The sequence below is a fragment of the Pelomonas lactea genome, from assembly GCF_043555885.1.
In the GTDB taxonomy this organism is placed as follows: domain Bacteria; phylum Pseudomonadota; class Gammaproteobacteria; order Burkholderiales; family Burkholderiaceae_C; genus Pelomonas; species Pelomonas lactea.
On the sequence record NZ_JBIGHX010000006.1, the window covers coordinates 57,357 to 114,131 of the forward strand.

46 protein-coding genes (2 of these 46 running past the window's edge) are annotated in these 56,775 nt (G+C 70.2%); 20 read left to right on the plus strand and 26 right to left on the minus strand.

Annotation, left to right across the window (positions count from 1 at the left end):
* On the minus strand, positions 1-148 hold the 5' end (the start) of the coding sequence (locus tag ACG04Q_RS17010; RefSeq protein ID WP_394512214.1) for a YciI family protein. The gene continues 257 nt to the left of window position 1, outside the view; the window shows 148 of its 405 coding nt (coding positions 1-148); the start codon lies at positions 146-148; the stop codon falls past the left edge of the window.
* A 299-nt stretch (positions 149-447) separates the two neighbouring features.
* Positions 448-795, minus strand: coding sequence for a YciI family protein (locus ACG04Q_RS17015; RefSeq protein WP_394512215.1), 348 nt, complete (start codon positions 793-795; stop codon positions 448-450).
* A 156-nt stretch (positions 796-951) separates the two neighbouring features.
* Between ACG04Q_RS17015 and ACG04Q_RS17020 the strand changes: the two genes are divergently transcribed.
* Positions 952-2,655: a sensor histidine kinase gene (locus ACG04Q_RS17020; protein WP_394512216.1), complete on the plus strand. Its 1,704-nt coding sequence runs from the start codon at positions 952-954 to the stop codon at positions 2,653-2,655.
* 150 nt (positions 2,656-2,805) lie between these two features.
* Here the strand turns inward: ACG04Q_RS17020 and ACG04Q_RS17025 are convergent, their stop codons facing one another.
* The 4 genes from ACG04Q_RS17025 to ACG04Q_RS17040 all read right to left on the minus strand — a co-directional run bounded on the left by ACG04Q_RS17025 (position 2,806) and on the right by ACG04Q_RS17040 (position 6,482).
* Positions 2,806-4,278, minus strand: a complete 1,473-nt coding sequence (locus tag ACG04Q_RS17025) for a hypothetical protein (protein WP_394512217.1) — start codon at positions 4,276-4,278, stop codon at positions 2,806-2,808.
* A 6-nt stretch (positions 4,279-4,284) separates the two neighbouring features.
* Positions 4,285-5,535, minus strand: a complete 1,251-nt coding sequence (locus ACG04Q_RS17030; RefSeq protein WP_394512587.1) for an SPFH domain-containing protein — start codon at positions 5,533-5,535, stop codon at positions 4,285-4,287.
* 142 nt (positions 5,536-5,677) lie between these two features.
* Entirely contained in the window at positions 5,678-6,073 is a 396-nt protein-coding gene (locus ACG04Q_RS17035; RefSeq protein ID WP_394512218.1) for a GFA family protein, read from the minus strand.
* Between the two features lie 10 nt (positions 6,074-6,083).
* Positions 6,084-6,482 carry a cupin domain-containing protein gene (locus ACG04Q_RS17040; protein ID WP_394512219.1) on the minus strand — a complete coding sequence of 133 codons (399 nt, stop codon included), beginning with the start codon at positions 6,480-6,482 and terminating at the stop codon, positions 6,084-6,086.
* Between the two features lie 208 nt (positions 6,483-6,690).
* Here ACG04Q_RS17040 and sodC point away from each other — a divergent pair, with 208 nt between their 5' ends.
* The 7 genes from sodC to ACG04Q_RS17075 all read left to right on the plus strand — a co-directional run bounded on the left by sodC (position 6,691) and on the right by ACG04Q_RS17075 (position 13,085).
* Positions 6,691-7,212, plus strand: a complete 522-nt coding sequence (gene sodC, locus ACG04Q_RS17045; RefSeq protein ID WP_394512220.1) for a superoxide dismutase [Cu-Zn] SodC — start codon at positions 6,691-6,693, stop codon at positions 7,210-7,212.
* A gap of 55 nt (positions 7,213-7,267) precedes the next feature.
* Positions 7,268-7,678: a DUF1801 domain-containing protein gene (locus tag ACG04Q_RS17050; RefSeq protein ID WP_394512221.1), complete on the plus strand. Its 411-nt coding sequence runs from the start codon at positions 7,268-7,270 to the stop codon at positions 7,676-7,678.
* Positions 7,671-8,402 carry a hypothetical protein gene (locus tag ACG04Q_RS17055; RefSeq protein ID WP_394512222.1) on the plus strand — a complete coding sequence of 244 codons (732 nt, stop codon included), beginning with the start codon at positions 7,671-7,673 and terminating at the stop codon, positions 8,400-8,402. Before ACG04Q_RS17050 ends, ACG04Q_RS17055 begins: the two co-directional genes overlap by 8 nt.
* Positions 8,403-8,493: 91 nt before the next feature.
* Positions 8,494-9,195 carry a response regulator transcription factor gene (locus tag ACG04Q_RS17060; protein ID WP_394512223.1) on the plus strand — a complete coding sequence of 234 codons (702 nt, stop codon included), beginning with the start codon at positions 8,494-8,496 and terminating at the stop codon, positions 9,193-9,195.
* Positions 9,192-11,270: a sensor histidine kinase gene (locus ACG04Q_RS17065; RefSeq protein WP_394512224.1), complete on the plus strand. Its 2,079-nt coding sequence runs from the start codon at positions 9,192-9,194 to the stop codon at positions 11,268-11,270. The genes ACG04Q_RS17060 and ACG04Q_RS17065 overlap by 4 nt, the downstream gene beginning before the upstream one ends.
* Positions 11,271-11,337: 67 nt before the next feature.
* Positions 11,338-11,730 (plus strand): hypothetical protein, encoded by a 393-nt coding sequence (locus ACG04Q_RS17070; protein WP_394512225.1) that lies wholly within the window; start codon positions 11,338-11,340, stop codon positions 11,728-11,730.
* A gap of 290 nt (positions 11,731-12,020) precedes the next feature.
* Entirely contained in the window at positions 12,021-13,085 is a 1,065-nt protein-coding gene (locus ACG04Q_RS17075) for a hypothetical protein (protein ID WP_394512227.1), read from the plus strand.
* A gap of 290 nt (positions 13,086-13,375) precedes the next feature.
* Here the strand turns inward: ACG04Q_RS17075 and ACG04Q_RS17080 are convergent, their stop codons facing one another.
* Together ACG04Q_RS17080 and ACG04Q_RS17085 are read right to left on the minus strand one after the other, a co-directional pair.
* The gene (locus ACG04Q_RS17080) at positions 13,376-13,945 is read right to left on the minus strand and encodes an IS110 family RNA-guided transposase (protein ID WP_394512229.1); all 570 of its coding nucleotides are present in this window, start codon (positions 13,943-13,945) and stop codon (positions 13,376-13,378) included.
* Positions 13,933-14,457, minus strand: coding sequence for an IS110 family transposase (locus ACG04Q_RS17085; protein ID WP_394512231.1), 525 nt, complete (start codon positions 14,455-14,457; stop codon positions 13,933-13,935). Before ACG04Q_RS17085 ends, ACG04Q_RS17080 begins: the two co-directional genes overlap by 13 nt.
* 154 nt (positions 14,458-14,611) lie before the next feature.
* Between ACG04Q_RS17085 and ACG04Q_RS17090 the strand changes: the two genes are divergently transcribed.
* On the plus strand, positions 14,612-15,067 hold the full coding sequence (locus ACG04Q_RS17090) for a hypothetical protein (protein WP_394512233.1): 456 nt from the start codon (positions 14,612-14,614) through the stop codon (positions 15,065-15,067).
* A 201-nt stretch (positions 15,068-15,268) separates the two neighbouring features.
* Here the strand turns inward: ACG04Q_RS17090 and ACG04Q_RS17095 are convergent, their stop codons facing one another.
* Entirely contained in the window at positions 15,269-15,592 is a 324-nt protein-coding gene (locus tag ACG04Q_RS17095) for a hypothetical protein (RefSeq protein ID WP_394512235.1), read from the minus strand.
* A 63-nt stretch (positions 15,593-15,655) separates the two neighbouring features.
* Here ACG04Q_RS17095 and ACG04Q_RS17100 point away from each other — a divergent pair, with 63 nt between their 5' ends.
* From ACG04Q_RS17100 to ACG04Q_RS17110, 3 genes are read left to right on the plus strand one after another with little or no spacing between them, the layout of a single operon-like run.
* Positions 15,656-16,036, plus strand: a complete 381-nt coding sequence (locus ACG04Q_RS17100) for a cupin (RefSeq protein ID WP_394512237.1) — start codon at positions 15,656-15,658, stop codon at positions 16,034-16,036.
* Positions 16,033-16,398: a YkgJ family cysteine cluster protein gene (locus ACG04Q_RS17105; protein WP_394512239.1), complete on the plus strand. Its 366-nt coding sequence runs from the start codon at positions 16,033-16,035 to the stop codon at positions 16,396-16,398. Before ACG04Q_RS17100 ends, ACG04Q_RS17105 begins: the two co-directional genes overlap by 4 nt.
* On the plus strand, positions 16,395-17,537 hold the full coding sequence (locus ACG04Q_RS17110) for an MBL fold metallo-hydrolase (protein WP_394512241.1): 1,143 nt from the start codon (positions 16,395-16,397) through the stop codon (positions 17,535-17,537). Before ACG04Q_RS17105 ends, ACG04Q_RS17110 begins: the two co-directional genes overlap by 4 nt.
* A gap of 6 nt (positions 17,538-17,543) precedes the next feature.
* On the opposite strand, the gene arsC is transcribed toward ACG04Q_RS17110, so the two are convergent.
* Positions 17,544-17,966 (minus strand): arsenate reductase (glutaredoxin), encoded by a 423-nt coding sequence (gene arsC / locus ACG04Q_RS17115; RefSeq protein ID WP_394512243.1) that lies wholly within the window; start codon positions 17,964-17,966, stop codon positions 17,544-17,546.
* A gap of 159 nt (positions 17,967-18,125) precedes the next feature.
* Entirely contained in the window at positions 18,126-19,901 is a 1,776-nt protein-coding gene (locus ACG04Q_RS17120; RefSeq protein WP_394512245.1) for a DUF885 domain-containing protein, read from the minus strand.
* Between the two features lie 112 nt (positions 19,902-20,013).
* Between ACG04Q_RS17120 and ACG04Q_RS17125 the strand changes: the two genes are divergently transcribed.
* From ACG04Q_RS17125 to ACG04Q_RS17140, 4 genes are all read left to right on the plus strand, one after another.
* A complete protein-coding gene (locus ACG04Q_RS17125) occupies positions 20,014-22,785 on the plus strand; it encodes a polysaccharide deacetylase family protein (RefSeq protein ID WP_394512247.1) in 2,772 nt (923 codons plus the stop codon).
* A 58-nt stretch (positions 22,786-22,843) separates the two neighbouring features.
* Entirely contained in the window at positions 22,844-23,404 is a 561-nt protein-coding gene (locus ACG04Q_RS17130) for a hypothetical protein (RefSeq protein WP_394512249.1), read from the plus strand.
* Between the two features lie 159 nt (positions 23,405-23,563).
* Positions 23,564-23,812, plus strand: a complete 249-nt coding sequence (locus ACG04Q_RS17135) for a hypothetical protein (protein ID WP_394512251.1) — start codon at positions 23,564-23,566, stop codon at positions 23,810-23,812.
* Between the two features lie 52 nt (positions 23,813-23,864).
* Positions 23,865-26,105, plus strand: coding sequence for a helicase-related protein (locus ACG04Q_RS17140; RefSeq protein ID WP_394512253.1), 2,241 nt, complete (start codon positions 23,865-23,867; stop codon positions 26,103-26,105).
* A gap of 18 nt (positions 26,106-26,123) precedes the next feature.
* Here the strand turns inward: ACG04Q_RS17140 and ACG04Q_RS17145 are convergent, their stop codons facing one another.
* Both ACG04Q_RS17145 and ACG04Q_RS17150 read right to left on the minus strand, forming a co-directional pair.
* Complete coding sequence (locus ACG04Q_RS17145; RefSeq protein ID WP_394512255.1) at positions 26,124-27,158, minus strand: NAD-dependent epimerase/dehydratase family protein; 1,035 nt, start codon at positions 27,156-27,158, stop codon at positions 26,124-26,126.
* A 49-nt stretch (positions 27,159-27,207) separates the two neighbouring features.
* Entirely contained in the window at positions 27,208-28,296 is a 1,089-nt protein-coding gene (locus tag ACG04Q_RS17150) for a serine hydrolase domain-containing protein (protein ID WP_394512257.1), read from the minus strand.
* A gap of 150 nt (positions 28,297-28,446) precedes the next feature.
* On the opposite strand from ACG04Q_RS17150, the gene ACG04Q_RS17155 reads away from it, so the two are divergent.
* Both ACG04Q_RS17155 and ACG04Q_RS17160 read left to right on the plus strand, forming a co-directional pair.
* Complete coding sequence (locus ACG04Q_RS17155; protein ID WP_394512259.1) at positions 28,447-29,874, plus strand: peptide MFS transporter; 1,428 nt, start codon at positions 28,447-28,449, stop codon at positions 29,872-29,874.
* 9 nt (positions 29,875-29,883) lie between these two features.
* Positions 29,884-30,552 carry a glutathione S-transferase family protein gene (locus ACG04Q_RS17160; RefSeq protein ID WP_394512261.1) on the plus strand — a complete coding sequence of 223 codons (669 nt, stop codon included), beginning with the start codon at positions 29,884-29,886 and terminating at the stop codon, positions 30,550-30,552.
* 3 nt (positions 30,553-30,555) lie between these two features.
* Here the strand turns inward: ACG04Q_RS17160 and ACG04Q_RS17165 are convergent, their stop codons facing one another.
* The 11 genes from ACG04Q_RS17165 to ACG04Q_RS17215 form a co-directional block, all read right to left on the minus strand.
* Positions 30,556-30,957, minus strand: a complete 402-nt coding sequence (locus tag ACG04Q_RS17165; protein ID WP_394512263.1) for a DUF6869 domain-containing protein — start codon at positions 30,955-30,957, stop codon at positions 30,556-30,558.
* A 17-nt stretch (positions 30,958-30,974) separates the two neighbouring features.
* Positions 30,975-31,988, minus strand: a complete 1,014-nt coding sequence (locus ACG04Q_RS17170) for a hypothetical protein (protein WP_394512265.1) — start codon at positions 31,986-31,988, stop codon at positions 30,975-30,977.
* A complete protein-coding gene (locus ACG04Q_RS17175; protein ID WP_394512267.1) occupies positions 31,985-32,509 on the minus strand; it encodes a (2Fe-2S)-binding protein in 525 nt (174 codons plus the stop codon). The genes ACG04Q_RS17170 and ACG04Q_RS17175 overlap by 4 nt, the downstream gene beginning before the upstream one ends.
* Positions 32,510-33,119: 610 nt before the next feature.
* The gene (locus ACG04Q_RS17180; RefSeq protein WP_394512269.1) at positions 33,120-35,957 is read right to left on the minus strand and encodes a xanthine dehydrogenase family protein molybdopterin-binding subunit; all 2,838 of its coding nucleotides are present in this window, start codon (positions 35,955-35,957) and stop codon (positions 33,120-33,122) included.
* Positions 35,958-35,998: 41 nt separating this feature from the next.
* The gene (locus tag ACG04Q_RS17185) at positions 35,999-39,946 is read right to left on the minus strand and encodes a hypothetical protein (protein ID WP_394512271.1); all 3,948 of its coding nucleotides are present in this window, start codon (positions 39,944-39,946) and stop codon (positions 35,999-36,001) included.
* A gap of 92 nt (positions 39,947-40,038) precedes the next feature.
* The gene (locus ACG04Q_RS17190; RefSeq protein ID WP_394512273.1) at positions 40,039-40,491 is read right to left on the minus strand and encodes a hypothetical protein; all 453 of its coding nucleotides are present in this window, start codon (positions 40,489-40,491) and stop codon (positions 40,039-40,041) included.
* Positions 40,492-40,578: 87 nt separating this feature from the next.
* Positions 40,579-42,546, minus strand: coding sequence for a peptidase U32 family protein (locus tag ACG04Q_RS17195; protein ID WP_394512274.1), 1,968 nt, complete (start codon positions 42,544-42,546; stop codon positions 40,579-40,581).
* A 38-nt stretch (positions 42,547-42,584) separates the two neighbouring features.
* Positions 42,585-45,656, minus strand: a complete 3,072-nt coding sequence (locus tag ACG04Q_RS17200; RefSeq protein ID WP_394512276.1) for a ligand-binding sensor domain-containing diguanylate cyclase — start codon at positions 45,654-45,656, stop codon at positions 42,585-42,587.
* A 753-nt stretch (positions 45,657-46,409) separates the two neighbouring features.
* Positions 46,410-47,093 (minus strand): ABC transporter ATP-binding protein, encoded by a 684-nt coding sequence (locus tag ACG04Q_RS17205; RefSeq protein WP_394512278.1) that lies wholly within the window; start codon positions 47,091-47,093, stop codon positions 46,410-46,412.
* 3 nt (positions 47,094-47,096) lie between these two features.
* Positions 47,097-48,359, minus strand: a complete 1,263-nt coding sequence (locus tag ACG04Q_RS17210) for an efflux RND transporter periplasmic adaptor subunit (protein ID WP_394512280.1) — start codon at positions 48,357-48,359, stop codon at positions 47,097-47,099.
* Positions 48,360-48,366: 7 nt separating this feature from the next.
* Positions 48,367-50,838, minus strand: a complete 2,472-nt coding sequence (locus ACG04Q_RS17215; protein ID WP_394512282.1) for an ABC transporter permease — start codon at positions 50,836-50,838, stop codon at positions 48,367-48,369.
* 155 nt (positions 50,839-50,993) lie between these two features.
* Here ACG04Q_RS17215 and ACG04Q_RS17220 point away from each other — a divergent pair, with 155 nt between their 5' ends.
* Both ACG04Q_RS17220 and ACG04Q_RS17225 read left to right on the plus strand, forming a co-directional pair.
* Complete coding sequence (locus ACG04Q_RS17220; RefSeq protein ID WP_394512284.1) at positions 50,994-52,412, plus strand: sigma-54-dependent transcriptional regulator; 1,419 nt, start codon at positions 50,994-50,996, stop codon at positions 52,410-52,412.
* A complete protein-coding gene (locus tag ACG04Q_RS17225; protein WP_394512286.1) occupies positions 52,402-53,562 on the plus strand; it encodes a sensor histidine kinase in 1,161 nt (386 codons plus the stop codon). The genes ACG04Q_RS17220 and ACG04Q_RS17225 overlap by 11 nt, the downstream gene beginning before the upstream one ends.
* 270 nt (positions 53,563-53,832) lie before the next feature.
* Here ACG04Q_RS17225 and ACG04Q_RS17230 read toward each other — a convergent pair whose 3' ends face one another.
* Positions 53,833-55,383: a DNA polymerase gene (locus tag ACG04Q_RS17230; RefSeq protein ID WP_394512288.1), complete on the minus strand. Its 1,551-nt coding sequence runs from the start codon at positions 55,381-55,383 to the stop codon at positions 53,833-53,835.
* Positions 55,376-56,775, minus strand: the 3' portion of a protein-coding gene (locus ACG04Q_RS17235) for an RNA-directed DNA polymerase (protein ID WP_394512290.1). It continues 262 nt past the right edge of the window; the window shows 1,400 of its 1,662 coding nt (coding positions 263-1,662); its start codon lies off the right edge, out of view — the gene reads right to left on this strand; it ends in the stop codon at positions 55,376-55,378. Before ACG04Q_RS17235 ends, ACG04Q_RS17230 begins: the two co-directional genes overlap by 8 nt.

Consider the following 56,775-nt stretch of genomic DNA (forward strand, 5'->3'; position numbering starts at 1 on the left):
GCAGGCCGGCGCCGTCCAGCAGCACACCGGCGCGGGCCATCTCCCCGTGAAAGGCGCCCATGGCCTCGAACAGCGGCGCGTACTCGGGCCCGGGCGGGTCACCGCGCTCGCTGACGACGGTGGCGCGGACTTGGATCATGAATCGCATGGGAGGCTCTCCTGGGGTTGGCAGGCCAGCTGTTCTCGCTGCCTTCATGACCACGACGATCCACGCGACGCCGTTTCGACAACCTCGGGGTAACTACCGAGCCCGCGCAACGCAGGGCTCCCGGGCCGAGCGCCGCGCCGCCCCAAGCCGGCCCGCCAGGCGATGTGCGGGCGGCTCAATGCCGCACGCATCGCCGCCGCCTCGGCGGCTGAGCCCGGACACATCGCACCCAGTGGGGGCGATGTGCCTGGCGAAGGGCTGCGTCACAAGACGCAGCGCGGCGGAACCAGACGAGGGGCTCACAGGTAACAGGGCCCCACCCCCCGTACCTCCACCGTCGCCCACTCCGCCGCCGGGCAGCGCTCGGCCCAGGCCAGCGCCACGGCTTCATCGTCGGTGTCGAGCAGGAAGTAGCCGCCCACCATCTCCTTGGCCTCGGCGAATGGGCCGTCCCAGACCTGCGCGGCGCCATCACGTTTGGCCAGCCGCTTGGCGGCCGAGCTCAGCGAGTTGACGCCCAGCAGCAGGCCCTCGGCCTGCAAGGCAGCGGCGAAGTCCAGCATGCGCTGGTAGGCGGCCTCGCCGCCGGCGCGGCCGCGTTCGGCACGTTGGCCCAGGGGTTCGACGATGAGCAGCATCTGCGGCATGGCGGCATCCGTAGCAGGTGGGAATGGCCGGCGATTCTGGCGCGGCCGCCCTCCACCTGCTGGCAGCAGGAACGGTGTAAATTGCCATCAGCCTGCTAACGCCGTGTCAGAGGGGCCGCCAAGCTCCCGGCGGCAGGCCAACCAGCGGAGGCCGCGATGGACGACATGACCCATGTCGCGATACTGCTCGCGACGGCCAGACCCGGGCTGCCCATCATCGGCGCGGCCTCGGGGCACGCCAAGGTGCTGGGCTACGACCCGCAGGCGCTGGCCGGCATGCCGCTGTCGCTGCTGTGCCCGCTGCGCCAGCCCGACGGCCGCCCCTCGGCCGAGACGCTGGACGGCCTGCTGACCCAGGTGCAACAAGCCGGCGCCATGAGCCTGCCCTGGACCTTCCAGACCCGCGCCGGCGACGCCCGCCCTCACGAGCTGCACCTCACCGTCAACGAGCGCGACGGCGAACCGCAGCTGGCCGTGTGCATGGTGGACGTCAGCCGCATGCAGTTCGCCGAGGTGCTGAACCACGCCAAGAACGAGCTGCTGGAGATGGTGGCCACCGGCCAGCCGCTCAAGCCCGTGCTGGACCGGCTGACGGCGCTCATCGAGTCGCAGTTCACCGGCCTGTACTGCACCGTGCTGCTGCTGGACCTGGACGGCGTGCACGTGCACGCGGCCGCCGGCCCGCGCATGCCGGCCGAGTACATGCAGGCACTGGAGGGCGCCCAGATCGGCCCCACCGCCGGCTCCTGCGGCACGGCCATGTTCGACGACCGGCTGGTGGTGGTGGACAACATCGCCACCCACCCGCTGTGGGCGCAGTACCGCGACCTGGCCCTGCCCTACGGCTTCCGGGCCTGCTGGTCGGCGCCCATTCACGGGCCGGACCGCCGCGTCATCGGCAGCTTCGCGATGTACTACCGCGAGGTCCGCCGCCCCACGCCGGAGGAGCTGGAAGCGCTGCACACGGCCAGCCACCTGGCCGGCATCGCCATCGACCAGGAGCGCCGCGCCGAGGAACGCCGGCGCGCCGCGCAGTGGCTGGAAGAGCAGGTACAGGCCCGCACGCGCGAGCTGCTGGCCGCACAGGACGAGCTCGTCAACAGCCGCAAACTCGCCGCCCTCGGCCAGCTGCTGGCCGGCATTGCGCACGAGATGAACACGCCGCTGGGCAACGCGCTGCTCAGCGCCAGCGCGCTGCGCGCCGGCAGCGCGGGCTTTGCCGAACGCCTGGCGGGCGGCCAGCCGCTCAAGCGCCAGGAGCTGGCCGACTGGATCACGCAGACGCGGGACGGCGCCACGCTGGTGGAACAGAACGTCGAGCGCGCGCTGCGGCTGGTCAACCGCTTCAGGCAGCTGACCGACGGCACGGGCGGCGCGCAACGCGAGCGCTTCGACCTGCGCGACGCCGTGCTGCGCGCCTGGGCGCGCGTGCAGGCCAGGCTCAGCGTGGAGCGGGTACGGCTGGCGTGCGAACTGCCCGAGGGCCTCGTGCTCGACGGCTATCCCGAGGTGCTGCAGCAGGTGCTGGAACAGCTGATGGAGAACGCGTGCATCCACGGCTTCCGCGACGACCGCGAGGGCTGCATCCGCGTCACCGCCAGCCGCACCGACGACGCACGCCTGACGCTGGAGCTGCGCGACAACGGCGCGGGCATGGCGGCGGCCGACGTGGCACGCGCCTTCGAACCCTTCTTCACCACCACCTTCGGTCAGGGCGGCAGCGGGCTGGGCCTGTTCGTCGCGCACAGCCTGGTCAGCGGCCTGCTGGGCGGCAACCTGCAGCTGCAGAGCTGGCCGGGCGAGGGCACGCTGGCGAAGCTGGAGCTGCCGCTGCACGAGACGATGCGGATGGCGGCTTGAACGTGGGCCTCTCGCCTGGCCTTGCGCCGCTGAACGCGGGCAAGTCCAGTCGGTCTCCCGAGGAGACGGCGATGCAAGCGGCATGGAGCCGCTTGCACATCGCCTGCGGGCCGGCTTGGGGCGGCCCGGCGCCGGGCCGCGTGAATGCCGTCAGCGGCGGATCGGCGAGGCGCCGCGCCAGGCGGGGTCGCTCCAGCGCTGGAAGGCGCCCAGCAGCGCCGGCTCGGGGGACTGCTTCTCGGTCACCAGGCCAGCGAGCGTGACGACCTCGAAGCTGCGGCGGTACTTGCCCTCGGCGCGGAACTCGCGCGCCACCAGCAGCTGCTGGCCACCCGGCACCCAGCCGGCAAATTCGGCAACACCCAGGCCCGGCTGGGCCGGCGCGGGCGGCATGACCTCGACACGCCAGCCGTCCTTGTCCTTCAGGAACAGCCACAGCTCGCGCCAGCCGTCCAGCGGCTGCACCGCCAGCGCCAGCGCACGGCCCTCGCGGTTCAGTGACACCGATGCGAGCGCCACCTGCCCGAACGTGCAGCGGCGCGCGGCGGGCTTGCCGCCGTCCTTCAGCGCCACGCAGCGCTGGCCATCGGCGCCGGGCTCCAGCGCCAGCTGCACGGCGCCGAAGTCACGCGGCGCGGCCGCGGTACCCAGCCAGCGCGCCGCGTTCACGCGCATCGCGGCGTCGGCGTAGGCGGCCTGGTCGTCCTCGGTCAGCTCGGCGGGCACGATGCCGGCGAACTCGGCCAGCGCCTGCGGCTGCACGGCGTCGCCACGACGAGCCTGCGCAAAGGCCAGGCTCGCGGCCACGGACGCCCGGCGCATCTGCAGCCGGTTCTTCCAGTGCACCGGCAGCGTCGCGGCGTCCACCTGCGCGAGCACCTGCTGGCGCCACTGGTCGCGCGCCTCAGCCTCGCGCACCGTGGCGCGCGGGTTCAGGCAGTCGGGCCGGGTCAGCGCCAGCGCAGCACGCGCGCGCTGCTCGGGCGTGGCAGCGGTGGCCAGCACGCGGCGGAAGGCGTCGCCCTCAAAGCAGACCTGCACGCGGCCGTCCTCGGCGTCGAACTGCTCGAACTTCAGCCCGTAGCGCGCCGCCACGTCCATCTGCGCGGCGAGCTGGCCTTCGCCGAGCTTGGCGTTGGGCAGCGACGCACGGTCGGCGATGCGCTCGGCAAACGTGCCCAGCGCGTCTAGCGCCTCGGCGCCGCCGGGGCCGGCCAGCTCCGCCGGCGTGGCCGCCTGCACGTAGGCGGCCGCCAGCCCCAGGCCCAGGCCTTCGGTGCCCCATTGCTGGCGCGCCAGGCGCAGCTGGGCCAGCAGCTCGGCGGTGGCGCCCCCACCCGCATCCGCGCGCGGCAGCAGCAACACCTGGCTCTTGCGCAGCCAGCCGCCGCGCTCGCGGCGGTAGTCCCACACCTGCCAGTGGTCACCGCGCTCGCCGCGCAGCTCCAGCGCCTCGCCACGGCCCATCTGGGCCTGCAGCGAGGCCGTGTCGCGCGGCGCCCCGCGCAGCGGCGAGTCCTGCGACACGAGGCCGGCGCGCGGGAAGTCCGCCGCCTCGGCATGGGTGGTCAGCACGGCGGCGGCCAGCGCGGCGGCCACGACGATCAGCACAACGCGACGCATGGCGGCTTACTCCTGCTCCGGCTGGGCCTTGGGCGGCGCAGGCTGCACGCCGGCCAGCAGCGCGCTGCCGATGAAGCCGCCCGAGCCGGGCGGCGCGATGATGACCTGCACCTTGTCCGACAGCTTGTCGGCCATGGCCTTCTGCACCAGCAGCGGGTGGCGCGTCAGCAGCTCGCCCTCGGTGGCCATCTGGCCGGCGTTGGCCTTGCCCACCTGGGCCACGCGGTAGGCCTCGGCGTCGGCCAGCTTCTGGCGCGCTTCGGATTCAGCGGCGATCTCGATGCGGCGCGCCTGGGCCTGGCCCTCGGCCTGCTTCACGCGCGCGGCGTTGTCGGCCTGCGCCTCCAGCGCGCGCTGCTCGATCAGCTTCTGCTTGAAGGGCAGCACATGCTTCATGGCCTCTTCCTGCGCCTTGGCCGCGATGATCTGCTCGCGCCCGGCGGCCTCGGCGGCCGTCTCGCGGCGCACCTTGTCGGCGGCCGCCTCGAACTCGGTCTCCTTGACCTTCTTCTCGCTGATCTCCAGCGTGTAGCGCATGCGCTCGCTGGCCAGGCTGTCGGCCAGCAAGCGGTCCATGCCGCGGCGGTAGTCGGCCGGCAGGTCCACCGAGCCGATCTGCACACCCTTCAGCTGGATGCCCTCGGCCGCCAGCTTCGCGCGCAGCTCGGCCTCCAGCGCGGCGGCGATCTCGGCACGCTGGCTGGAGAAGATCTCGCGCACCGTGTGGCGGGCGATCTGCTTGTAGACGACCGCCTGCACGGCCGGCGCGATGACGTCGGCCTCGACGTCGTCGGGCAGCTTGCGAGACAGCTCGGCCAGGCGGGTGCTGTCCACCGTCCAGCGCAGGTTCATGTCCAGGCCCAGCGACAGGCCCTCCACCGACTGCAGCGGCGCCGGGCCGTTCGCCTTGGCGATGCCTGTGGGGCGGTAGCTCTGGTCGCGCAGCGGGAAGAAGCGCACCTCGTGCAGGCCGGGGATGCGCAGAAAGCTGCCGTCGCGGAACTCGCTGGTGCCGCCGCTGAACTGGTTGGTGCGCAACGCTGCCTGGCCGTGCGGCACGGCCTGCACCGGCGGGTGCATGACGACGGCATAGCCGGCGGCCGTCACGGCCGTGACGAGCAGCAGCGGCGGCAGCGCGCGGCGCAGCGAGCGCGCGGCGATGGGGGCAACGGCAGCAGCGGCCTCGGCGCTGCGCCCGGCCCCACGGCCGAAGGCGTTGCGCAGCGAGGCGGTGAGGGACTTGAGGCGGTGCAGCATGGTGACGGGCTCCTGGGCCGTGTTGGGCATCGGCGGTGTGCGATGCATGGCAGCCATGGTTCCCGGTCCCGCGGGAAGGGACGAGCGCGGCGCGGGGTGAAGCTCTTCCGCGCGGGCGGAAGGAATCTTCCGTCTCGGCCTCTCAGGGGATGTGCTCGGCGTCGGGCGGCGGCAGCACCCAGCCGTGCCGGCGTTCCTCATAGACCGACACGGTAGGCGGCGGGAACGCCGGGTCGGCGAACGCGCCCACCGGGATGGCCAGGAACTGCGGCATCGCGATGGGCTCGTAGAACACCGTCGCGCCGCAAGTGGGGCAGAAGTGGAACCTCGCGCCTGGGCCTTCGTCGCCGGCCCGCAGGAACACCGTCGACGCGCCCGACACCTGCACGTCCTCACGGCGAAAGCGCGCCTGTTGCGCAAACGGCCCGCCCGTGCGGCGCTGGCAGGCCAGGCAGTGGCAGAGGGACACGCGCAGCGGCTCGCCCGTCACGTGGGCGGTGAGCTGGCCGCAGCTGCAGGAAGCGAAGCGGGCGGTCATTGGCGTGCCATCACGCCGCCCCGTCCGGGACGTCAGCATCGCTGACGTAGTGCCCGGACGGATCCGGGCCCCGCGTGCCGACGATGACGTAGGAGCAGGGCGCCTGCGACCGGTTGGACACCGTGTGCCCGTTGGGCACGCCGGCGGGCCAGCTGGCGCTGTCGCCGGGGCGCAGCACATGGGGCCCGTCATCCTCGGTGACGGTGACCTCGCCGCTGACGACGAACAGGAACTCGTCCACATGCTCGTGCCAATGCCGCACGGAAGCCTTGGCGCCAGGCTGCAGCACCTGCAGCGACGCGCCAAACTGCGTGAGCGCGCCGGCATCCGACAGCGCGTAGGTGTCCACACGCCCCCAGCCGGGCTTTTCGTTGATGTGCGGGGAGACCTGTTCCTGCCTGACGATCATGGGCGTTGGGGTGACGTATCAACAAGGTGGCACGACCGGCGGCACCACCGGTGCCGCCGACTATGCCAACAAAAGGCGACCGGCGCCCGGTTCATCACGGCTGGGGATATCACGACGGGTTGTCGCTCCAATGCGGTACGCCCGCGCCGCCAACGCCCGCAGGCGGCGGCTACCTTCTGCGTTCCCCTCCGAAGCCAAGGACATACCGATGAAAACCACCCTGATCGCCGCCGCCTGCCTGGCGGCCAGTTCCCTGGCGCTCGCCGCCGAGCTCACCGTGCCCGTCAGCCTGGCCGACAAGCAGGGCACCGGCCCGGCGCTGGGCAGCGTGCGCATCGTCGAGACCGCCTACGGCCTGGCCTTCTACCCCGACCTCAAGGGCCTGCCGCCCGGCCTGCACGGCTTCCACGTCCACGAGAAGCCGTCCTGCGCGCCGGCCGACAACAACGGCACGCCGACCCCGGCCTTCGCCGCCGGCGGCCACCTGGACCCCGCCGGCACCAAGAAGCACGGCGAACCCTGGGGCGACGGCCACCTGGGCGACCTGCCGCCGCTGTTCGTCAACGCCGACGGTGCCGCCACGTCCCCCGTGCTGGGCCCGCGCCTGAAGCTGGCCGACGTGAAGAACCGCTCGCTGATGGTCCACGCCGGCGGCGACAACCATGCCGATCATCCCGCGCCGCTGGGCGGTGGCGGGGCGCGCGTGGCGTGTGGGGTGATCGGCGGCTGAAAGGACACCGGTCTCAGCGCTGCGACGGGCGGCGCTTTGTCGACAGAATGCGGCCATGCCCAAGCTGACCGCTGCCGACACCACAAGCGCCGTCGACCAGTTCATGGCGGCGCTCGACCATCCCTGCAAGGCGGAGATCGAGGCGCTGCGCACAGCGCTGCGGGCCGTCGACCCCGCCATCGCCGAAGGCATCAAGTGGAACGCGCCGAGCTGGCGCACGAGCGAGTACTTCGCCACCACGCATCTGCGCGCCCGGACCGGCTTCAGCCTCATCCTACATCGGGGCGCCAAGGCCCGCGAGCTGCCCGACGGCGGCCTCGCCCTTGCCGACCCCACCGGCCTGCTGAAATGGCTGGGCCGCGACCGCGCCCAGGTCGAGTTCACCTCCCCCGCCGACTTCGCCGCCAAGCTGCCGGCACTGCAGGCGGTCATCCAACAATGGATTCGACACCTGGACCATGCCTGAGAGCCCCACCGCCCCGCTGACCGTCCTGTGCATCCCCGGCCCCTGGCTGTCCCGCTCGGAGCTCGTCGAGAAGATCGTCCGCGGCGCCAGCGGCTACCTGTTCGTGGGCCAGGTGCTCATGCACATGCAGACCCGGCAGACCTGCGCGCTGGAGTTCCATGCCGCGGACCCGCGCATGGGTGCCGCCTTCCGCGCAGCCGGGCCGCACTGGGCGGACACGGCCGACATGCAGCGCATCGACAGCCACGCGGCGGTCGTCTACCTGGTGGCTGACGGCGGCACGGCCATTCAGGCCGAGGCGCTGATGCAGGCTGCCGCCGCACTGCTGGACGCGGGCGGCCTGGGCGTCAAGGTGGAGAGCAGCGGCGTCGCACACGCACCGGACGCCTGGCGCGAGCTGTGCAGCGATCTCCACCTGTTCAGCGCGCACCGGGCCTACGTGCTCTACATCACCGGGCCGCAGGTGCATTCCTGCGGCATGCACAACCTCGGCCTGCGTGATGCCATCGTCGAGAACAACGGCGACACCGCCGGCGCCGTCGAACTGCTGCGCGTCTTCACGCGCTATCTGTTCACCGAGTCCCCCACCATCCGCGCGGGCCAGACCTTTTCGGCCGCGCAGGACGAGCCTGCCTATCGCCTGCTCGACGACGCCGGCCCCGCCTATGACGCCGACTCGCTGTTCGCCAACCCCTTCGGCTTTTGGCGGCTGGTGCCGGCCTGACCGCGGCGAGGACGTGGCTGCTGCAACCGGGCGCGTGAGCGGAAGAATCCTTCCGCTGCCGCGCTAGGCGGCGTCCACATAATCCGCCGCCATGCCCCGCATCGCCGTCATCGAGGACGACCCCACCACCAGCGAGCAGCTGGCCGGCTGGATACGCGCCGCCCGCCCCGAACTGGTCGTCGACCAGCACTTCGACCGCGACGCCGCCGAGGCCGCGCTCTCGCGCGAGCGCTACGACCTCGTCGTGCTGGACATCGAGCTGGGCCGCGAGCGCAACGCCGGCGTGGCGCTCATCAACGAGATCAACAAGCAGGGCCTGGGCACGCCGGTACTCGTGGTGTCGGCCATGCCGGCGGCCATCTACCGCAGCATCATGAAGGCGCTGGACGCCTGGGACTACCTGCAGAAGACGACCTTCGACGAGGCCGAGTTCGTCGAGACCTTCCTGGACATCCTGCGCACCGCGCGGCTCAAGGAGCCTGCGGCGAAGCCGGCAACGGCCAAGGCCGATGCCAGCCTGCAGCTGGACCCGCTGAAGCAGCGCACGCCGATGTGGCGCGGCCAGCGCGTCAACCTGCCGCTGACGGCACAGCGCATCCTCGCCACGCTGCACGCGCGCACCGGCGAGGTGGTCAGCTATGAAGAGCTGTTCGACGTGGTGAAAAGCGGCCGCAACCGCGACAACGTGCGCAAGCATGTGGCCACCATCCGCGACGCATTCCGCGACGTGGACCCGGCGTTCGACGGCATCGAGAACATCCCGATGCGCGGCTTCCGCTGGACCGGAGGATGAGGCTGGGGCCGGTCGATGTGACGCTGGCGGACATGCCGCGCCTGGGGCTGGCGGCCTTCCGCAACCGCATCGTCTTCCACCTCGTCTTCATCGCGCTGGCGCTGGCCACGCTGGCGCTCGCGCTGGCGCTGCTGAACGAGGAGCGCCAGCGCAACGCGCAGCGCTACGAGCAGACGTTTGCCAAGTCGCTGGCCGAGGTGGTGGCCCAGCTGCGCCACCCGTCGGGCCAGCTGGCGCTGTTGAACCCCGAGCCGGCGCAGGTCGATGCCGGCTGGGTGGCGCCGCTGGTGCTGCCGTTCGGCGCCATCGATTTCGACGACGCGACGAAGGCCCAGCGCGCCATCGAGATGGCCGGCTGCTCGCTGCAGTACCCCGGTGGCGCCAGCCTGTGCGCGGCCGTGGGCAGCAATGCCTACGCCGGCGGCTTCGTCTACCTGGTGGCCAGCCTGGACGCGCCGCCGCTGGTGAGCCGCGAACGCGGCGCGCTGGACATTGCCGACGTGCACCGCGTGCGCGTCAGCCTGCAGCGCACCGGCACAACACAGCACTGGCTGGCGCCCGTCGAGATGCTGGACGCGCAGCGCGGCCAGCTGCCCGGGTTCACCGTCGAGGCGGCCGACGACACCGCCACGCTGCCGCGCAAGGCCCGGCCGCAGCGCGACTTCCGCGGCTGGGTGTGGCGCGAGGGGCCCTGCCTGGCCGCCGGCGAGACCGGCGAGCCCTGCCCGCGCCGCACCACGGTGTCGCTGCGCGTGCCGGTGGAGGCCTTCCGCGAGGCCCTGTTCCGCCCCGGCGGGCCGCAGTGGCCGCCGGCGGACCTGCCGCGCACGGGCCTGCGCCTGGCGCTGCTGGGGCCGGGTGGCGCCACGCTGTTCGACAGCGCGGCCCCCGGCTCGCAGCCACCGCTGACGCTGGCGCGGCTGTCCGGCACGCTATCGCCCGGCGAGACGCTGAAGATCTCGCGAGGCAACAACACCGTCGTCGCGCTGCTGCAGGGGGCCGACGACACCGCCACGCCGCCGTCGCCGTGGCTGACCGCGCTGATCCAGCACCTGCCCGCGCCGGCCACGCCGCGCACGCTGACCGCACGCGACACCGTGACGACGCCGGCCGGCCGCTTCGAGGTGACACTGACCGGCGACCTGCAGGGGCTGGACCGGTCCTTGAGCGCCAGCGCCGCCCGGCTGGCCTGGCCGGTGGGCGCCATGCTGGCGGCGCTGGCACTGGCCTGGCTCATCATCGAGATGGGGCTGATCCGCCGCGTGGCGACGCTGACGAAGCGCGCCGCGGCGCTGTCGCACCAGCTGCAGCAACCCGGGCACTCCGAGCTGGGCACGCTGGACGTGGCCGGCCTGCGCGGCCGCGACGAGCTGGGCATCCTGGCCGGCACGCTGGCCGACCTGCTGCAGCACGCCCGCGACAGCCTGCGCCGCGAGCAACTGCGCGCCGAGCGCGAGCACGACCAGTGGCACGCCGTGGGCCACGAGATCATGTCGCCGCTGCAGTCGCTGATGCTGCTGCACGCCGGCGACGACGACCCCAGCCGCCGCTACGTGCAGCGCATGCAGCAGGCCGTGAAGGTGCTGTACGGCCAGGCCTCGCCCAGCGAGGCGCTCGCCGCCGCCACGCTGGCCGTGGGCCGGCTGGACCTGGACGCCTTCCTGCGCCAGGTGGCCGAGAACGCGGCCTATGCGGGCATCGCCGATGTCGTCTACACGCCGTCGCCCGAGCCGGTCTGGGTGCAGGCCGACGAGTACCCGCTGGAGGACGCCCTCACCCACGTGCTGACCAACGCCGACCGCTACCGCGTGCCCGGCACGCCCGTCACGCTGGCGCTGCGCGTGGACGGCGAGCTGGCGACGGTGGACCTTCACAACCAGGGCCCGCAGATCCCGGACGACCAGCTCGCGCGCATCTTCGACTACGGCGTCAGCGACGCGCCCCCCGAGGACGGCCAGCGGCGCGGCCAGGGCCTCTTCGTCGCCAAGACCTACCTGGCCAAGATGGGCGGCAGCATTGCGGCGCGCAATGTGGCGGATGGGGTGGTGTTCGAGATCGGGTTGAGGCGGCTGTGAGACGGGCCGCCATGCCACGGCTGATTGGCCGGATCATCAAGCAACGACCAGCTGGCTTGAGGCGCGAATGCCCTACACCTTGACCTTCTCGAAGCAGGTCGAGATTGCGGATACCGACCTGTACATCAACGATTGCTGCATCGGCGGGGACGTGGTGCTGGACCGGCTGCTGCCCGCGCTGAGGGAGAAATACGGCAACGATCTCCGGCCGAACCAGGAGGATTGGGGATGGTTCGTCTGGTTCGACGATGGGCCGATCAAGCTTGCGGTGGATGTTTCTGCCGACGATGACCGCTCGAAGTTCCAGATGCAGCTCACTTCACGCCGGCCCCGTTTCATCCTGAGTGACAAGGTTGAGGACGGCGCCGAGCTCGAAGCGCTGCGCGAGCTGATCGTGCGGCGATTGACGGACTGGCCTGTTTCGAAGCTCACGGTTGAATGGGTCAACGAGCCCAGATAACCCGTCAGGCTTGGGCGCCTGTCGCGAATCGCGGCCTCCACGCGGCGGCTCGCCATGTCGCCCGCGAGCGCTGGGAATTCCCCACCTTTGCGCGAGTCAGAGCGGCTGGCACAGTCGCGCCGCTGTCAGCCGCTTTTCGCATACGTTTAATGGCGCGAGTGAGGCGCAGCTGACGCAAATAGTCTTTTCTATTCAGCAACTTATGACAGCTGTCACCAGTTTGGTTAAGCGGCAGACGGTCGAGTTAAGCAGCAGTGGCTGCCGGATAAAACAATAGTTAGGCTTCACAAATGAAACCTATGGCCACCGATCCATCTGAATTCATCGTCTTCTACTCGTGGCAGAGCGATCTTCCCGACGCCACAAACAGACAAGCGATTCGGTCTGGTTTGCGAGTTGCAAGCAACAAGCTTGAAAGTGAACACCCCGCGATGCGGGTGATCGTGGATGAGGCAACGCGAGGAACACCAGGTAGCCCCAACATTCCGGCAACCATCATGGAAAAGATTCGTTCCTGTGATGTCTTTGTTTGCGACATAACCACGATCAACTCAAACGCCGCCCCTGAGTTCCGGCGGGTTCCGAATCCCAATGTCGCCTTTGAACTGGGCTATGCGGTCGCGACCGTCGGATGGTCAAGAATTCTGATGATCTTCAATGATGCTGTCGCTTCTGTAAAAGACGCGCCTTTTGACATTGATCGCCATCGAATACTTCCGTACAAGATCGATGCCTCAGATCCAAAGAACAAAAGCAACCATGCGCAATTAGCCGCGTCACTAAGCACAGCCATTGAATCAATCGCCGAGCACCGACCTTCAAAGCCAGCATCTGGCGTATCGCAGTCACCCGAGCAGATCCGCAGAACCCGCGACATAGCCAACTTAAAGTGGCTCCTGTCCAACGTTCACTTTCCAACCCTCGATCAGATGATCGAAGACCTACCGGAGCTGATGCACTCTCGGGTTCTTCACTTCTGGGAAGGCTTCAATGCCGTTGTTAAGAACTCCCTCTTTCATCTTTACGACGCTGACCTTCTCACGACCGTAAAGGCAATGCACAAGTTTTGGGGCATCTGTGTGTCAAATGGGGAGCAGTACCACATGGCAACGAATCCCAACATCTACGTGTTCAAGAACCCGGGCGATGCTCCCCTCACGCAAAGGCAAGAGCGCGTCTGGAAGACCATAAATAATGCTAGGTCTAGCCTCCTGGAGTCACAGACCAGTCTCTTAAAGGCCATTCGGGAGCGCTACCTTGAGATTGATCTTGACGAAACAAATGCAGCAGCCTGGCAGGAGTACAAAGACATGCAAAGGGACATTGAGCAGCAGTTCGAGCGCGGCGAAGCCTAACCCTTCCTATATGGACTCCCCCACAACGGCAAAGGCTTGATCGCTTGGGGCTGGCTGAGAGAGGCACCTGCAGTCGTATATCCGGCATCTGGAGTGGGATCGGTGATGTCCCGTGCCGACATGGAATCTGCGTCACCGCGGCGCCACACGCTGCAAGCGGCAGGCAAGGAAGCTGCCGGAAGAGTTATCGGCGTCGCGCGGTGTGGGAGGGCTCCCGGCTGGCCATGATGGTCGATCAGACCCATCGCAAGTGGTGGAAGAAGCTGGGTTGTTGAAGAGGGGGCCGGCGATCAGGCCGGCATCGCGAAGCTCTGGCGCCGAGTTTTCCTCTCAAGAGCCGCCTTCTCGTCGAACGTTTCATGGTCACGCAGCGTGGCGTAGCAGATGCGCGCGAGCTTGTTGGCCAGCGCACAGGTGGCCTTGTTGTGATTCGATCGCGTCTGGACCTGCAGGGCCCAGTGCCGCATGCCGCTCAAGACCTTGCCCTTCTCGACGGCTGCGCTGGCAGCTCTGAGCACGCTGCGCGCGCCGTGCGTGAGCAGCATGCGCAAGTAGCGGTCGCCCTTCTTGGAAATGCGCCCCAGATGGCGTGTGCCACCCGAGCTGAACTCGCGGGGCGTCAGGCCGAACCAGCTCGCGAAGTGCCGCGCGTCCAGGAAGTGCGTCACGTCACCCGAGGTGGCCGCCACCAGGGCGGTGGCGGTCAGCAGCCCGATGCCGGGCACGCTCAGCAGCAGCGTGCAGGCCGGGCTGTGCTTCGCGGCGTTGGCCAGTTCGCGCTCGACCTGCGCAATGCGCGCCTCCAGCAGCCGCACCTCTTCAAGCAGCAGCTTGGCGCTGTCGCGGATCAAGCCGGGCACGCCGTATTCGGGTCCGCCAGCACGCGGCCCAGCACCTCCAGCCCCGTGCGCGCGCCCTGCGGGATCGCCAGGCCGAATTCGCGGCAGAAGCCGCGCAGCGCGTTGATGCGCGAGGTTCGCGTGCCCATCCACAGCGAGCGGATGCGGTGCAGCCCCTGCAGCGCCTGCTGCTCCACCGACTTCACGCGCACCGGGCGCAGGTCCGCACAGCGACAGGCCTCCAGCAGCGCGGCGGCGTCGGTCGCATCCGTCTTGTTGCGCCGCACGTAGGCGCGCACGTACTGGGCCGGCAGCAGGCGCACCTCGATGCCCAGCGAGTTCAGCCAGCGCGCCCCGTGATGGGCCGAGCCGCAGGCCTCCATGACGACCAGGGTGACCTCGCGGTTGAGGAACCAACGTTCGAACTGCGAGCGCGTGAGGCGCTGCGTCTCGACGACGCGCCAGTGCTCATCGGCGACGGCGATCTGGAAAACACTCTTGGCCAGGTCCACGGCCACGGTCGTAGCATGCATGTCGGACTCCTCGTGTTTGTGAAACTGATCCCCACGCCCATGGAAACCAGCGCCGCGATCTTGCGCGGCAAACAAACGGGGGAGTCCATCCCATCACTGCAGCGGACGGCTTCGCCGCCCGCTGATCTTTGACGTTAGGCCTCAGGAGAATCACTTGCGCGCTTTTGGAATCGCCCTAGTAGCAGCCGTTTGGGTCAGCGGCTCCTTTGCTGAGGTGCCAAAAGAATTGCCGTGTGAACCGAACGGCGAGTGCAGCGATCCGTGCATCTACTTCCCCGATGGAACGGTTTTCGTCGCCACAGAAAGCGGAGCGAAGCTCTACTACAACAAGCAGGTGCGCGAGCTGCCTCAATCATCAACGCAAGTGCGCAGGGGCATTCAAGGCAATGCGGAACTGCCTGGCTTTGTGCGCTTCTCTACATACAACGATGGGTCGACCCGAGTCGAAGCAACGTTCAAGGTTACAGGGACCAGCTGCTACGAAAAGAATCAAGCGGGCATCTACGAGTCAACAGACAAGTGCTGCTGGACTGAATACGACGTCACACTTCAAGTTTCACAAGGGTCTGCGAAGAAGTCGCTTCGAGCCAAGTGGAGCTCCGGATGCTGAGGCCTAACTCTTCCTATATGGACTCCCCCACAAGGTCAAAGGCTTGATCGATGTAGGCTGGCTGAGAGAGGCACCTGCAGTCGTATATCCGGCATCTGGAGTGGGATCGGTGATGTCCCGTGCCGACATGGAATCTGCGTCACCGCGGCGCCACACGCTGCAAACGGCAGCCCCCTTACGCCGAACGTTGATCTCGCTAGCTCACCCCCGCCGCACCCGCTCCAGCACCCCACGCACCGCCAGCTCCGACGCCAGCGACATCTCCAGCGGCGCGCGCACCAGCCCCGCGTGGCCGTATTGCAGGTTCTCGTAGACCTCGGCGGCGGCGGGGAAGTGGTCCAGCAGGGCGGGCAGCGCCTCGTGGCCCTGGTGCTCGTGCAGCTCGGCAGACAGCTTGCGCACCAGCAGCTGGTACTGGTGCGGGTCGGCCGCGCGGCCCTGGCCTTCCAGGGCCTGCAGCAGCTGCGCCAGGCGGGCCAGCGACAGCAATTCGTTGGGGACGGTGAGGCGGACAACGGTAGCCATGGCTGGGAGATGATGACGCCGCCCGGCATTTCAAGCGGCGCCGGGCAAACGAGGAGCCCCGCCATGCCATTCCAGCCCGAACACGTCTACGCGCTGCTCGACGCCGCCGGCGGCATCCGCCAGCTGCCCGGTGGCGGTGAGTTCTGGGGCCAGCCACCCGACACGCTGGACGCGCTGGGCCGCGACTGGCTGGTGTCCGAGTTCAGCTGCGACGCCGACTGGGGCAGCTGGGAGATGCACCCGAACGGCGACGAGTTCGTCTACCTGCTGGACGGCGACATCGAGTTCCACCTGGAACTGCCCACCGGCCTGCAGGTGCAGCGCATCGAGGGCCGCGGCGCCGTCGTCGTGCCACGCGGCGTGTGGCACACGGCCAAGGTATTCCAGCCCAGCCGCATGTTCTTCGTCACGATGGGCGCCGGCACCGAGCACCGCCCGGCATGACCGCCGCGCCCCTGGACTGCCAGCGCTGCGGCGCCTGCTGCGCGCAGTTCCGCGTGTCGTTCTACTGGGCCGAGGCCGACGACGCGCCGGGCGGCACGGTGCCGGTGGCGCTGACACGGCCGGTGGGCACGCTGCACCGCTGCATGGCCGGCACCGAGGTGCGGCCGGTGCGCTGCATCGCGCTGCAGGGCGAGGTGGGGCGCGACGTGGGCTGCGGCATCTACGCACAGCGCTCCAGCACCTGCCGCAGCGTGCAGCCGGGCGACGAGCAATGCCTGAAGGCGCGCGCAGCGCATGGGCTTGAAAGCGCGGCGCACGGCGCCATGTCAGCGGGTCCCGCTTCTGCTCTGGCCCCTCGATGAAATCTCTCGGCAAACGCGCCACCGGCCTCCGTCTCGAACGCATGCGGGCCTCGCCGCGCTACCGGGTGACGGACCAGGGCGAGGGCTTCCACAACGTCCACCCCATCGAACCGGGGCTGCGCGACCGCACGGAGCGGCCGTCGCTGTCGGATTTCCTCTGCTCCGAGGGCCGGCGCACGCCCGGCGCGCCGCTGCCGTCGGCCAACCCGCTGGACGCCTGGCTCAAGCCCGCCGGCAGCGGCCTGCGCGCGACATGGCTGGGCCACTCCACCGTCATGATCGAGATCGACGGCCTGCGCGTGCTGACCGACCCGGTGTGGGGCAAGCGCGCGTCGCCGTCGCAGCTGGCCGGCCCGAAGCGCTTCCAGCCGGTGCCGTTGGCGCTGAACGCCCTGCCCCCGCTGGACGCCGTCGTCATCTCGCACGACCACTACGACCACCTGGACATGGCCACCGTCAAGGAGCTGGTGGCGCTGCAGCGCGTGCCCTTCATCACGTCGCTCGGCGTGGGCGCGCACCTGCAGGCCTGGGGCGTGCCGCCGGAGCGCATCGTGGAGCTGGACTGGTGGGAGCACTGGCAGCACCCGGCAGCCGAGCTGCGCATCCACGCCGCGCCGTCGCAGCATTTCTCGGGCCGCTCGCTGAACGACCGCAACGCGACGCTGTGGTCGTCCCTCGTCATCGAGACGCCGGAGCACCGCGTGTTCTTCAGCGGCGACACGGGGCTGACGAGCGAGTACGCGGCCATCCGCGAGCGCTTCGGGCCGTTCGACCTCGTCATGCTGGAGGTGGGCGCCTTCCACCCGTCGTGGGGCGACATCCACCTGGGCCCCGAGAACGCGCTGAAGGCGCTGGACCACCTCGGCGGCGGCGCCTTCCTGCCGGTGCACTGGGGCACGTTCAGCCTGGCGCTGCACGACTGGGACCAACCCGCCGAGACGCTGCTGCAGCTGGCGCCCCAGCACGGCGCGCAGCTGTTGATGCCACGCCTGGGCGAGGCCGTGGAGCCGGCGCACGGCGAGCGCGCCGCGCCCTGGTGGCGAGCGGCGGACGTGCCCGCCAAGGGCCGGCGCGCCAAACCGGCCGCGCCGCAAGACCCGGCCCGCCTGCCCCAGCGCGTGCCCTGGCCGCTGGACTGAGCCGCGTCAGCCGCGGCGGCGGCCGTCGTCGTGCACCACCTCGCCATCTTCCTTCGTGAACGGCGCCAGCCGCCCCACCGGCAGCAGCGCCAGCACCGCCTCCGACGGACGGCACAGCGCCGTGCCCAGCGGCGTGACGACGATGGGGCGGTTCAGCAGCACCGGGTGCTGCGCGATGGCGTCCAGCAGCGCGTCGTCGCCCAGCGCCGGGTCGGCCAGGCCCAGTGCGGTGAACGCGGCCTCCTTCTCGCGCAGCAGCGCGCGCAGCGGCTGCCCCGTGGCGGCGGCCAGCGCGCGGACCTCGTCGCGCGTGGGCGGCGTCTTCAGGTACTCGACGACCCGCGGCTCGAAGCCGGCATGCCGAATCAGCGCCAGCACATTGCGCGACGTGCCGCAGCGGGGGTTGTGGAAGAGGGTGATGTCAGTCATGCCGTGTGTCGTGATGGGGCATGCCCTCGCGAGCACGCGGAGGGCAGAGTTGTGGGCGCCCAGGAGCAGGGCGCGGGCGATCATGGCTCAGCAACAGCCTCGGCAGGCACGGCGCCGGCAGCGCGTGAGCCGGTTGCACGCGCCGGCCTGTGTGGGGCGTCAGCGGGCCTGCGACGCGATCCACGCGTTCACGCGCCGCTCCAGCACCGACAGCGGCAGCGACCCCTCGCCCAGCACCTGGTCGTGGAAGGCCGCGAGGCTGAACTTCGGGCCGAGCTTTTGTTCGGCGCGGCGGCGCAGCTCCTGGATCTTCAGCGCGCCGATCTTGTAGCCCAGCGCCTGGCCGGGCCACGCGAGGTAGCGGTCGATCTGCGCCGCCGCCTGCTGCTCGCTGGCGCCGGTGGTGTCGCGCCAGTACTTCAGCGCCTGCTCGCGGCTCCAACCCTTGGCATGCAGGCCGGTGTCGACCACCAGGCGCGCCGCGCGGCCGATCTCCAGGCGCAGCGCACCGGCCTGCGACACCGGGGCGTCGTACAGGCCCAGGTCATGCCCCAGCGTCTCTGCATACAGCGCCCAGCCCTCGCCGAAGGCGTTGATCCACTGCCGGCGGCGGAACTCGGGCAGCGGCATCTCGGCCTGCAATCCCAGGTGGAAGTGGTGGCCCGGCTGGCCCTCGTGCAGGAACAGCGCGGCCATGGACGACACGCTGTACTCCGCCGGGTCGTTGATGACGGCCCAGAAGATGCCCGGCGCGCTGCCATCGGCCTGGCCCAGCGTGTAGTGGTCTGACGCGGTCTGGCGCGTGAGTTCGGGCTCGGGGCGGATCTCCAGCGGCATGCGCGGCTGGCGGCCGAACAGCCGCGGCAGCTGCGGCATCACGCGGGCGTTCAGCGCGCGGTAGTGATCCAGGATCTCGGCCTCGGTCTTGAACGGCCGGAAGCGCGCATCGCTGCGCGCCCAGGCCAGCAGGCCGCCGTCCTTCAGCGGGTCGCCGGTGAAGCCCATCTGCGGCGCCAGACGGGTGATCTCGCGCTGGATGCGCGCCACCTCCTGCAGGCCCAGCGCGTGGATCTGCTGGGGCGTCAGGTCGGTGGTGGTCTGCTCGTGCACCCATTGCTGGTACCAGGCGCGGCCGTTGGGCAGCGTGCTCCAGCCGATGCTGCCGCGCTGCCGGGCGGCGGGCAGGTACTCGGCTTCGACGAAGGTGGCCAGGCGGCGCAGGGCCGGCTGCGTGCGCTCGCTGAACTCACGCCGGTAGGCGGCGGCCAGGCGGGTGCGGTCGTCGGCGGACAGGCCGTCCGGCAGCGCCCGCACGGGTCCCGTGTAGGCGCTGCGCTCGGCATCGGTGTCGGCCAGGTTCTTCAGCATCGGCAGCATCGCCTCCACCACGGGCAGGGCCTGCACCACGCCGCGCTGCATGCCCTCGCGCATGTTGACGATGGCCTGGTCGCACCAGGCGGGCAGCCCGGCAACGCGCTTCAGGTAGGCATCCAGCTGCGCGGCGGTCTTCAGCGGCTGGCCCGCCTCGCCGCTGGCGAAGAACGCGACCTGGAAGGGCGTGGCGCCCATGTGGTGCAGCGGCAGCAGGTGCTCGGGGAAGGGCTCGAAGGCCAGCAGGTCGCGCAGCTGCTGCGTCAGCAGCTCGTGGTTCAGGCGCTCGGCGGCGGGCAGCGCCTTCACGGGCACCGCGCTCAGTTCCTTCAGCAGCCCTCGCCAGGCCGCAAAGCGCTTCGCGCGCTCGGCCGGCGCGATGTCCAGCGGCAGCTGGTCGTCGAAGCGATGGTCGTCCAGCTGCGTGGCCGCGATGGGGTCGAACCGCGCGCGGGCGTCGTAGTAGCGCGCAGCGAGGTCGGTCAGGCGCTCGACCGGCGTGGCGGCATGGGCGGCGAGGGACAGGCCCAGGGTGAGGGCGAGGGTCAGAGCTTGCAGGCGCATGGTTGAGGCGGGGCGGAACTCGGGGAGTCGAATTCTGTGCTCCCCAAGGTCGCGCCGTGTCAGCAGATGCGGCGGCGCCACAATCGCGCCGCTCCATTGACCTCGCCTGCCGATGCGCCTGCCCACCGTCCCGCCTTCCCTCCCCCTGGCCCTGCTGCTGGCTGCCGCCGCCGTCACGCTGACCGGCTGCGGCAAGCGCCCCGCCGACGTGCCGGCCGCGCTGCCCGCCGCATCCGCCGCGCAAGATGCAAACGCAACCAGCCAGCTGCGCACCGAGGCCGACGGCCTGCTGGCGCTGCACCGCCAGATCGTCGTGCTGATGGACGGCGAGGCCGCGCTGCCCGCCGCGCAGCGCCGCGAGGTGCAGGCGCTGGGCCAGCAGCTGTTCCATGAACTGCTGCAGCGCCAGCAACGCCTGGCCGAGGCGGCGCTGCAGCCCGGCGCGCTGGAGGCCACCGCCGCGCTGCTGACGCGCATCGAGAGCGAGCCCGGCTGGTTCGACGCCGACCGCCTGGCGTTCAAGGAGGTGCTGGAGCAGCTGGCCACAGGGCTCAAGGCCTCGCAGACGCTGGACGGCATCAAGCTGGCCCGCCGCGCGCAGGAAGACATCGACACGCTGGCCGAGGTGCAGAAGGCCTACGAGCAGGAACTCAAGGAGGTGTTCGGCGGGTTCGCCAAGCGCGGCATCGAGTTGAAGCGCGAGAAGTGGAGCGACTACCTCGCCAAGCTCAAGGCGCTGCACACGCGCGAGGCGGTCATGAAGCAGCACGGCGCGCAGCTGCCGGCCGCGACCGACCTGGCCCCCGAGGTGCCGGCGTCGGCGGCATCAGGCGCGTCTGGCGCAATGCGCGGCGCGGCGGCCAAGGACCGCGAGGTCTTCGGCGACAAGCTGCCCCCGAAGACCGTGCTGCTGACCTTCGACGACGGCCCGCACGCCCGCTACACCGACGAGATCCTGGACATCCTCAAGCGCTACAACGCGCCGGCCGTGTTCTTCCAGCTGGGCCAGAACCTCGGCAAGGTGGGCGCCGACGGCAAGCCGCTGCCCGGCAACGGCAGCGCCGTGGCCAAGCGCGTGCTGGCCGCCGGCCACCAGCTGGCCAACCACAGCTTCAGCCACGGGCTGATGAGCAAGTTCGAGCTGGTGAAGGTGAAAGAAGAAGCCGCCAACACGGAGGCGCTGCTGGATGCGGCGGGTCGCAGCGGCGACGCGTTGTTTCGCTTTCCGTACGGCGCGCGCAACGATGGGGCTCTCTCCACCATCGAGGCGCTGAAGCTGCGCTCGATGATGTGGAACGTGGACTCGCTGGACTGGAGCGACCCCATCCCCAAGAGCATCGCCGCACGCGTGCTGGCCGAGCTGGACAAGCAGCAGCGCGGCATCGTGCTGTTCCACGACATCCACGCCCGCACCGTGCAGGCACTGCCGCTGGTGCTGGACCAGCTGGCCGCCGAGGGCTGGCGCTTCGCCAGCTACCAGGGCGGGCAGTTCGTCATCAGCGGCGACCGCCCGGCGCCGCCCTCGCTCACGGCGGGCGAGCTGTACCGCGACAGCCATGCGCTGGTCATCGGCATCAACGGCTACAGCGCCTGGCCCAAGCTGGCCCACGCGGTGCGCGATGCGCAGGCGGTGCGCGACGCGCTGGTCACGCGCTTCGGCTTCAAGGCCGACAACGTCACGCTGCTGACCGACGCCCAGGCCACGCGCGCCAACATCCTGAAGGCCATGAACGAGCGCTTCGGCGATGCGAAACGCGTGAAGCGCGACGACCGCGTGTTCGTCTTCTTCGCCGGCCACGGCAGCACGCGCCGCCTGCCCAGCGGCCGGGAGGTGGGCTACATCGTGCCGGTGGACGCCGGCCTCACCGACCTGCAGGCCGACGCCATCGCGATGCCACAGCTGCAGGAGGTGGCCGAGGCCATCACGGCCAAGCACGCGCTGTTCGTCATCGACGCCTGCTACTCGGGCCTGGGACTGACGCGCGCCGGCAGCGCGGCCGCGGACAGCAACTTCGCCCGCACCAACGCCCGCCGCATCGGCCGCCAGATGATGACCGCCGGCGGTGCCGACCAGCAGGTGGCCGACGACGGCCCCGGCGGCCATTCCGTGTTCACGTGGACGCTGCTGCAGGCGCTGAACGGCAAGGCCGACCTGAACGGCGACGGCCTCATCACCGCGACGGAACTCGCCGCCTACGTGGCGCCGGCCGTGTCGGCCATCGCGCGCCAGACACCGGCCTTCGGCAGCCTGCCGGGCAGCGAAGGCGGCGAGTTCGTGTTCGAGCTGCCGACCGCGCAGGAGCCGGGCCTGAGCGGCGCCGTCGCGCAGCTGGACGACAAGGCCAGCCAGCTCGCCGCCAAGCTCGACGAAGCCAGCACCGCCAGCCGCCAGGCCGCGCCGGCCGCCGGCGGCGCCAGCGGCGTGCAGGTCACCATCAAGGGTCTGGACGGCAAGGACCAGGCGCTGGCCGCGACGACCGCCCGCGCGGACCCCGGCGCCCGCGTGGCCGCCCAGCGCGCCAACGACCGCGGCCTGCAGCTCTACCGCGAGCGCCGCTACGACGACGCGGAGGCTGCCTTCAAGGAAGCGCTGCAACTGCAGCCGAAGTTCGCGCTGGCCGCCAACAACCTGGGCTTCGTGCTGTACCGCCGCGGCAAGTTCGCCGACGCGGCCGGCTGGTTCGAAAAGGCCGTGGAGATGGACGCCAGCCGTTCGCTCGCCTGGCTGAACCTGGGCGACGCGCGGCTGCAGGCGGGTGAAGACGCCAAGGCTGTGGCGGCCTACAAAACCTTCCTGGAGCTGGCGCCCAAGCATGCGCGGGCAGCGGAGGTGCAGACATGGGTGGCGAATCCGTCGGACGGGACGCGGCCGAAGCCGCTATGAACCGAGCTTGCCGTTTCTCTCCGCGCGTTCAATCAGCGGAGCTGACCTTGCCTGGGCTATGACCACGGCTCCTTCCCCACGCCTCCCGCTCGTCGTCGCTCTGCTGGGCCTGACACTGCTGCTCGCTCCGACCCGGCATGGCCGTGCCGTCACGCCACCGCTCGTTCAGGACCACGACTTGGTCCATGTTTACCTCGCGACAACCTACGAGCGCACCAGCGAAGTGTGCGGGTACCGTTTTCGGGACTTGGCCGGCAGCCTCGACAGTGCGCTGAAGGCATGGAAAGCTCGCCACGTGGAGGCGCTGTCGGAGATGCGCAGGCTGCATGACGAACTCCATTCGGCATCACAGGCGTCTCCCGCCATCAACGGCCTACTCGCCACAGACCGGCTGGCGCAGCTTGCCCGTATATCAACAGACGATGAGCTGTTTCGTCTCGCCGCGTCGCTGGATGCGCAGGCCAGGCCGTTTTGCGAAAAGCGTCGCGCTGAACTGAATGACGATGACCGGACTCGCGTCCTCTTCCTCAAGGCCCGTGATGCAGCGCGAGACCTGCTGGAGCGCAAGCGTGCGGACACCGAGGAATATCAGCGTCGGCAACGTCCTTCGCCTCGGTAGCCCCATCCACAACACCAGTTCCTCAAGTGCGGGCGGTTCTCGTTCATCCGTCAAACGCAACTTGGCTCGCATCTTGCTGAGTCGTCATCAGACCGTTGCCTATCTGTGTTCAACTTGGCGCCGAAGCCCCGTCCGCGCTGATCCTTTTCGGAGATCTCGATGACCCCCACCGCCTCGTTCCCGGCCGCCACACGACAGGACGTGCTTCGCGACCGGTTGCTCGCCACGGTGGACCTGCTCAAGCAGCGCCGTGCGGCCGACATTGCCGAGGGCTTCATCGACGACTACGTGGCCCTTCACTGGATGGAGTGGCGCGGCGGCTCGCTGAAGTTGACGACCACCGGCGAGAACGTCTGCCGGCACCTCACGGCGTTGCTGAACCGCAGCGACAAGCGCTCCACACGCTGATCCTGCCGGTGCGGGTGAGCAGCCCCGGCGCGGGCTGTGTTCCACTTCCGGCGTGAATTCCGAAGTCCCCGCCTCCAAGCCGGCCAGACCGGCCAAGCCGCCCGCACCGGCGTTTCCGCTCCCCCAACCCCGCCACGCCTCGCGCCTGCCTGCCACGCTGGCACCCGAGGACTGGGCCCGCATCCGCCAGGCCGCGCACGCGCTGCCACAGGTGCTGACGCCGGCCGACCTCGACGACGGCAGCGAGGACGCGCTGGACCGCCTGGGCGCCATCCAGATCTCCAAGGCCGCCGGCGGCGCGCGGCCCAGCCGCTGGATCATCCCGGCGCACCTCCCCGTGGCGCTGGCCCAGCTGGACGCCACGCCGCTGACCAACACGCTGCGCCCGCAGCTGCAGCAGCGCCTGCACCAGCTCGAAAGCCTGGGCCTGCGCCGCGAGGGCCTGGTGTTCACGCGCCTGTGCGTGCACCCGATCACCCTCGCCCATGAGGGTTGGCGCATCGACCTGTCGCACCGCGTGCCGGTGCCCGAGGGCCCCGTCTGGGCCTTCTTCCGCGACGGCGACACGGCCGCGCTGCGGCACGCGCTGGGCCAGGCGCCGGAGTACTCGTTCCAGGCCGAGCTGGCGCTGCACCTGAACCACCTCGTCGCGCGCAGCGAAGCGATGGGCGACAGCGCCCAGCTCGCCTCGCTGCTGCCGCGGCTGCAGGCCGAGTGCGGCGTGCCGATGCCGTTCGACGAGCTCAAGGCCGCGCTGACCCGCGCGCAGGACCGCTGGGAACAGACGGTCGAGGAGCAGAGCACGCTGGCCAGCCTGGGCCGCGAGCTGGCCTTCCAGGGCTACCCGGACAGCTTCGACGCCGCCCGCAAGCTGGGTCGCAAGGTGACGCTGTACCTGGGTCCGCCCAACAGCGGCAAGACGTACTCGGCCTTCGAGCGGCTGGCGCAGGCGCTGGACGGCGCCTACCTCGCGCCGCTGCGGCTGCTGGCCCTCGAAGGCCGCGACCGGCTGGTCGGCCGCGGCGTGCCCTGCTCGCTGCTGACCGGCGAGGAGAACGTGCCGGCGGCCAACGCCCGCGTCGTCAGCAGCACCATCGAGATGGTCAACACGCGCGACGTCATCGACGTGGCCGTCATCGACGAAGCGCAGATGATCTTCGACGACTCGCGCGGCTGGGCCTGGACGCAGGCCATCGTCGGCGTGCCGGCGCGCGAGGTCATCATCATCGCGTCCGCCTACGCGGCGCCCGCCATCGAGCGGCTGCTGCAACTGTGCGGCGAGAAGCCCGAGCGCCGCGTGTTCGAGCGCAAGCAGCAGGTGCAGCTGATGCCCGCACCGGTGCCCATGACGCACCTGCAGGCCGGCGACGCCGTGGTGGCCTTCAGCCGCCGCGACGTGCTGATGCTGCGCGACCAGATCTCGCAGAACGGGCATGCGGTCAGCGTGATCTACGGGGCGCTGCCGCCCGAGGTGCGCCGCCGCGAGGCCGAGCGCTTCGCGGTGGGCGCGAGCGACATCCTCGTCGCCACCGACGCCATCGGCATGGGCCTGAACCTGCCCATCCGCCGCGTGCTGTTCTCCACGCTGACCAAGTTCGACGGCGTGGGCGACCGGGAGCTGAGCGTCAGCGAGGTGCACCAGATCGCTGGCCGCGCCGGCCGCTACGGCATGCATGACGAAGGCTTCGTCAGCGTGCTGAAGGAGGCCGAAGCCGAGGCGATGAAGATCCTGCGCCAGCAACTGCCCAAGGAGCCGCGCGCGCCGCGCGACTTCAAGTGCCCGGTGGCCCCCAACTGGCGCCACGTGCAGACCATCTCGCAGCGCCTGGGCGTGAACAAGCTCTACGCGGTGCTGAGCATCTTCATGCAGCAGCTGCGCCTGGACGACGCCCACTTCGCCGTGGCCGAGCTGGAGCAGATGCTGGAGCTGGCCGACATGCTGGACCGCAACGCCATCGCGCTGCCGCTGAACGAACGCTTCAAGTACGCCCAGGCGCCGGTGGACGCGCGCCTGCCCATGCTGCTGGACCAGTTCCAGAGCTGGGCGACCCACCACGCCCGCACCGGCAAGGCCGGCGAGCCGCACTTCCTGGACGAGTACGACCAGCACGGCCGCCTGGACCGCATGGAGCAGGCGCTGCGCATCTGCACGCTGTGGCTGTGGCTGGACCTGCGCTTCCCCGGCGTCTACGGCCACGTCGAAGAAGTCATCGACCTGCGTGGGCGGCTGAACGACGGCATCGAGCGGCAGCTGAAGGGCAAGCGGCCGTTGTGGCAGCGGCGCGGGCGCTGAGGCACCGCCCCGCGGCCGTCAGCGCTTGACCACGCCGAGCGCGATCAAATCCCTCGCCGACGCCACGATCGCCTCCCTCGGCGCCCGCGGCACCCAGCCCAGCACCTCACGCGCATGGCTGGCATCCTGGTGCCGCGCGGTGCCCAGCTCGCTGGCCGCATTGCGCACCAGCGGGCTGACCTTGGCCATCAGCCGCACGCTCCAGTCGGGCAGCTCCAGGCGGGGCACGCGGCGGGCATCGGCGCCCAGTTCCTCACGCAGCACGGCGGCGATGTCGCGCAGCCACGTGAAGCCGGCGCAGGCGATGAAGCGTTCGCCCGCCATGCCGGGCGCGGCGAGTGCGAGCCGGTGCAACTCGGCCACGTCGCGCACGTCGACGATGCCGAAGCCGATGCGCGGCATCGCCGGGATGCGGCCCTGCAGCAGGCTCTGCACGATGACGACGCTGGCCGAGTAGTCGGCACTGGCCACGGGCCCGAGCACGACCGACGGGTTCACGGTGCAGAACGCCAGGCCACCGCCCTCGCGCGCCACCCAGTCGCGTGCGGCGCGCTCGGCCACGGTCTTGGACTGCACATAGGGCGGCACGCCAGGCGCGGCGAGGTTGGTCCAGTCGCGCTCGGTGAAGTGGTGATCGCCCGGGCCGTGGCCGTAGGCGATGGCGGCGACGGAGGACGTCATCACCACGCGCTGCACGCCGGCATCGCGCGCCGCCTTCAGCGCGCGCAGCGCGCCGTCACGGGCGGGCACGATGAGCTCCATCGCATCGCGCGGCACGCCGGTGGGCAGCGGGGATGCCACGTGCGCCACATGCGTGCAGCCGGCCGCGGCCTCGGCCCAGCCCGCGTCGGCCATCAGGTCGGCGGCGAAGCAGCGCAGCTGGTCCTTCTTCACGCCGCGGCTGGCGCCGAGTGCCTTGCGCAGCGCCGGTTCACGGGCCAGGTCGCGCACGGTGGTGTGCACCTGCCAGCCGTCGGCCAGCAGCTGGCGGATCAGCACACCGGCGATGTAGCCGGTGCCGCCGGTGACGAGGATGCGCGGGTCGTGGGTCATGGGGTCGGGTGGGCGCCGGAGTGCGCGCCGCATTGCACCAGAAGTCGCCTCACGGCGCGCTGGCGCCCGCCGCCGGTGCCGGTGGCAGCTCCAGCAGCGCCTCGATCAGCGCCCGCCCGCGCACGCCGTTGGTCAGGATGACGATGCCGTCGCGGCTGTCGCGCACGAAGCCGGCGAACGCGCGGTACTCGCCGTTGCTGCCGTTGTGGCTGACCAGCGTCGTGCCGTCGACCAGGCGCGTGATCGCCCAGCCCAGGCCGCGAGACATGGGGCCCGGGGGCTCGTCGCCCGGCACCGGGGCCTGCGGCCGCAGCAGGTCGTCGTAGGCCGCGCGGGACAGGCCCTCGCGCCTGCACACCAGCGACAGGAAGCGCGCGTAGTCCTGCGCCGTGGTCACCAGCGACGCGGCGGACAGCGCATGGTCGGTCAGCGTCGTCATGTCGCGCCCGCCGCTGGCCTGGGCGGCGCTGGCATAGCCGCGCGACGCGACGGTGCCGGGCCGCAGCGGCCGCACGAAGGTGGACTGCGGCATGACGTGGCCCAGCCGCGCCTGGAACAGCGCCTGCAGCGAGCGGCCGGTGGTGTGCTCGACGAAGGCCTGCAGCAGCTGGAAGGCCTCGCCGGAGTAGCTGTTGGCGGTGCCCGGCGGGTGCTTGAACGGGATGGGCGCGGTGCGCTGCGGAAACTCGACGTCGCCGCCCACCCAGTTGGGCAGGCCGGTGCGGTGGGTCAGCACCAGGCGCGGCGTGAGCTTGGCGTAGGCGGCCTTGTCGGGGATGCGGGCGTAGTCGAAGGTCTCGGCCAGCGGCCGGTCCAGGTCGATGAGCTTCTCGTCCGCCAGCTGCATGACCAGCCACGCGAACACCGGCTTGGACAGCGACGCCGCCTCGAACACCGTGGCCGGCGTGACAGGCCGGTCCGGCGCCAGCGTTGCGCGGCCTGCCACGACGGGCTCGGCCACCGGCTCGCAGGCCTTGAGCGTGGCCACCGCCACGCCGGGCACGTCGAAGCGGGCCAGCAGGCCGGCCAGTTCGGCCGGCGTGGGCGCCGTGGCCGGCGGGGCGCCGGGGGCCGCCAGTGCCAGGGACAGGGGTAAGGACAAGCCGCCGCTGGCCGCCAGCGCCAGCCACCTCGTCATCCGTCTCTTCACGCGTCACTCCTGCAAGCCGGGAGCGGCCATCATTCCACGCCCCGCGCCATGACTGCCGTCATGCCCGGGCCAGTGCCCATTGCCAGCGCCCCGCGGGGCAGGGACAGTGCGCGCTTTCGCCTTTCACCGGACCTCCCCTTGACCACCGTCACCTCCACCGCGAGCGCCCGCGACGCCAACAGCGACCTGCGCGCCCGCCATGACCGCGCCTTCCTGGGCCACCCCGCCGGCCTGGGCTGGCTGGCCTTCTGCGAACTGTGGGAGCGCTTCAGCTACTACGGCATGCAGGCGCTGTTGGTGCTGTACCTCAGCAACTACCTGTTCATGCCCGGCAACATCGGCGCCGTCGCCGGCATGGACGCGCTGCGTGCGGCCATCGAGAACGTCACCGGCCCGCGCTCGCCGCAGCAGCTGGCGTCGGCGGTGTTCGGCCTGTACGTGGGCCTCGTCTACCTGACGCCCATCTTCGGCGGGCTCATCGCCGACCGCTGGCTGGGCCGCACGCGCACCGTCGTCATCGGCTCGCTGCTGATGGCCGCGGGCCACTTCCTGATGGCGTTCGAGACGGCGCTGCTGCCGGCGCTGGGCTGCCTGCTGCTGGGCGTGGGCTGCTTCAAGGGCAACATCGCCGCACAGGTGGGCGACCTCTACGCGCCGGGCGACAAGCGCCGCGCCAGCGCCTTCCAGATCTTCATGCTGGCGGTGCAGATCGCGGTGATTGCCGCGCCCATCGTCTGCGGCACGCTGGGCGAGCGGGTGGGCTGGCACTGGGGCTTCGGCTCGGCCGGCGTGGGCATGCTGATCGGGCTGGTGGTCTACCTGGCCGGCCGGCGCTGGCTGCCGCCGGAAGCCCCGCGCGGCGGCGCCAGGTCGGATGCGCGCCCGCCGATGGGCAAGCGCGCGGCGCTGCAGGTGGCGCTGCTGGTGGCCATGCTGCCGCTGCTGATGCTGTCCATCGTCGGCAACCAGCAATACAACAACGGCTTCCCGCTGTGGTCGCAGCAGCACATGGACATGGTGGTGGCCGGCTTCGCGGTGCCGGTGAGCTGGCTGCAGGCGGTGGACGCGCTGACCAGCACCGGCACGATGCTGGCCTCGCTGGCCTTCTGGCGCTGGTGGGCGGCCCGGAGGCGCGAGCCCGATGAGGTCACGAAGATGGCGATGGGCTGCTTCGTCGCGGCCTGCGCGCCGCTGCTGCTGCTGATCCCGGCGCTGTCCATCGAGAGCGGCGGCACGCGCATCAGCATCCTGTGGTCGTTCGCCTACTCCACGGTCAACAACATCGGCTTCGCCAACATCATGCCGGTGGGCCTGGCGCTGTACTCGCGCGCCGCGCCGCGCGGGCTGCAGGGCGTCATGATCGGCATCTACTACCTGCACCTGTTCTTCGGCAACAGCTTCGTCGGCTGGCTGGCCGGGCTGCTGGAGACGATGCCGGGCTCCAAGTTCTGGCTGCTGCACGCCGTGCTGGTGGCGGCGGCCGGCGTGGGGCTGCTGATGGTGAAGCTGGTGTTCGGGCGGCTGCTTGCGCCCGAGGAGACAGACGCCTCACCGGTGCGTGCCTAAACTGCCGCGATGATCACCGTCCACCACCTCAACAACTCCCGTTCGCAGCGCGTGCTGTGGCTGCTCGAAGAGCTGGGCCTGCCCTACGAAATCAAGCACTACCAGCGCGACGCCAAGACCTCGCTGGCGCCGCCGGAGCTGCGCAAGGTCCACCCGCTGGGCAAGAGCCCTGTCATCACCGACGGCGGGCTGACGGTGGCCGAGAGCGGCGCCATCATCGAGTACCTGGTGGACAAGTACGGCGGTGGCCGCCTCAAGCCCACCAGTGAGCAGGACCTGCTGCACTACCGCTACTTCCTGCACTTCGCCGAGGGCTCGGCGATGCCGCCGCTGGTGATGAAGCTGGTCTTCAACAAGATCAAGCGCGCGCCGATGCCGTTCTTCGTGAAGCCCATCGCCAAGGGCATTGCCGACAAGGTGCTCTCCAGCTTCGTGCAGCCCAACATCGACGCGCAGCTGGCGTTCGTCGAGGGCGAGCTGACCGCGCGGCCGTGGTTTGCCGGCGCGGAGTTCTCGGCGGCTGACGTGCAGATGAGCTTCGCCGCCGAAGCCTGGGCCGCCCGCTCGGGCGACATGGCCCGCTACCCCAAGCTGCGCGAGTTCCTGGCCCGCATCCATGCGCGGCCGGCGTACAAGAAGGCGCTGGAGCGGGGTGGGCCGTATGACTTGATGAGCTGACGTTCACAGCCCGTCCCAGCCCTTGCGGATCCAGGCCTGCTGGACTCGGGCCCACACGTCATCTGTCATGCCGAAACGCCAGACACCGCCCAGAAGGAATGCGAACTTCGGATTGCATCGCGCCTCCGCTTCAACCCGGTCAATAAAGTTCGGGCCGTGCTGAGAGAGCAGGTCTTCAAGCGGCCCGGCTGCCAGCACGCCGAAATGGGGCTCGACCCTGGGATCCAGGCTCGCCGTGACGATGGCTTGCCACGCCTGCTCAGGTCGCTCTCTCACGACCCAATCGAACTCGTCGAACCCAATCAAGTCGCCGGATTGAGAAGCATCGCGATCCGGATCTGCTGACCACTGGGCCCATTTGAGCCATTCGTTCAGCAAGTCCGGTGTCGGCAACGGCTCGTACATCCTCGCTCCTCGGTCGCTCAGCGTTTAGGCATCGCTTTCGGCCCGTACTCCACCACCTGGCACCCCGCCCCCTTCGGGTCCGCACAGCACGCCGCCAGCTTTCTGAGGCTCTCGCTGAACTGCTCGTCCCACTGCGCCTTGCTGTGCAGATTGCCCGGGCTCATCCAGTGCGACTGCCGGAACTTTTTGGACCAGGCGTTGCCGCCCTCCTGCGGCGCGTTGCCGGTGGACTGCTGCATCGCCACCTGGCAGGAGTTCATGTTGCCCATGCGGTGGCAGGCCGTGCAGGTGTTGCCGCGCGTCGTGATGCCGAAGGCATGGAGCTTGGCCCACGCTCGTCTGAAATCCTCGCCGATGGCCTTGGGCTCGTAGACGCCGAACGGGTCGCCCGGCAGCTGCGTCGTCTGTGCGATGTAGGGCGAGTACATGAACGGCCCGCTGTCGTGGCAGCTGATGCAGGCGGGCTGGCTCCAGGCGACCTGGTGCGGCGTCTGCCAGACCTTGTCGGCGGGCTGCGCCTTCACGCCGTCGGGGCTGGCCGGCGGCGGCTTGGCCGTGAGCATGCTGGGCGAGGGCACCCAGCGGCCGTCGATGCCGCTGGCGGGCGTGGACGGGGGCGGCGGCGTGACCTTGGCGGTGAACCAGCAGGTCTTGCCGTTCTTCAGGCTGTGGGAGATGACGTTGATCTCGTCGAACCACGGGCTGCCCGCGGGCCGCGCGACCTGCTTGCGGCAGATGGCGCTGACCTGCGCGGTCTTGTCGTCACGCAGCACCAGCGCGCGGCTGCCGGGCACGCATTGGCTCTGCGCGGTGGGCTGGGGCAGCAGTGACGGGCGGTCGCAGGTGGGCGGCGCCTGGTCGGCGGGCACGGGCTTGCCGTCCACGGTGATGGGGATCTCCTGGCCGGCCATGCAGCTGAAGGCGGGGATCTCGGCGATCTGCTCGGCGCACTGGCGGCCGTACTCGGCCAGCGTCTCGGCGTGGGTGCTGCCGGCAAGCAGCGCAAGCAGCAGGGCGGTCGTCTTCTTCATGCCGTCACCAGCCCTTTCTCCGCCAGCACGACGGCGCGGATGGCCTGGTGGTAGCGGGCGTAGCCGGTGCAGCGGCAGATGTGCTGGCCCACGGCGTCTTCAATCGCCGCGTCGAGCTGGCTGCGCGGCACGGGCTGGGCGCGCAGGCGCTCGATCAGCATCTCGGTGGCCATGACGAAGCCGGGCGTGCAGTAGCCGCACTGGAAGGCGAAGTGGTCGAGGAAGGCCTGCTGGATGGCGCTGGGTTTTTCCATGCTGCCGGTGCCTTCGACCGTCGTGATGGACTGGCCTTGCAGCAGCGCGACGGGCGTGGAGCAGGCGAGCATGGGTTGCGCCTGGCTCGTGGGCACGCGGCGCGCGGCGACGGTGCAGGCCTTGCAGACGCCGATGCCGCAGCACAGGCGGGTGCCGGAGAGGCGCAGCTCTTCCTGCAGGAAGTCGATGAGGGGGAGGTCGGTGGGGACCTGGGTGTCGACGGGGCGGCCGTTGACGTGGAATTGGACTTTGACGAGGTCGGTCATCAGGTGGCCTCTCGTTGCGGTTGGTTTCTGCCGAGGGTGGTGCCGGGAGTTCGCCCCGGCGGGCGACCTTCTTTTTGAGCGACCAAAAAGAAGGCAAAAAGTCGCCCCCGATCCGCCCGGCCCTTTGCTTCGCAGCGGGCTGCCCTGCGCTGCTCAGGCCTTGAGGGCCCGCGCAAAACTCCCTCCGCCACGCTGCGGTCAAACAGTTGCGCGGAGTCAGTTGTCGATGCGAGCTTCGCTCGCGCCCTCAAGGCCTTGCGCTGCTCGGCGGGCTCCAGGGGGGAGTGAAGAACAGCCGGCGACAGCCGGCTTGTGGGCCTGGCTGTTGGCTGTTGGGGTGGGCTGTTTGGGGTCTCCCCTTCAAAACCGCCTGTGATGCTTGAATCCCAAGGCGCGTGCGCAGCACGCTTCAAGCACTGACTCGCGACGACTGTCCGAGCAGAGCGTAGCGACGCGAGTTCGGCGCGGCCTTGGGATTCAAGCAGCGCAGGGAACCCCGCAGGGGCGGTTTTGCAGGGGCGCTTTCTTTGCCTACTTTCTTGCGCGTGCAAGAAAGTAGGTCGCCCGCCGGGGCGAACTCCCGGCACCACGCTCACGCGGCAACCCACCGTCACGACAACGCCCCCCGCACCACCTCAGCCGTGATCGGCAACGACCGAAAGCGCCGCCCCGTCGCATGCGCCACCGCATTGCCGATGGCCGGCGCGATCGGGCACAGCACCGCCTCGGCAATGCCCTTGGCCGTCGGCTCGTCCGAAGGCAGCGTCGTGATGTTCAGCCGCGCCAGCGGCACGTCGCCGCTCAGCGCCACGTGGTACCGGTCCAGGTTCCAGCGCCCGTCGCCGGCGCCGCCCGCCTCCAGCGGCAGGTTCTCCAGCAGCGCGTAGCCGATGCCCATGGCCACGCCGCCCTGGGCCTGGCCCAGCAGCAGGTCCGGCTGCAGCACCTTGCCCGCGTCCACCCACAGCTCCACGGCGACGACGCGCGGCGCGAAGTCCTGCGGCCCGATCTCCACGGCCACCAATGCGCCCGATGGCGCGTACAGGCTGCGGCCGTACAGGCCGGCCTCGGGCTTGGGCGGCACGACGTTCTGGCGCAACACGGAAGTCCAGCTCGTTTGGCCACCAGCGCGCAGCGACAGCCCGTCGATGGGCAACGTCAGCGCCCGCCCGGCCGGCACCGCATACGTGGCCGACACCCAGGCCGCCTCGTACAGCCCATGCACCATCGCAGCCGTCGTCAGCCCGGCCTGATGCACCCGGGCGGCCAGCGCCGCCAGCGGCAGCGGCGACAGCCCCGGCGCCACCAGCCGGCCGGCATCCCAGCGCGTCTTGCCCTGCACCTGCGCCAGCGGCACACCCCACAGTGCCGCGGCCGCCGGCAGCAGGCCGGCCTCGAACAGCACGCGGCTGGCCTGCTCGGTCACGTGGACCTGGTGGAAGGCCGTCAGGCAGGCACTGCTGGACATCGCGAAGCTGGCCGTCCAGCGCGGGTCGGCCCAGCTGCCCTTGGCATCGCTGTGCAGGTCCAGCGCGTTGAACGAGCCGACGTCGCCCATGACCACGTCCTGCGCGTTGCGGCCCAGCCAGCCGGCCGTGGAGATGGCCAGCGTCGTCGCCGAGCCGTTGCCCATGTCCACGCAGTTGGTGCGCACGGTCAGCCGCCCGGCGGCATCCATCGCCACCTCGGCCATCACGCCGTCCTTGCCGGTGCCGTAGGCCTGGTTGGCCAGCGCAAAGCCCACGCCGTAGCGCACGCCCTCACGCGCCTTGCGCGCCTTCACCGCCTCGCGGTCCCGCCACAGCGCATGGCCGCGGGCCAGCCGGCAGATCTCGCGCAGGCGCATGGGCTGCGCCAGCGGCGCACCGGTGATGGTCCGGTCGCCCTCGCGCAAGGCATTGGCCTCGCGCAGCGCGATGGCGTCGCGCTTGAGCGCCACGGCCACCTCGTCCACCAGCGTCTCGACGGCCCAGCTGGCCTGCGGCCCGCCGAAGCCGCGCATGGAACCGGCCACGACGCCGCTGCTGGGCTGCGCGATGGCGTCCACGTAGGCCTGGCCGATGTTGTAGCCGCTGAGGCCGCAATAGGCGGCCAGCATCGCGACGAACTGGCTGTAGTTGTTCTGCCCGCCGGAGGGCAGCACCTGCTCGCTGCCGAAGGCGAGGAACTGCCCGGTCTTGGCGTCCACCGCGATGCGCTGCGTGATGCGGCTGGCCAGTTGCTTCAACCCGCCCTGGAACTGCTCGTAGCGGTCCTGCGCGATGCGCACCGGCCCGTCGGCCAGCGCGGCCGTCACGGCCAGCAGCGGCGGGAAGGTGGACACATCCCGCCCGCCGAAACCGCCGCCGGGGTAGCAGGAGTTCAGAACGATGGTCTTGACCTGGATGGGGCAATTCGTGCCGAACAGCGCCAGGCTGTCGCCCGCGTCGCCGTTGGTGGCCTGCGTGCCCAGCACCAGGTTCAGCGTGCCGCTGCCCGAGCGGTCCAGCCAGGCCAGGCCGGCCTCGGGCTCCATGAACATCGGGTCCAGCACCTGTGTGCTGTAGGTGCCGCCCAGCTGCACCAGGCCGGCGCTCTGCGTCTGCAGCGTCGCGTCGATGCGCTGGCGCAGCGCGCGGGCCGTGCTGTTGTAGGGCTGGCTGGTGGAGTCGGGCTGGTAGGGGTTGGATTCAAAGCCCACCTGCACCTGCGAGAACGGGTTGACGCCGTCGCCGTCATAACGCGTCAGGTAGTTGACCGGGCTGTAGGCCAGCGCCCAGGGCTGCTTGGGCGGCGGCGGCAGGCCGCCCATCTGCACCACGCCGGGCTGGAACTGCAGCGCCCGCCTGGCGCGGCGGTACGCATGGGCATCCGCAAACACCAGGATGGCCACTGGCTGGCCGAAGAACTGCGGCGCGCTGCCCACCGGCACCAGCAGCTGGCTGATGCCATCGGCGCCGGCGCTGGAGAAGGGCAGCGTCAGGTTCAGCGAGGCCAGGTCGCGCTGCGGGCCGGTGTAGTTGCCCAGCGGCGTCTGCGTGATGACGGTCAGCGGCTGCGCGTCCACGCCGGCCAGGGCCGACAGGTCCAGCCCCGTGAAGACACGGCCCGGGTCGGTCGCGCGCAGGATCATCGCCATGCGCTCGGTGGCCGGCCAGCCGGGCATGTCGGCGGCGCGGAAGTCGCGCGCGTAGATCTTCTGGCCCGTCACCTTGGCCAGGCCGTCGATGCGAAAGCGCGCCTTGCCGGGGCCGCCGGACCAGTCCGGCGCGCCCGGCGGTGCATGGCCGCCGATATAGGGCTGCGTGGGCACGCCGTCGGGCTGCGGGCGCGTGCCGGGCAGGCGCGGCGTGGGCGGCTTGAAGGCCAGCGCCAGGTCGTGCACCAGCAGCGTCACGGCGGCGGCGCCGCTGCCGAGGACGCGGCGCCGGGTCAGCTGGAAGGGGCCGTTCGTGGGAATGTCAGACATGCAGCGGCCTCCCGGGTCGCGTAGGGGAACAACGAAGGTCATCACGGATACCAGCCCAGCACTTCTTCGGCGTCGGCGCGCAGCGCGGCAACGAAGGCGGTGTCGCCGGGCACGCCCTGGCGCAGCAGCTCGGCCACGATCAGCAGCCAGCCCACGCGTGGCAAGAAAGCGCACACCACCAGCCCATGCACCAGCAAGCGACGCTGTTCGGCGGCCTCCAGCGCCGCCACGCCGCGCAGCAGCAACGGGATCGACAGGTCGTCCCGGTGCTCATCCAGCCGCATGAACTGACGCAGCATGGCCTCGACAGCAAAGCGCAGGTCATCGCGGAACTCACGGGCCAGCTCGGGGGCGAACGTGCCGACCTCCTGCATCGCGACCTCCACGAACACGGGGAAGGCCTGTTCGCCGCCCGGCGCGGCGACCAGCTCGAACAGCAGATCCTGCGGGTCCTCCCGGTCCGATGCCCGGGCCGCCCGCAGCAGGGCGGCCTGGCGGTCACGCAGTTGGGCATCGCCCAGCGCAGCAGCACCGGCGGCCAGCAGTTCGGCCGCGCGCTGGGGGTCCGCTATGTCGTCCAGCGCAGCAATCGCCTCATCGCGCACCCATGCACGAAGCTCGTCACCGTAAACCGGGGCGGCCAGCAGGCCGAAAAGCGCCACGGCACGGGCCCGTGGCTCGGCCAGCCCGATGGCCATGTCGTGTGCGGTCTGGGCGATCTCGACGTCCACCCAGGCCAGGCTGGGTGCCGCCAAGGCCAGACAGTCCGCGCGCAACGCCTCGTCGGCCCGCTCGGGCTGCTTCTCACCAGACGCCGGCTCAGACAGCGCCGGTGGGTCCAGGTGGTGCAGGAGCCGTTCCCACCAGGCGCCAGCCTGCGGCGAGTCGGGGGCGGTGGCGAGCAACGCCGCAAACAGCATCGCCGCCCTGGCATGGGCGCCGTGGTCCCACGCCAGCAGCGCCACCGCCTCGCGCTGCTCGATGGCCAAGGAACCCAGCAGGCGCTGGTACCGCCTTGCGTCCAGCAAACCCTCAGCAAGGATTGCCTCGGGCAGCCGGTGCGCCAGCGCAGGATGCTTGGCAAAACGCTGCGCCAACGGCAGCAACTGTTCAATGGCGGTAATGCCGGCGCGGTCGAACGCTGCCAGCAGCACCGGCAACTGCTCATCGCCCATCACGGGAGCCAGCCGGCTGAAGCCGGACATCCGCTCCCATGGCGGCCCCGACACGGCCAGATCGAAGTCCGGCGGCTCCAACCAAGGTGCCAAATGCACCATCGCCTCCCGCCAGTTCTGCTGCCGGGAAGCGGCCTGTTGCCGCATCAGCTGCTGGGCGTGGGCACGCAGTCCCGCCGCCTCGGCAGGCAAGCTCAGCGAAAAGGCGGCCCACAGGCAGGCCTGCTCGCTCAGGTCGGCGATGCCCAGGCCCAGTGCCAGCAGACCACGTAAGGCCTCGGCACCCACCCGTTCGTGCAGGGCCGCGTCCTCCAGCAGCACGGGCATGGCACGACAGGCCGCGTTGTGGGCGGCGATCAGCGCCACCAGCTCGGTGTCTGACAGGCGAACCGCGAGCGGGCCCAGCGGCTCGGGCGGCAGGCCCATGCCCAGCAGCGCGCTCAACGCGTGCATCACACAAGCATCGGGTATCGCGTGCGCCAGCAGGGCCAGCCTGTCCTCGACATCGGAGAGCGGGGCCTCGCGCAGGCTGCCCAGCATGTCATCCAGCGCCTCACGCGCCTGCGGCGCGGGCAGCAGCGGCAGCAGCGGCATCAGCGCGTCGACGAGCGCCAGCCCCGACAGGTGCTGGCGCAGCAGTGCCGGCGCATCGAGCGGCGCGCCGGCATCCTCCAATTGCGCCTCATCGGGCAGCGCGGCGCGCATCACCTTGTCCCGCAAAGGCACCAGCGCCGCCAACGGCAGCCGGCGAGCCAGTGCCGCCAGCCCAGCCACCGCGTGCCGTGGCACGGTGAAGTGGTAGGGCAGCACCACGCCGAACAGCTCGGGCAGCCGCTGCAGCGGCAGCAGGGGAATCAACTCCAGCTCCGGCCGCGAATAGATGTCCTTTGACGACAGCAGGTCCAGTGCCCGCTCGGCCTGCCCCTCATCCAGCCACGGCTTGAGCACGTCGATCACTTCGCCGGGCCCATCGAACGAGGCCATCTCGGCCAGCAGGGTCAGTGCACGGTCGCAATACGCGGCTCGCTCGGCAGGCAACCAGCGCAGCCATCCTGCCATCGCCCTCACGTCCTTCACCCCTTGCGGCTCCAGCACCAGCGCCCGGTCTTCGTCGCTAAGCCGATCGGCAATGTCCGCCCCGAGGGCCTGCACGGCGAGCAGCCGACGCACCCGTCGCAGTGGTTCGTCGAGCGCGTCCAGAATCGCCAGCACCTCCTCGAACAGGCGCTGGCGCCAGCCCTCGTCGGCATCGGCCGCAAGCCACAGCAGCGTGTCCACCCGCTCCCCGGGCTCCAACCGGCCGCGCGCCAGATGCGCCGCCGTCACGCGGCTCATGACGCCGGTGCGCACCGCGGCCGCCAGCAGCGAGCCCTTCAGCGCCGAGCCCCGCGAACGCAACGACGACAGGATCAGCGAGGCCCGCGCCACCAGCGCCAGCGCCGCGCCGTCGCCCTGCAGCGCCGGCCCGCGGGCCTGGCGCAGCACCTCCTGCACGTCGCGCGCAAAGCCCGAAGCACCGTCCTCCTGCTGCTCCCACGCGCGGCGCCAGCCGTCACTGGCCAGCGCTGCCCAGCGGCCCAGCGGCTCGCCGTGCTGGCGCAGATGCAGGAACAGGAAGTTCAGCAGGTAGGCCGGCGCCTGCGTCTGCGTGCCGGCGGCCAGCGCCGCGAGCACATCGCCGCCCCAGTCCAGGAAGGCACGCTGCGCCGCCGGCACCCAGGGGCCGCGCGCCAGCCATTCCTCGCGCACGTAGATGCCGAACTTCGGGTGGCCGAAGGCGTAGCCCTGGCGCACGCCGTCGCCAACGACGAAGCGCTGGATGGGCCGCAGGCTGTCGGCGTCGACGACGCAGGGCTGGCCCAGCACGCGCGGCACCAGGCCCTCCAGGTCGGCATGCCGCAACGGCCCCGCAGCGCAGGCCAGGATGGCGAGCAGCGCCTTGACGAGGTCGCGGTCCAGCCCGCTCTGCTGGGCCATCCAGCGGTCGAAGAAGGCCGAGAAGCCGGGCTGCTGCCGCTGCAGCGCCGGCAGGTCCACCGGCTCGCCGCGGGCCTGCGCGTCCAGCAGGCCGACGACGTGCAGCTGCAGCAGCAGCGGGTCGCCCTCGGTGACGCGGAACAGCGCGTCGGCCAGGTCGTCGCGCACCGCCGCCGGCACCTGCAGTGGCACCTGGCCCAACAGCTCGCCCACCGCCGGCCGCTGCAGCCGCCCCAGGGGCAGGTGCTGCACGCGAGAGCGCGTCCAGCCGATGCGGCGGCGCCATTCGCCGGCATCGCAGCCGCTCATCTCGCGCGCCGACACCAGCAGCCGCAGGCCCGGCTGGGCGGCCGTGGGCAGCACGGTGTCGTCCAGCTGCCAGCCGGTGGCCTCGTCCAGCCCGTCGATGACGACAAGGCAGCGCGGCGCAGCAGCAGGCCAGTCGTCCAGCAGCTCGATGACCTTGTCGCGGAAATGCTGGGCCGGGTCACCGGCCGGCGCGGGCAGAACGCCGAGGCCGCGCGCATCGGCCAGCGCCGCCGCCAGCGCGGCAAAGAAGACGTCGGGCCGGTTGGTCTCGTAGCGGATGGAGATGGGCACGAAGACAACGCGCCAACCCGCCATGCCGGTGCCGCTGATCCAGTGCGTCAGCAGCGCGCTCTTGCCGCCGGCGGCCGGCGCGGTCAGCAGCAGCCTGTCGGGGCCGTCGGGCGCGGCCAGCCAGCGATTGAGCTGCTGCAGCTCCAGGTCGCGGCCGCCGAAGGGCACCGGGTTCTCGGCGTCGCCGAGGTAGAAGGCCAGGAAGCGCCGGATGCGTGCGCGGTGGCTCGCCGGCACGGCCTGGATGCCGAACTGGATGGTCAGGTCGCGGCCGACCCGGGCGCTGCCGATGTCGACGGCGAGGCCCTGCGCTGCGGGCCCCGCCGCGCTCAGTTTTTTGGCGCGCCCCCGGCGTTGACGCCCTCGATGGTCAGGTCGCCGCTGAGCTTCCAGTGATCGCCCTTGACGCCTGTGCCGGCGGCCGTGATGTTGCGCAGGTTGACGTTGGCGGCCTCCAGCTCGCGCAAGTCCACGCCGACGGCGGCCTGCTCCGGCGGCGTCAGCCGGGCCAGCGCGGCCTGCAGCGCCTCGGCCAGGCGAGCCAGCTCGGCATCGTGCGCGGCGCCGGCCTTGGTGAGCGCTTCGACGACGACCTGGCGCTGCGCCTGCGACTCGGGCTCCTCGGCCAGCGCCTCGACGGCGGCCTTGCGCTGCAGCCGCGCGATGACGGCCCCCTTGAGCTGGTCATACAGCGTCTGCACGGCATCGCCGCCGACCTTCTTCAGCGAGGCGGTCGCACCCGCCGCCAACGCGCCCACGACGAGGGGCAGGATCTCCACCATTTTGTTGTCCTCCGCTGGATGTCGCGCGCAATGTAGCGCAGCACCCGGCGGCCGGCATCCGCAGAAAAGCGGCGGGTTTGCCCGGAGTCAGGCCGGGCGGGCGCGGTAGAACGTCATCGGCTCCGCCTTCAGCTGCTTCAGCACGTTCCTGCGCATCGCGCCCACCACGTGCATCTCGCAGGGCTTGCAGTCGAAGCGCAGCGTCAGCGTGTCGTCGCCATGCTTGAGCGTCAGCGGTTCGGCGCGCACGGTGCCCTGCACGCCGGTGACGCCCTTGGCCTGCTTGGGGCACAGGCTCAGGCTCCAGCGCACGCAGTGCTTGGTGATCATCAGCGGCACTTCGCCCAGCTCCTCATGGCTCTCGTAGGCCGCGCCGATGACCTTGACGCCGTGCCGCGCGTAGAACGCGGCGGCGCGGGTGTTGTAGACGTTGGCGAGGTAGGTCAGCGTGTCGTCGGGGTAGGGCGCGGGCGGGTCCACCGGGGCGTGCCGGGGCAGCCGCTGGAAGGCCGCGTCACGGGCCGCCTCCAGCGCGGCCACGGCGTCGCGGCGCAGCGCGTTGAGCTTGCTGGCGGGCAGGAACAGCGGCTCGCCGCGCATCGCCAGCCGCACGCGGCGGGCCTCGAAGATCGTGTCGCCCAGCTTGGCCAGCGCGTCCTTCATCTGCGCGTCGGCCTGCTTGCCGTCGCGGGCGGGCTCGTGCGCATGCGGCAGCGGTACCGATGCCTTCGCGCCGGTCTCGTCCTTCAGCGTCAGCTCGAAGCCGGCGTTCACCTGCGCCAGCGTCACGTCCACCGCGATGCGGCGCTCGGCGCTGGGCTTGGCCAGCAGCCGCTCCCAGGCCATGTCGCGGTTGCGGCTGATGGCCGTGCCGGGGAACAGGTCCTTCAGGTCGGCAAAGGTCTGGTCCTTGCCGAGGTTGGGCGTGATGCGCCACGCCGTACCGCCCAGTGGCGTCGCGACGTTGACCGGCACGCCCTGCAGCTCGCCCTGGCGGTCCCACCAGGTCAGCGCGTCGCCGTTGTTGACGACGCGCGTGGCGTCACCCGTGTCGATATCGAAGTCTTCGGGCCCGACGCGCTTCACCTCGCCCAGCGGCATGCCGGCGTGCTTGGGGCTGTCGAACGCGCCGATGTCGATCTTGCGGCCGTTGACGAAGTAGTCGGTGCCGCCGCGGTTGAAGGCCTGCTCGGGCTCGGGCGTGAAGGTGAACGTGCAGCGGCCGTGGCCGGTGCGGCCCAGCTCGGGGCGGCGGTCGATGATCGCGTCCAGCAGGGTGCGGTAGTGGGCCGTCACGTTCTTGACGGTGGCCATGTCCTTGTAGCGGCCCTCGATCTTGAAGCTGCGGATGCCGGCATCGATGAGCGCCTCCAGGTTGGCACTCTGGTCGTTGTCCTTCAGGCTCAGCACATGCTTGTCGTGCGCGACGACGCGGCCGTGGGAATCGGTCACCGTGTACGGCAGCCGGCACTCCTGGCTGCAGCTGCCGCGGTTGGCGCTGCGGCCGGTGTGCGCGTGGCTGATGAAGCACTGGCCGCTGTAGGCCACGCAGAGAGCACCGTGGACGAAGAACTCCAGGTGGGCCTGCTGCACCTGGGCCCTGATCGCGTGGATCTGCTTCAGGTCCAGCTCGCGGGCCAGCACCATCTGCGAGAAGCCCGCGTCCTGCAGGAAGCGCGCCTTCTCGGGCGTGCGGATGTCGGTCTGCGTGCTGGCGTGCAGCTGGATGGGCGGCAGGTCCAGCTCCAGCAGGCCCATGTCCTGCACGATGAGCGCGTCCACGCCCGCGTCATAGAGCTGCCAGGCCTGCTGCCGCGCGCCTTCCAGCTCGTCGTCGCGCAGGATGGTGTTCATCGTCACGAAGATGCGCGCGTTGAAGCGGTGCGCGTGCCTGGCCAGCCGCGCGATGTCTTCGATGCTGTTGGGCGCCTTGTCGCGCGCGCCGAAGCCGGGGCCGCCGATGTAGACGGCGTCGGCGCCGTGGTTGACGGCTTCGATGCCGATGTCGGCATCACGGGCGGGGGCGAGGAGTTCGAGCAGGGTGCGGGCGGCCATGCCGGATTTTAGGAAACCCGGCACCGCCGCCGCCGATCTCAAGCCGGGCTGAGCGCGTCGTCGTCGACGCTGGTGGCCACCTCCAGCCGCGTCTCGGCCCGCCAGGCGGCCAGGCCGTCGGGCGCGTCGCGCGGGCTCAGGCCGGCGGCGCGGACGGCGCCCACGTAGCCGTCGCGGCCCTGCGCCTTGGCGGCGTACAGCGCCGAGTCGGCCAGGCCCAGGCAGGCGCGCCAGTCCCACAGCCGCGGGTGGCGCGGGTCCAGCGGGAAGGCGCAGAAGCCGATGGACACGCTGACATGGACGGTCTCGCCGGGGGCGATGTCGAACGGCCGCTCGCGCACGGCGGCGCACACGCGCGCGGCCAGCTCGGCGGCGTCGCGGCGCTCGGTCTCGCGGGCCAGCACCAGCACCTCCTCGCCGCCCCAGCGCACCAGCGAGTCGGTCTCGCGGAACACGCCACGCAGCCGCTGCGCCAGCTGCACCAGCACCGCGTCGCCGGCGGCGTGGCCGTGCGTGTCGTTGATGCGTTTGAAGTGATCCAGGTCCAGCAGCAGCAGCAGCAGGTCGGCGTCCGGGCCGGGGCCGCCGGCGTCCGGCGTCTCGAAGCGGCGCAGGCACAGCGCCAGGTCGTCGTCCAGCCGCAGCTCCAGGTAGCGGCGGTTGCGCAGGCCGGTCAGCGCGTCGGTGAGGCTGAGCTCGCGCAGCTCGGCGGTGCGTTCGTCCACCAGCGCCTTCAGCACGGCCTCCTTGTGGCGCAGCTGGCGGGTGCGCCAGCGCGTCCAGCCCCAGACGCCCGCCAGCCCGGCCAGCACGCCGGCGGCGCGGGCTGCACCGGTCTCCCACCAGGCCGGCTGCAGCGCCACGGGCAGCTGCAGCATCTCGCCGCCCCACAGCGCCTGGTGCGCCGTGGCGCGCACCTGCAGTGTGTAGCGGCCCGGCCGCAGCGGCCCGAAGCTGGGGTTGCGGCCGGCGGCGTCTACGCGCGTCCAGTCGTCGTCCAGGCCCTGCAGGCGGTATTCGTAGCGCAGCCGCGCGGGGTCGGCGTAGTCCAGCGCGGCAAACTCGACGGACAGCGTGCGCTTGCCCGGCGGCAGCACCAGCTCGCCGGCGGGCGGCGCCCACGGCTGGCCGTTCACGCGCAGCCCGCTGACGACCAGCGGCGGGCTGAGCCGCCCGGGCTGCCAGGCCTGGGGCAGCACACGCAGCAGGCCGCGGCTGCCGCCGAACAGCAGGCCGCCACCGGGCAGCTCCGCGCTGGCGAAGAACCAGAAGCTGCCGAAGTTGGCGCCCTCGGCGCCGCCGAAGCCGTCGAGCCGGTCGGTGGCGGGGTCGTAGACGTACTGCTGGCTCCAGATGCGGCCCTGCGCGTCCTCGTGCAGGTGGCCGCCGAACACGCCCTCCATGCCGAGCCGCTCGCTGATGCGCTCGAAGCGCGCGCGGCCCTGGGCGTCCCAGCCGCGCAGCCGGTGCAGGCCGGCGGCGGTGGTGTCCACCCACAGCCGGCCGTCGCGTGTCCACAGCAGCGCCATGACGGCGGGGCTGCCCAGCGTCTCGCCCGGTGCCTGCGGCACGGGCTGCAGTGCGCCGTCACCGGCCTCGCGTTCACGCATCAGCCCGCCCTGCCCGCCCACCCACAGCCGGCCGTCGGGTGCCTCGCGCAGCACGTAGACGCCGCCATGCAGCCGCGCGTCGCCCAGCGGGTGCACGCGCGCCAACGTCTCGGCGCCGACGCCGGCCAGCCGGTACAGGCCCTCCTGCATGCCCAGCCAGACGCTGCCGTCGCGGCGCAGCAGCAGCTGCTGGGCGCGGCCGCCGTCCAGCGGCCAGTCGCGCAGCAGCCGGCCGTCGGCGGCGCGGTGCTCCAGCCGGCCGGCCGCCGCCATCCACAGGCTGCCGTCGCCGGCCTCGGCCATGATCTCGACGACCGTGTGCCGCTCGCGCGGCCAGGTGCCCAGCGTGGCGAGGTCGCCGCCCACGCGGCCGTCCAGCCGCACCACCTGGCCCAGTTGCGTGGCGCCCAGCACCTCGCCGTTCTTCAGCGCCAGCACGGCGCGCACGTCGGCCTCGGCCAGCGGGGCGGCGGGGTCGGCATCGGGCCCGCGCACCGCCAGGGCCGGGTGGCTGAGATGGCGCTGCACGCCCAGCCCGTAGCCGCTGACCCACATCGCACCGCTGGCATCGCGCAGCAGGCCGCTGATGTCGTTGCCGCCCAGGCCCATCGCACGCCGCGGGTCCTGGCGCAGCCGCGCCTGGATGGCGCCGCTGGCGGCGTCCACCCAGTACACGCCGTTCTTGCTGCCCACCCACAGCCGGCCGTCGGCGCCTTCCGCCAGCGCCTGCACGGGCAGGCCCAGCGCCTGCACCCAGCGCACGCCGCCGGGCTCGACGACGCCCAGGTGGCCGTCCTGCGTGCCGAGCCACAGGCGCCCGTCGCGGCCTTCCAGCAGCGCCTGCACCGGGTTGCCGTCGTCCAGGCCCGGCAAGGGCTGGTTGTGCCAGCGGCCGTCCGCGCCGCGGCGGGCAAGGCCGCGCCAGTGGCCGGCCCACACCGTGCCGTCACGCCCCGCGCACAGCGCCAGCACGCGGGTCTCGGCGTCGTCGCGCCACGGCAATGTCTGCGGCTCGACGCGCCGGCTGCGCGGGTCGTAGCGGTACAGGCCCTGGCCCACGGTGCCCACCCAGACGGCGCCGTCGCGGCCCTCGGTCACGGCGCGGATGGGCGCCTGCGGCGCGCCCGGCGCGTGGCGTTCCACGCGGTCCTGCGCGGGGTCGTAGGCCACGAGGCCGAGGAACTCGGTGCCTATCCACATGCGGCCGTCGGCGGCCGGCGCCATCGCGCGCACCCAGCCCAGGCCGCGCCGCGTGCTGCCGTCGCCATCGGCGGGCAGCTCGATGGGGCGCAGCCGGTAGCCGTCATAGCGGGTCAGGCCCTTGGCGGTGGCGATCCACATCAGCCCCGCGCGGTCCTGCGCGATGGCGGGTACCGAACTCTGCGGCACGGCCACGCTGCGGAACTGCACCTCCAGCGGCCCGGCGCCGGCATCGGCCTGGGCAACGCCCACGGCCAAGGCCGCCAGCAGGCCGGCAAGACGACGAACGAGGGGGTGCATGGGCGCGCATCGTAAGGGCGCCGCCCGGGGGCGCTTGGCGCGCAGGCGTCAGCGGCGGAGCGGGGGCCGACGGGGGCGGGGGGAGCGTTGCAAATTCCCGCGATGCCTCGGAAACGTGGCGCGATATCGGTGCTCGGTCGCCGTCGGCAACGGTGCGCCTACGCGTGAGTGACGTGCCGGGATTTCGCCCCGGCGGGCGACCTACTTTCTGGACCGCCAGAAAGTAGGCAAAGAGCTCCCCCCGACCGCACCGCCCTCGCTGCGCTCGGGTGCCCGAGCAACACAAGCCCCGAAGCCCCACGCCGAACTCGCGCCGCTACGCTCTGCTCAAACAATCGTCGTGAGTCAGTGGTCGAGGCGAGCTGCGCTCGCGGGCTTCGGGGCTTGCGTTGCTCGGCGGTGCTCAAGGGGGCAGACGAACAGCCGGCGCCAGCCGGCTGTCGGGTTTGGCTGTTGGCTGTTCCTTCACCCCCCTTTTAGCGACGCCGAGGAGCACAGCGGCTTGCAACCGCGCGCGCAGCGCGCCTCGACATCTGACTCCGCACGGCTGTTTGAGCGCAGCGTAGCGAAGCGAGTTCCGGGCGGGGTTGCAAGCCGCGAGCACCGCAGGGGACCCGCAGCGCAGCGGAGGGCGTCGCGGTCAGGGGCGACTTTTTGCCTTCTTTTTGGTCGCTCAAAAAGAAGGTCGCCCGCCGGGGCGACGTCCCGGCATGGGCCTCACGCGTCAACCAGCACTCACCAAACCACGCACCCTCAAGCCACCGCCGCCACCGCATCCACAACGACCCGCCCATCCAGCAACCGCAACGTCCGCGACGCCTGTGCCGCGTGCTCCAGCGAGTGCGTCACCATGACCAGCGTCGTGCCCTCCGCATTCAGCTCACGCAGGATGCGCATCACCTCCGCCCCGTGGGCGCTGTCCAGGTTGCCGGTCGGCTCGTCGGCGAGCAACAAAGCCGGCCGAGCCGCAATGGCCCGCGCAATGGCGACGCGCTGCTGCTGGCCCCCACTCAACTGGCTGGGCCGGTGCCCCGAGCGGTGAGTCAGGCCCAGCCTCTCCATCACCTCGCCCACCCGCGCCCGGCGCTCACGGCCCGGCAGCTCGCCGTACTCCAGCGCCAGCGCGATGTTCTCGGCCACCGTCAGATCGTCGATGAGGTTGAAGCTCTGGAACACGAAGCCGATGCGGCCCCGGCGCAGCGTGTTGAGCCGCTTCTCGTTCCACCCGGCCACGTTGTGGCCGTCGAACCAGTACTCGCCGCCGCTGGGCGCGTCCAGCAGCCCGAGGATGCCCAGCAGCGTGGACTTGCCGCAGCCCGAGGGCCCCGTGATGGCGAGGTACTCCCCGGCCTCGATGTCGAGGTCGATGCGGTCCAGCGCCGTGGTCTCGATGTCGCCGGTGCGGAAGGTCTTGGTGAGTTGCTTGAGTTGGAACATGGCTCAGTCGATCTGGAGGGAAGAGGCCGCGGCGAACGCGCGGTACGGGGAGACGACGACCTGCTCGCCGGGCTGCAGGCCGCCCAGCACTTCGATGACGCCATCGGCGCGCCGGCCCAGCTGCAGCGCGCGGCGCTGGGCGTGGCGGCCGTCGGCGTCCAGCACGAAGGCCCAGGCGCCGCCGGTGTCGGAGAAGAAGCCGCTGTCGGGCAGCAGCAGCGCCTGGGTGGGCTCGCCCAGCGTCAGCCGCACGTCCAGGCCCTGGCCCACCTGCAGCGCGGGCGGGTCGGCGTCGAACACCAGCTCGACGCTGAAGCGCCCGTCCTTGACCTGCGGGTCGATGCGAGCGACGTGCAGCGCGTGCTCGCGGCCGCCGTGGACCAGCGTGCCGGGCAGGCCTTCGCGCACGCGGGCGAGGTGGAATTCGTCCAGCCTCACGCTGAGCTTGAAGCGGCCCAGGCTGTCCAGCCGCGCGATGCGCAGGCCGCTGCGCACACTCTCGCCCACCTGCAGCGTGAGGCCGGTCAGACGGCCCGCCACCGGCGCGCGCACGGCCAGGCCTTCGCTGGCGGTGCGCATGGCGGCCAGTCGCCTGTCGATGTCGGTGACCGCGCGCTGCATGGCCTGCACGGACTGCTCGCGAGTGGCCAGTTCCTCGCGGCTGTCCACGCGGGCCTGTGTGACCAGGCGCTGGGCAAGCGCCAGCTTGTCGGCCGAGTCCTCCAGCGCCGACGGCGACAGGAAGCCCTTGGCGGCCAGCTCGCGGTTGCGCTCGTGCAGGCGGCTCACCCGCTCCAGCTCGAACTCGCCTTGCGTCAACTCGCGGCGCAGCTGGGCCTGGGCCTGCATGAGGCCGGCGCGAAAGGTGGCGAGGTTGGCCATCTGCTGCGCCGCGTCGGCGGAGCGCGCCATCAGCTCCTGCGCCCGCTGTGTACTGCTCAGCACCACCAGCAGCTGCCCGGCCTCGACGCGCTCGCCGTCTTTCACCAGCACCTGCTCCACGCGGCCGTCCTCGGTCGCGTCCAGCAACACGGACTGCAGCGGTTGCGCGGTGGCGCGGCCGACGATGACGTCGCGGAAGGCGCCGGTCTTCGCCGCGGCAATCTCCACGCTGCTGCGCGCCACCACCACGCCACGCGGCCAGTGGTGCGCCAGCAGCGCGGCCACGGCCAGCACCGCCAGCGCGGCCAGCACGGTCAAGCTCCAGCGGCGCGGCACCGCCACGCGGCGGTCCATCGCGGCGCCGGAGGTCAGCGCGACGGTCATCCGCCCGTCACCCACGAAGAGCCTGCAAGGGCCGCAAGGCCAACGCCGCGTACAGGTGCCGGGCCACGGCCAACGCGGTCACCAACGCCAGCAGCGCCACCGACGCCAGCAGCACCCACAGCGAGCCCGGCCCCACCGGCGCACGCTCGACGAAGTCTGCGAGATACCGCTGGCTCAACCACGCCGCCACCGGCAGCGCCAGCGCGCAAGCCACCGCCAGCACGCCGGCAAACTCGCGCAGCAGCAGCCCCGCCACCGCGCCGGCACCCGCGCCGTGCAGCCTGCGCAGCACGATCTCGCGCTCGCGACGGCGCAGCGTGTAGGCCGCCAGCGCGTAGATGCCCACGGCCGCCAGGCCCAGGGCCAGCAGGCCGGCCAGGCCAATGAGCCGGCCCAGCCGCGCGTCGTCGGCCACCTTCTGCAGCAGCATGTCGCGCACCGGCAGCGCTTCGTTCAGCGTGTCGGGAAAGCGCTCGCGCACCAGCGCCGCGAGCTTGGACGCGGTGGCCCGCGGGTCACGCGTGTGCACGCTGATGGCACCGTCGCCACGCTCCACCACGGGCCGGATGGCGTGCGGCTGCGGCGGGCTGCGCGGGCCTTCCAGGCGGATGTCCTCGATGACCGCGACGATGGTGGCCGGCTGGCCCCCGTCGATGTTGGCCGGCGTGCCCAGCGTGCGGCCCACCGCGGCCTCGGGGCTGGCGAAGCCCAGCGCGCGCACCGCGCTGCGGTCCAGCACGATGCCGCGTTGCGCCTTCTCGGCCACATGGTCGGCCGACAGCCGGCCGGCGATGACGCGCATGCCGTACACCTGCAGGTAGCCCGGCGTGAAGTCCACGCCGGTGCGCAGGCTCACCGAGCGGCCGTCGGGGCCGCGGAACTCGCCGTACCAGCTCGAGAAGTCGCGCCCCGGCACATCGTCGGCCACCGCGGCGGCAATGACCTCGGGCCAGCGCCGCACCTGCTCGATCAGCGAGGCCGTCTGCGCCGGCTGCGACCACCACGGCAGGTCCACGGCCACGCGGCCGTCGATGTCGAAGCCGCGCGGGATGCTGCCGGCGTACCGGGCCTGCCACAGCACCGTCAGCGCCAGCGCGGCGAACAGCGCGGCGGCGGCGAACTGCAGCGTCGTCATGAAGCGGCGCAGCCAGCGGCTGGCCGCGCCCTCGCTGTGGCTGCGCCCGGCCAGCGACTCGGCCGGCCGCACGCGCAGCGCGATGCTCGTCAGCGGCAGCGCGCTGAGGGCCGCGATGGCCGCGCACAGCCCTGCCGTCAGCGCCACCATCGCGGCGCTCACCACGGGCGCGTGGAAGCGGCGCTGCAACAGTGCCTCGGCCCACGGCGTGCCCCACCAGGCCAAAAGGAGGCCCAGCGCGCCGGCCAGCGCCGCGACGACGGTGGCCTCGGCAAAGAACTGCGCGGCCAGCTGCCGCCCGCCCGCGCCCAGCGACTTGCGCAGCCCGATCTCGCGCTGGCGGCGCAGCGTGCGCACGCTCCACAGGTTGACGAAGTTGATGACGGCCAGCGCCAGCACGGCGGCGGCGGCCGCGGCGAGGCCGCCCAGCTGCAGCCGGCGCTGCGGGCTGCCGGCGCCGTGCAGGCCGATGTCGGCCACCGGCAGCGCGCGCAGGTAGGCCGCGGGGCCGCCGCCCTTCAGGAAGTCCATCGGGAAGCCCGGCGGCAGCGGCTGCTGCTCGGCCAGGCGCTGCGCCAGCGCCGTCAGCTGCGCCGGCGCGGCGCCGGGCCGCAGGCGGGCGAACAGCCGGCCGCTGGTCTGGTACCAGTTGTCCGACAGCTTCAGGTAGACCTTGGCGGCCGGCGCGTTGAAGCCGGCCAGCGCGTCGAACACCAACGTGCCGTTCGGGTTGGGGTTGGGCAGCACGGCCTTCACGGTCAGCGGGAACTGGCCGCCCGGTGTGCCGTCGGGCAGCGGCGGCAACGAGACCGCGAACGTGCGGCCCAGCGCCTGCGCCGTGCCGAAGAGTTTCTCGGCCGCCTGCGCCGTCAGCGCAATGCCCTCAGGCGTGGACAGCGCCGCGGTCAGGTCGCCCGCCAGCGGGCGCAGGCCGAACAGCGCCTGCAGGTCGGCGTCGGCCAGCGCGATGGACAGGCGGGCGCCGCGAGGCTGCTTCTCGTCAACAGCCTGGGCCGGCAGCTGCGTGAACAGCAGCCGGCTCATCTCGGCCACCGGAGCACCGGCGTCGCGCAGGCCGGCGTACAGCGGCACGGTGGGCACGCTGTCGAACCACTCGGTCGTGATGCCGCCGGGCCCGCGCGCGCGGAACTCGAAGCTGACGAGCCGGTCGCCCTCGGGCAGCTCGCCGTCGGGCCGCAGCACGTCCTGCAGGAAACTGGCCGTCAGCAGCGCCAGCGCCAGGCCCAGCGCGAGGCCGGCGATGACGAGGGCGGCGGGGCCGGGTTCGGCGCGCAGCTGGCGCCAGGCGCTGCGCCAGGTGAGGGAGGGAGAGAAGGCGGTCATGGCCTGCCTTTTTGCAAGAGCCGGGCCAACGCGCCCGCCCTGGGGAGCGGGGCCGGGGCGGGCCGTGAAGCGTCCGCTTGCGGACACCCACACTGTCCGCTTCCGAACACCGCCTTGCCGGGGCAGGCACGCGCCGCCTACAGTCGCGCGCTCTCATGCCCGGCATCCTCATCCTCGACGACGACCCCGACGTGGCGCTGGCCGCCCGGCTGGCGCTGCGCAAGCTGGGGCCGGTGGCCGTGCGCCATGCGCCGGCCGAGCTGCCGGCTGCGCTGGACGACATCGCCCCCGACGTGCTGCTGCTGGACATGAACTTCACGCCCGGTGCCAGCGACGGTGCCGCCGGCCTGGCGCTGCTGCGCGACGTGATGGCCCGGCAAGGCCAGGCTGCGGCGCCCGCGGTCATCGTGATGACCGCCTACGCCGAGGTGGAGCTGGCCGTGCAGGCGCTCAAGGGCGGCGCGGTGGACTTCCTCACCAAGCCCTGGGCCAACGAGCGGCTCGTGGCCTGCGTGCAGGCCGCGCTGGCCCGCCGGGCACCCGCGCCGGGCGGTGCGGGGGAGCTGCTGGGCGAGTCGGCCGCCATGCAGTCGCTGCGCGCGCAGATCGCGCAGGTGGGCGCCAGCGAGGCCAGCGTGCTGATCCTGGGCGAGAACGGCGTGGGCAAGGAGCTGGTGGCGCGCGCGCTGCATGCCGCCTCACCGCGCGCCGCTGGCCCGCTGCTGGCCGTGGACATGGGCGCGCTGCCCGAGGCGCTGGTGGAGAGCGAGCTGTTCGGCCACCGGCGCGGCAGCTTCACGGATGCGCGCGAGTCGCGCCCCGGGCGCTTCGTGGCGGCAGCGGGCGGCACGCTGTTCCTGGACGAGATCGGCAACCTGCCGCTGCCGCAGCAGGCCAAGCTGCTGGCCGCGCTGGAGCGCCGCGAGGTGACACCGCTGGGCAGCGACCGGCCGGTGCCGGTGGACGTGCGCGTGCTGGCCGCCACCAACGTGGCCGAGGCCGAGCTGTTCGACGCGCGGCGCTTCCGCCCCGACCTGCTGTACCGGCTGAACACCGTCGTGCTGCGCGTGCCGCCGCTGCGCGAGCGCGGCGCGGCCGACATCGCGCTGCTGCTGCGCCACTACCTCGCGCAGTTCGCGCAGCGGCCCGTGGAGGTGACGCCCGACGCGCTGGCGCAGCTGACGGCCTACGGCTGGCCCGGCAACGTGCGGCAACTGCGCCAGGCCTGCGAACGCGCCGCGCTGCTGGCCCGCGGGCCGGTGTTCACCTGGGCTGACTTCGGGCTGGGCGGCATGGCGCCCCCCGCCCAAGGAGTCCCTTGGTCGGCCCCCCGAGGGGGCGGCGACGCCCGCGGGGGTGACCCCACGGGCACGTCGCCCACGCGGGCCGACTTGGGGCGGCCCGGCGTTCGGCCCGAACACCTGGGCTCCTCCGGCCTGGACCTGCAGCAACGCGAACGCGAGGCCGTGCAGGCCGCGCTGGCCCAGGCCGACGGCAACATCAGCCAGGCCGCCAAGCTGCTGGGCGTGAGCCGCGCGGCGCTGTACCGCAAGCTGGACAAGCATGGCCTTTGAACGCGCCCGCGTCGCCGGCGCCGCCGTCGTGCTGGCGGCGAGTTCGGCCGGTGCCGTCGCCGCGCTGGATTCGCCGCGCGTGCTGGTCGCCTGCGCGCTGGCAGGCCTCATCGCCGCGGCTACCGGCTGGGCGGCGCTGGCGCGGCTGGCCCATCAACCCCGGCCGCTGCCGCCCGAGCCGCCACCCGCGCCCCGGCCCGACCTGGACGCCGCGCTGGAGCACGCGCCGCTGGCGCTGTGGCGGCTGACGGCCGGCCACGCACCGCTGGCGCTGAACGCCGCCGCGCGCCGCCTCATCGCGCCCGGCCGGGCCGTGGAGCCCGCCGCGCTGCTGGCGCTGCTGGACGCCGACCCCGGCCGGCGCGTCGTCACGCTGCCGACCGAGCACGGCCAGGAGCGCGCGGTGCTGGCCGTGTCGGCGCTGACCGTGCAGGGCGAGGCCTGGCGGCTGGCGGCGCTGGCGCCCATCGAGTCCGAGCTGGAGACCGAGGCCCTAGGCGCGTGGCGGCAGCTGGTGCAGGTGCTGACGCACGAGATCATGAATTCGCTGACGCCCATCGCGTCGCTGGCCGGCAGTGCCCCCGCGCTGCTGGACGCCGGCGAGGTGGACGAGCTGCGCGCCGCCCTCGCCGCGCTGGCCCGGCGCGCGGCGCACCTGCAGGGCTTCGTGGAGCGCTACCGCAGCGTCAGCCAGCCGCCCGCGCCCACGCTGGCCGACACGCCGCTGGCGCCGCTGCTGCAGGCCGTGCAGCGGCTGGTGGCCCCCGCGTGGGAGGCCGCCGGCGGCTCGGTGGCGCTGAGCGTGGCGCCCGAGACGCTGGCGCTGCGTACCGACGCCGCGCAGCTGGAACAGGTGCTCATCAACCTCGCGCAGAACGCGCTGCAGGCCTGCGCCGGCCGCCCGTCACCGCAGCTGCTCATCGAAGCCCGCCTGAGCCGCGGCGCCCGGCTGCGACTGACCGTGGCCGACAACGGCCCGGGCGTGCCGCCGGGGCTGGAGCAGCGCATCTTCACGCCCTTCTTCACGACCCGCGACGGCGGCAGCGGCGTGGGCCTGGCCGTCGTGCGGCAGCTGGTGCACGGCCTGGGTGGCACGGTGCGCCACGCCAAAAGGCCGGGGGGCGGGGCGTGTTTTGTGTTGACGTTTTGAGCTCGTTGTCGCTCGCCCCTTGCGTCAAGACCACGGGGTCAGCATGTCGACAAAGCGCTGTTGATTGGTGGCACGGCCACCGTTGATGACTTCCTCCGGCTGAGACCTGTCAACCGTCGTAGCCCGCCGGACCGGCCGCCTTTTTGCTTGGCGTTACATCGGCAAGCCCACGCTCATCGCGACGATGCCAAGGGTTTCATCAGCACAAACAGAGGGTGACCTCGACGTATGGTTCGCAGAGCGCGGATGGTGATATAGGTCAATGCGCCCTCAATCGAGTATGAAGTTTGCGACTGATGCTTTACCGATGATTTTCCCATCGAAATGCTCAGTCACCACCGCTGCAAAAATATTGGCTACCTCGACTGGATCAAAGTCCTCAGGGTGCTGAAATAGGACTGCATCATGCATTGGGATCTTCAAATCTACGTTCTTCAAATTACTCAGCTTCAACAGTGCCTTCTTAAATATCAGCGAAGCGGTCCCTTGAACGACTTGGCTCACCGCTGATCGCTTCTCTTTTTCGCTCAACTCATCACAGCGGCTTCTAGTCAAATAATTTCCAAATGCCGTTCCAATCCGCCCGCAATTCTTGAACTCAGTCCACACTTCTGATTTCCAACTCTCAAACCTTGGAAACTGATTAAAGAAGGCTTTTGCGACATCTCGCTGGGCCCCAAGCTCGACGGCCGCATCAATCAGGCTTTTCCTCCTCATCCCGTAAGCGTAGGAAAGAAATAGCCTCTTTGCTGCCTTTCTTTTCGAGTTGTCTGCGAATATTCTCTCCGCAACGAGTGAGTAGAGATCGCCAGACGCAAATAGACCAAGCATATTTTGGTCATCTGAAAGTGCGCCCATAATCCCTGCTTCGAACTGACCAAAGTCGACGTAGGAAAGCTTCATCCCCTCATCTGGCGAGATGATGTCACGATGGCGTTTAGCAAGATTTTGAAAAGATGGGTCTTTGTAATAAATTCGTGAAGTGATTGAGCCAAAATTGTCTACGATGGGGAATATTCTTTTTTCACTAAGCGGGATGGCATTGAGTATCAACCGACTTGCGGCGACTTTTCTCAATTCCAACAATCGATCAGAAAATCCATCAGCCGTTGGAACAAAATTGAGAACATATTCGACTCCGACGCCAGAGAAGTCGAACCCCTTGGGTGCCAAGTACTCAACAACCTCATCATCCGATGGGACTTCGAGCGGCAAAGAGTATTTCGCCGAAAATTCTTTCAGTGCCATGTAGTAGGCGAACTCGATATCATCCTTGTGTTTTCGAAGTGCTACGCTATTGATTGCTATTCCATTCGCAACCGACCGAATAAGGTACTCGGTGACAGGCCTTTCGATAGTCCAGTAGCGCTCCCACTCATTTGCCGCTTTAGCTTTTGCCTCGACATCGTTAGATAGGCGCAGAAGTGCCTCTCCAATGAGTATAAATGTGCCAATATCTAGCGTCGCATTCTTGAAGGCAATATTCCTATAACGTCCAGCTGCATCCTCTTTGACAAGGCCCAGCTCCAGCAAGGTCGAGCAAACGTCTCGCGAATCCCGATTTTCTCGATCTTCCCGCAGTCCCGACGTTGAAATCCGCAACTCTTCGACATCTATCACTTTTCTAGGGAGTGATTTGGTCTTCTTATAAAGTGCAGGGGCAATAAGCCAGTAGTCATGACAAATCAGTTCCGATTCCTGTTTGACCACCTCCTCGGCAGTTACCTCTCGGACGGCGCCGTCTGAAGCCAAGAAGAACCTCTCTTCTCCACGATCAGCGAAATCATTGACGAAAAGCAATGCAATCTTCTTCTCAGTCATATGGGCTCAGTTCGTCGTACATTTTCGGCATGGGCGTCCGCTCACGCTCCACCAAAGGCATATCCGCGACGAAATAATTCCTCGCACGAATGACAGTACCTTTCAGTTTTGGCCCGAGATGTGCGAGCACCGGCTTGAGCAACTCTCGGCTCGATTCGCTTGTTGCCAGAAGATAGTTCCGCTGGTGATAGTAGGGCCAGTTGGATCGGAAATCAGCTGCCATGCCTTCTAAGAAGCCAACTTCGCCGACGCAGCGAAGATATATGAACGTGGCTGCAATTTCAGAGCGCAGGACGTCAGATTTAATTCGCTGCGTTGCCAGAGCTACAAGCTTTTCGGTCTTGTACTTCTGCCTAGCCAGCGTAAGCCAAAGATGATAATTTTGCCAAGAGTGAATGGCCCGCTCATGGTCGCAGAGGTATTCTGCCACTCGATCCAACTCGGCCGGCGAAAGTTCGAGAATATTGAGTAGACGGCAGTATTGATCAGTCGAGACAGCGTGTTCTTCCATTGAGTCAATCAGAAGCGACTTAAGCTGCTCTGCCATCTCGCCCCGGACATCGAATATTCCGGCATCGACTAGTCTGATCAATCTGTTTACAGCGAACCTAAACTGCCGCGACTGTGTCTGTCTAGAATCAATGCACTCTTGGAGCAACTGAAAGATGTACTTGGTCGACCTTATAATTACTCGCCGACTTCTTGATCGCCACATGCTGTCAATGGTGACGCTGCGATCGTCGGAACCTGGGAAAAATTCATTTATGTCGGAGGTTGGACTCTCAGCCGTAAGAATCTTTGTCTTGGACGAGTTTATATTCATACCTACCGTGCGCAACTGACCAATCAGTACCGTGGCCGCCTGTCTAGCCGCGCGCGGGCTGTCGCATATTATTCGAATATCATCGACGTACCTGTAATAATCAAAACCCAGTCTAACCATTTCTTGGTCAACAGCGTTTAGAACTACATTCGCGACGAATGATGAGGCATCTCTGTTTTGTGGGAGTCCGTGCTTTTCGCTATAACCCCAATGAGTCATCAACTCGCAAAGTGTGTTAATCGAATTGCGAATTAACACCTTCTCAGGGCCCGATGCATCGATTTTCGGAAGCAATTCTTCGAATGCGACCCGAATGCTTTCTGTCGTGATATTCTCGAAATAATTTATCAGGTCGGTTGCGAATAGTGCTTGATTGTTCTTAAGTGCTGTTCGGGTTACACCCTCGAAGGTCTGCCATAGTTCGATTCGCCCCTTGAATAGGTCTTTGCCAGTTCTTTGCTTCTTGTCGTATCGATGGCCTAGGACACGATGTGAGAGCAAGGGGTCATAGAACGGAATCAGGTGAGAGCATATGGCTTGGTAAATAAATCTGTCGTAGAAGTCCGTTT

Excerpts from the sequence above, each read along its gene's own strand:
- ACG04Q_RS17015 (WP_394512215.1), bottom strand. The coding sequence starts at position 795 with ATGCCGCAGATGCTGCTCATCGTCGAACCCCTGGGCCAACGTGCCGAA.
- ACG04Q_RS17020 (WP_394512216.1), top strand. The coding sequence starts at position 952 with ATGGACGACATGACCCATGTCGCGATACTGCTCGCGACGGCCAGACCC.
- ACG04Q_RS17025 (WP_394512217.1), bottom strand. The coding sequence starts at position 4,278 with ATGCGTCGCGTTGTGCTGATCGTCGTGGCCGCCGCGCTGGCCGCCGCC.
- ACG04Q_RS17030 (WP_394512587.1), bottom strand. The coding sequence starts at position 5,535 with ATGCTGCACCGCCTCAAGTCCCTCACCGCCTCGCTGCGCAACGCCTTC.
- ACG04Q_RS17035 (WP_394512218.1), bottom strand. The coding sequence starts at position 6,073 with ATGACCGCCCGCTTCGCTTCCTGCAGCTGCGGCCAGCTCACCGCCCAC.
- ACG04Q_RS17040 (WP_394512219.1), bottom strand. The coding sequence starts at position 6,482 with ATGATCGTCAGGCAGGAACAGGTCTCCCCGCACATCAACGAAAAGCCC.
- sodC (WP_394512220.1), top strand. The coding sequence starts at position 6,691 with ATGAAAACCACCCTGATCGCCGCCGCCTGCCTGGCGGCCAGTTCCCTG.
- ACG04Q_RS17050 (WP_394512221.1), top strand. The coding sequence starts at position 7,268 with ATGCCCAAGCTGACCGCTGCCGACACCACAAGCGCCGTCGACCAGTTC.
- ACG04Q_RS17055 (WP_394512222.1), top strand. The coding sequence starts at position 7,671 with ATGCCTGAGAGCCCCACCGCCCCGCTGACCGTCCTGTGCATCCCCGGC.
- ACG04Q_RS17060 (WP_394512223.1), top strand. The coding sequence starts at position 8,494 with ATGCCCCGCATCGCCGTCATCGAGGACGACCCCACCACCAGCGAGCAG.
- ACG04Q_RS17065 (WP_394512224.1), top strand. The coding sequence starts at position 9,192 with ATGAGGCTGGGGCCGGTCGATGTGACGCTGGCGGACATGCCGCGCCTG.
- ACG04Q_RS17070 (WP_394512225.1), top strand. The coding sequence starts at position 11,338 with ATGCCCTACACCTTGACCTTCTCGAAGCAGGTCGAGATTGCGGATACC.
- ACG04Q_RS17075 (WP_394512227.1), top strand. The coding sequence starts at position 12,021 with ATGAAACCTATGGCCACCGATCCATCTGAATTCATCGTCTTCTACTCG.
- ACG04Q_RS17085 (WP_394512231.1), bottom strand. The coding sequence starts at position 14,457 with ATGCATGCTACGACCGTGGCCGTGGACCTGGCCAAGAGTGTTTTCCAG.
- ACG04Q_RS17095 (WP_394512235.1), bottom strand. The coding sequence starts at position 15,592 with ATGGCTACCGTTGTCCGCCTCACCGTCCCCAACGAATTGCTGTCGCTG.
- ACG04Q_RS17100 (WP_394512237.1), top strand. The coding sequence starts at position 15,656 with ATGCCATTCCAGCCCGAACACGTCTACGCGCTGCTCGACGCCGCCGGC.
- ACG04Q_RS17105 (WP_394512239.1), top strand. The coding sequence starts at position 16,033 with ATGACCGCCGCGCCCCTGGACTGCCAGCGCTGCGGCGCCTGCTGCGCG.
- ACG04Q_RS17110 (WP_394512241.1), top strand. The coding sequence starts at position 16,395 with ATGAAATCTCTCGGCAAACGCGCCACCGGCCTCCGTCTCGAACGCATG.
- arsC (WP_394512243.1), bottom strand. The coding sequence starts at position 17,966 with ATGACTGACATCACCCTCTTCCACAACCCCCGCTGCGGCACGTCGCGC.
- ACG04Q_RS17120 (WP_394512245.1), bottom strand. The coding sequence starts at position 19,901 with ATGCGCCTGCAAGCTCTGACCCTCGCCCTCACCCTGGGCCTGTCCCTC.
- ACG04Q_RS17125 (WP_394512247.1), top strand. The coding sequence starts at position 20,014 with ATGCGCCTGCCCACCGTCCCGCCTTCCCTCCCCCTGGCCCTGCTGCTG.
- ACG04Q_RS17130 (WP_394512249.1), top strand. The coding sequence starts at position 22,844 with ATGACCACGGCTCCTTCCCCACGCCTCCCGCTCGTCGTCGCTCTGCTG.
- ACG04Q_RS17135 (WP_394512251.1), top strand. The coding sequence starts at position 23,564 with ATGACCCCCACCGCCTCGTTCCCGGCCGCCACACGACAGGACGTGCTT.
- ACG04Q_RS17145 (WP_394512255.1), bottom strand. The coding sequence starts at position 27,158 with ATGACCCACGACCCGCGCATCCTCGTCACCGGCGGCACCGGCTACATC.
- ACG04Q_RS17150 (WP_394512257.1), bottom strand. The coding sequence starts at position 28,296 with ATGACGAGGTGGCTGGCGCTGGCGGCCAGCGGCGGCTTGTCCTTACCC.
- ACG04Q_RS17160 (WP_394512261.1), top strand. The coding sequence starts at position 29,884 with ATGATCACCGTCCACCACCTCAACAACTCCCGTTCGCAGCGCGTGCTG.
- ACG04Q_RS17165 (WP_394512263.1), bottom strand. The coding sequence starts at position 30,957 with ATGTACGAGCCGTTGCCGACACCGGACTTGCTGAACGAATGGCTCAAA.
- ACG04Q_RS17170 (WP_394512265.1), bottom strand. The coding sequence starts at position 31,988 with ATGAAGAAGACGACCGCCCTGCTGCTTGCGCTGCTTGCCGGCAGCACC.
- ACG04Q_RS17175 (WP_394512267.1), bottom strand. The coding sequence starts at position 32,509 with ATGACCGACCTCGTCAAAGTCCAATTCCACGTCAACGGCCGCCCCGTC.
- ACG04Q_RS17180 (WP_394512269.1), bottom strand. The coding sequence starts at position 35,957 with ATGTCTGACATTCCCACGAACGGCCCCTTCCAGCTGACCCGGCGCCGC.
- ACG04Q_RS17190 (WP_394512273.1), bottom strand. The coding sequence starts at position 40,491 with ATGGTGGAGATCCTGCCCCTCGTCGTGGGCGCGTTGGCGGCGGGTGCG.
- ACG04Q_RS17195 (WP_394512274.1), bottom strand. The coding sequence starts at position 42,546 with ATGGCCGCCCGCACCCTGCTCGAACTCCTCGCCCCCGCCCGTGATGCC.
- ACG04Q_RS17200 (WP_394512276.1), bottom strand. The coding sequence starts at position 45,656 with ATGCACCCCCTCGTTCGTCGTCTTGCCGGCCTGCTGGCGGCCTTGGCC.
- ACG04Q_RS17205 (WP_394512278.1), bottom strand. The coding sequence starts at position 47,093 with ATGTTCCAACTCAAGCAACTCACCAAGACCTTCCGCACCGGCGACATC.
- ACG04Q_RS17210 (WP_394512280.1), bottom strand. The coding sequence starts at position 48,359 with ATGACCGTCGCGCTGACCTCCGGCGCCGCGATGGACCGCCGCGTGGCG.
- ACG04Q_RS17215 (WP_394512282.1), bottom strand. The coding sequence starts at position 50,838 with ATGACCGCCTTCTCTCCCTCCCTCACCTGGCGCAGCGCCTGGCGCCAG.
- ACG04Q_RS17220 (WP_394512284.1), top strand. The coding sequence starts at position 50,994 with ATGCCCGGCATCCTCATCCTCGACGACGACCCCGACGTGGCGCTGGCC.
- ACG04Q_RS17225 (WP_394512286.1), top strand. The coding sequence starts at position 52,402 with ATGGCCTTTGAACGCGCCCGCGTCGCCGGCGCCGCCGTCGTGCTGGCG.
- ACG04Q_RS17230 (WP_394512288.1), bottom strand. The coding sequence starts at position 55,383 with ATGACTGAGAAGAAGATTGCATTGCTTTTCGTCAATGATTTCGCTGAT.